The sequence below is a fragment of the Burkholderiales bacterium genome (assembly GCA_023511995.1).
Taxonomy (GTDB): Bacteria; Pseudomonadota; Gammaproteobacteria; order Burkholderiales; family Thiobacteraceae; genus Thiobacter.
Genome location: JAIMAL010000014.1, coordinates 1 through 54,659, shown reverse-complemented (window position 1 = coordinate 54,659; position 54,659 = coordinate 1). Strand labels below are relative to the sequence as shown.

At 66.4% G+C, this 54,659-nt stretch carries 54 protein-coding genes and 1 tRNA gene; 26 read left to right on the top strand and 29 right to left on the bottom strand.

Features of this window, described 5'->3' with window-relative positions; translation table 11 throughout:
* Nucleotides 1–125: 125 nt before the first annotated feature.
* Nucleotides 126–212, bottom strand: a tRNA-Leu gene (locus K6T56_08575).
* A 159-nt stretch (nucleotides 213–371) separates the two neighbouring features.
* On the opposite strand from K6T56_08575, the gene queA reads away from it, so the two are divergent.
* The 6 genes from queA (at nucleotide 372) to K6T56_08545 (ending at nucleotide 6,493) form a co-directional block, all read left to right on the top strand.
* Entirely contained in the window at nucleotides 372–1,403 is a 1,032-nt protein-coding gene (queA, locus tag K6T56_08570) for a tRNA preQ1(34) S-adenosylmethionine ribosyltransferase-isomerase QueA (protein ID MCL6556398.1), read from the top strand.
* Nucleotides 1,400–2,509 carry a tRNA guanosine(34) transglycosylase Tgt gene (tgt, locus tag K6T56_08565; protein MCL6556397.1) on the top strand — a complete coding sequence of 370 codons (1,110 nt, stop codon included), beginning with the start codon at nucleotides 1,400–1,402 and terminating at the stop codon, nucleotides 2,507–2,509. Before queA ends, tgt begins: the two co-directional genes overlap by 4 nt.
* 80 nt (nucleotides 2,510–2,589) lie before the next feature.
* Nucleotides 2,590–2,913, top strand: a complete 324-nt coding sequence (gene yajC / locus K6T56_08560) for a preprotein translocase subunit YajC (GenBank protein ID MCL6556396.1) — start codon at nucleotides 2,590–2,592, stop codon at nucleotides 2,911–2,913.
* Nucleotides 2,914–2,941: 28 nt separating this feature from the next.
* Nucleotides 2,942–4,759, top strand: a complete 1,818-nt coding sequence (secD, locus tag K6T56_08555) for a protein translocase subunit SecD (GenBank protein ID MCL6556395.1) — start codon at nucleotides 2,942–2,944, stop codon at nucleotides 4,757–4,759.
* A 21-nt stretch (nucleotides 4,760–4,780) separates the two neighbouring features.
* Nucleotides 4,781–5,713 (top strand): protein translocase subunit SecF, encoded by a 933-nt coding sequence (secF, locus tag K6T56_08550; protein MCL6556394.1) that lies wholly within the window; start codon nucleotides 4,781–4,783, stop codon nucleotides 5,711–5,713.
* Nucleotides 5,714–5,845: 132 nt separating this feature from the next.
* Nucleotides 5,846–6,493 (top strand): DedA family protein, encoded by a 648-nt coding sequence (locus K6T56_08545; protein MCL6556393.1) that lies wholly within the window; start codon nucleotides 5,846–5,848, stop codon nucleotides 6,491–6,493.
* Between the two features lie 200 nt (nucleotides 6,494–6,693).
* Here the strand turns inward: K6T56_08545 and tal are convergent, their stop codons facing one another.
* Nucleotides 6,694–7,803 (bottom strand): transaldolase, encoded by a 1,110-nt coding sequence (gene tal / locus K6T56_08540; GenBank protein MCL6556392.1) that lies wholly within the window; start codon nucleotides 7,801–7,803, stop codon nucleotides 6,694–6,696.
* 88 nt (nucleotides 7,804–7,891) lie between these two features.
* On the opposite strand from tal, the gene K6T56_08535 reads away from it, so the two are divergent.
* Entirely contained in the window at nucleotides 7,892–8,716 is an 825-nt protein-coding gene (locus tag K6T56_08535) for a DUF3025 domain-containing protein (protein ID MCL6556391.1), read from the top strand.
* Nucleotides 8,717–8,996: 280 nt separating this feature from the next.
* Here the strand turns inward: K6T56_08535 and K6T56_08530 are convergent, their stop codons facing one another.
* From K6T56_08530 to queG, 3 genes are read right to left on the bottom strand one after another with little or no spacing between them, the layout of a single operon-like run.
* Entirely contained in the window at nucleotides 8,997–9,830 is an 834-nt protein-coding gene (locus K6T56_08530) for a M48 family metallopeptidase (protein ID MCL6556390.1), read from the bottom strand.
* Nucleotides 9,824–10,630: a glutamate racemase gene (gene murI / locus K6T56_08525; GenBank protein MCL6556389.1), complete on the bottom strand. Its 807-nt coding sequence runs from the start codon at nucleotides 10,628–10,630 to the stop codon at nucleotides 9,824–9,826. Before murI ends, K6T56_08530 begins: the two co-directional genes overlap by 7 nt.
* A gap of 14 nt (nucleotides 10,631–10,644) precedes the next feature.
* The gene (queG, locus tag K6T56_08520) at nucleotides 10,645–11,727 is read right to left on the bottom strand and encodes a tRNA epoxyqueuosine(34) reductase QueG (GenBank protein ID MCL6556388.1); all 1,083 of its coding nucleotides are present in this window, start codon (nucleotides 11,725–11,727) and stop codon (nucleotides 10,645–10,647) included.
* Nucleotides 11,728–11,757: 30 nt separating this feature from the next.
* Here queG and tsaE point away from each other — a divergent pair, with 30 nt between their 5' ends.
* From tsaE to miaA, 4 genes are read left to right on the top strand one after another with little or no spacing between them, the layout of a single operon-like run.
* Nucleotides 11,758–12,237 (top strand): tRNA (adenosine(37)-N6)-threonylcarbamoyltransferase complex ATPase subunit type 1 TsaE, encoded by a 480-nt coding sequence (tsaE, locus tag K6T56_08515; protein MCL6556387.1) that lies wholly within the window; start codon nucleotides 11,758–11,760, stop codon nucleotides 12,235–12,237.
* On the top strand, nucleotides 12,198–13,499 hold the full coding sequence (locus tag K6T56_08510) for an N-acetylmuramoyl-L-alanine amidase (GenBank protein ID MCL6556386.1): 1,302 nt from the start codon (nucleotides 12,198–12,200) through the stop codon (nucleotides 13,497–13,499). The genes tsaE and K6T56_08510 overlap by 40 nt, the downstream gene beginning before the upstream one ends.
* A complete protein-coding gene (mutL, locus tag K6T56_08505) occupies nucleotides 13,499–15,271 on the top strand; it encodes a DNA mismatch repair endonuclease MutL (protein ID MCL6556385.1) in 1,773 nt (590 codons plus the stop codon). The genes K6T56_08510 and mutL overlap by 1 nt, the downstream gene beginning before the upstream one ends.
* 24 nt (nucleotides 15,272–15,295) lie before the next feature.
* Nucleotides 15,296–16,237 carry a tRNA (adenosine(37)-N6)-dimethylallyltransferase MiaA gene (miaA, locus tag K6T56_08500; GenBank protein MCL6556384.1) on the top strand — a complete coding sequence of 314 codons (942 nt, stop codon included), beginning with the start codon at nucleotides 15,296–15,298 and terminating at the stop codon, nucleotides 16,235–16,237.
* Here miaA and xseA read toward each other — a convergent pair.
* Entirely contained in the window at nucleotides 16,215–17,570 is a 1,356-nt protein-coding gene (xseA, locus tag K6T56_08495) for an exodeoxyribonuclease VII large subunit (GenBank protein MCL6556383.1), read from the bottom strand. The two genes, miaA and xseA, sit on opposite strands and share 23 nt — an antisense overlap.
* 450 nt (nucleotides 17,571–18,020) lie before the next feature.
* On the opposite strand from xseA, the gene rplU reads away from it, so the two are divergent.
* From rplU to K6T56_08470, 5 genes are all read left to right on the top strand, one after another.
* The gene (rplU, locus tag K6T56_08490) at nucleotides 18,021–18,332 is read left to right on the top strand and encodes a 50S ribosomal protein L21 (protein ID MCL6556382.1); all 312 of its coding nucleotides are present in this window, start codon (nucleotides 18,021–18,023) and stop codon (nucleotides 18,330–18,332) included.
* A 10-nt stretch (nucleotides 18,333–18,342) separates the two neighbouring features.
* Nucleotides 18,343–18,606 carry a 50S ribosomal protein L27 gene (gene rpmA / locus K6T56_08485; GenBank protein ID MCL6556381.1) on the top strand — a complete coding sequence of 88 codons (264 nt, stop codon included), beginning with the start codon at nucleotides 18,343–18,345 and terminating at the stop codon, nucleotides 18,604–18,606.
* 78 nt (nucleotides 18,607–18,684) lie between these two features.
* Complete coding sequence (gene obgE / locus K6T56_08480; protein ID MCL6556380.1) at nucleotides 18,685–19,752, top strand: GTPase ObgE; 1,068 nt, start codon at nucleotides 18,685–18,687, stop codon at nucleotides 19,750–19,752.
* Between the two features lie 101 nt (nucleotides 19,753–19,853).
* On the top strand, nucleotides 19,854–20,981 hold the full coding sequence (gene proB, locus K6T56_08475) for a glutamate 5-kinase (protein MCL6556379.1): 1,128 nt from the start codon (nucleotides 19,854–19,856) through the stop codon (nucleotides 20,979–20,981).
* Complete coding sequence (locus tag K6T56_08470; protein MCL6556378.1) at nucleotides 20,978–21,490, top strand: O-acetyl-ADP-ribose deacetylase; 513 nt, start codon at nucleotides 20,978–20,980, stop codon at nucleotides 21,488–21,490. Before proB ends, K6T56_08470 begins: the two co-directional genes overlap by 4 nt.
* Here the strand turns inward: K6T56_08470 and K6T56_08465 are convergent.
* The 13 genes from K6T56_08465 to K6T56_08405 form a co-directional block, all read right to left on the bottom strand.
* Nucleotides 21,463–22,389, bottom strand: a complete 927-nt coding sequence (locus tag K6T56_08465; protein ID MCL6556377.1) for a histone deacetylase family protein — start codon at nucleotides 22,387–22,389, stop codon at nucleotides 21,463–21,465. The genes K6T56_08470 and K6T56_08465 overlap by 28 nt on opposite strands.
* An 11-nt stretch (nucleotides 22,390–22,400) precedes the next feature.
* Nucleotides 22,401–23,198: a tol-pal system protein YbgF gene (gene ybgF, locus K6T56_08460; GenBank protein ID MCL6556376.1), complete on the bottom strand. Its 798-nt coding sequence runs from the start codon at nucleotides 23,196–23,198 to the stop codon at nucleotides 22,401–22,403.
* Entirely contained in the window at nucleotides 23,195–23,725 is a 531-nt protein-coding gene (pal, locus tag K6T56_08455) for a peptidoglycan-associated lipoprotein Pal (GenBank protein MCL6556375.1), read from the bottom strand. The genes ybgF and pal overlap by 4 nt, the downstream gene beginning before the upstream one ends.
* Nucleotides 23,726–23,758: 33 nt before the next feature.
* A complete protein-coding gene (tolB, locus tag K6T56_08450; GenBank protein ID MCL6556374.1) occupies nucleotides 23,759–25,090 on the bottom strand; it encodes a Tol-Pal system beta propeller repeat protein TolB in 1,332 nt (443 codons plus the stop codon).
* Nucleotides 25,074–25,838 (bottom strand): TonB C-terminal domain-containing protein, encoded by a 765-nt coding sequence (locus K6T56_08445; protein ID MCL6556373.1) that lies wholly within the window; start codon nucleotides 25,836–25,838, stop codon nucleotides 25,074–25,076. The genes tolB and K6T56_08445 overlap by 17 nt, the downstream gene beginning before the upstream one ends.
* Nucleotides 25,838–26,254, bottom strand: a complete 417-nt coding sequence (locus tag K6T56_08440; GenBank protein ID MCL6556372.1) for an ExbD/TolR family protein — start codon at nucleotides 26,252–26,254, stop codon at nucleotides 25,838–25,840. Before K6T56_08440 ends, K6T56_08445 begins: the two co-directional genes overlap by 1 nt.
* 5 nt (nucleotides 26,255–26,259) lie before the next feature.
* Nucleotides 26,260–26,937: a protein TolQ gene (tolQ, locus tag K6T56_08435; GenBank protein MCL6556371.1), complete on the bottom strand. Its 678-nt coding sequence runs from the start codon at nucleotides 26,935–26,937 to the stop codon at nucleotides 26,260–26,262.
* Nucleotides 26,938–26,939: 2 nt separating this feature from the next.
* Nucleotides 26,940–27,371 carry a tol-pal system-associated acyl-CoA thioesterase gene (gene ybgC / locus K6T56_08430; GenBank protein MCL6556370.1) on the bottom strand — a complete coding sequence of 144 codons (432 nt, stop codon included), beginning with the start codon at nucleotides 27,369–27,371 and terminating at the stop codon, nucleotides 26,940–26,942.
* On the bottom strand, nucleotides 27,356–28,390 hold the full coding sequence (ruvB, locus tag K6T56_08425; GenBank protein ID MCL6556369.1) for a Holliday junction branch migration DNA helicase RuvB: 1,035 nt from the start codon (nucleotides 28,388–28,390) through the stop codon (nucleotides 27,356–27,358). The genes ybgC and ruvB overlap by 16 nt, the downstream gene beginning before the upstream one ends.
* Entirely contained in the window at nucleotides 28,387–28,959 is a 573-nt protein-coding gene (gene ruvA, locus K6T56_08420; protein MCL6556368.1) for a Holliday junction branch migration protein RuvA, read from the bottom strand. Before ruvA ends, ruvB begins: the two co-directional genes overlap by 4 nt.
* Complete coding sequence (locus K6T56_08415; GenBank protein ID MCL6556367.1) at nucleotides 28,956–29,903, bottom strand: prenyltransferase; 948 nt, start codon at nucleotides 29,901–29,903, stop codon at nucleotides 28,956–28,958. Before K6T56_08415 ends, ruvA begins: the two co-directional genes overlap by 4 nt.
* Nucleotides 29,900–30,421 (bottom strand): crossover junction endodeoxyribonuclease RuvC, encoded by a 522-nt coding sequence (gene ruvC, locus K6T56_08410; protein MCL6556366.1) that lies wholly within the window; start codon nucleotides 30,419–30,421, stop codon nucleotides 29,900–29,902. The genes K6T56_08415 and ruvC overlap by 4 nt, the downstream gene beginning before the upstream one ends.
* A 102-nt stretch (nucleotides 30,422–30,523) precedes the next feature.
* Nucleotides 30,524–31,249, bottom strand: coding sequence for a YebC/PmpR family DNA-binding transcriptional regulator (locus K6T56_08405; protein ID MCL6556365.1), 726 nt, complete (start codon nucleotides 31,247–31,249; stop codon nucleotides 30,524–30,526).
* Between the two features lie 77 nt (nucleotides 31,250–31,326).
* Here K6T56_08405 and K6T56_08400 point away from each other — a divergent pair, with 77 nt between their 5' ends.
* The 5 genes from K6T56_08400 to K6T56_08380 all read left to right on the top strand — a co-directional run bounded on the left by K6T56_08400 (nucleotide 31,327) and on the right by K6T56_08380 (nucleotide 37,273).
* The gene (locus K6T56_08400) at nucleotides 31,327–32,790 is read left to right on the top strand and encodes a DUF853 domain-containing protein (GenBank protein MCL6556364.1); all 1,464 of its coding nucleotides are present in this window, start codon (nucleotides 31,327–31,329) and stop codon (nucleotides 32,788–32,790) included.
* On the top strand, nucleotides 32,787–33,953 hold the full coding sequence (locus K6T56_08395; protein MCL6556363.1) for a hypothetical protein: 1,167 nt from the start codon (nucleotides 32,787–32,789) through the stop codon (nucleotides 33,951–33,953). The genes K6T56_08400 and K6T56_08395 overlap by 4 nt, the downstream gene beginning before the upstream one ends.
* A 79-nt stretch (nucleotides 33,954–34,032) precedes the next feature.
* Complete coding sequence (locus tag K6T56_08390; GenBank protein MCL6556362.1) at nucleotides 34,033–35,334, top strand: sensor histidine kinase; 1,302 nt, start codon at nucleotides 34,033–34,035, stop codon at nucleotides 35,332–35,334.
* Nucleotides 35,327–35,866, top strand: a complete 540-nt coding sequence (locus K6T56_08385; GenBank protein MCL6556361.1) for a response regulator transcription factor — start codon at nucleotides 35,327–35,329, stop codon at nucleotides 35,864–35,866. The genes K6T56_08390 and K6T56_08385 overlap by 8 nt, the downstream gene beginning before the upstream one ends.
* Nucleotides 35,867–36,070: 204 nt before the next feature.
* Nucleotides 36,071–37,273, top strand: coding sequence for an ammonium transporter (locus K6T56_08380; GenBank protein MCL6556360.1), 1,203 nt, complete (start codon nucleotides 36,071–36,073; stop codon nucleotides 37,271–37,273).
* Between the two features lie 25 nt (nucleotides 37,274–37,298).
* Here the strand turns inward: K6T56_08380 and K6T56_08375 are convergent, their stop codons facing one another.
* Entirely contained in the window at nucleotides 37,299–37,952 is a 654-nt protein-coding gene (locus K6T56_08375) for a cation transporter (GenBank protein MCL6556359.1), read from the bottom strand.
* Between the two features lie 130 nt (nucleotides 37,953–38,082).
* On the opposite strand from K6T56_08375, the gene K6T56_08370 reads away from it, so the two are divergent.
* Nucleotides 38,083–39,564, top strand: coding sequence for a YdiU family protein (locus K6T56_08370; GenBank protein ID MCL6556358.1), 1,482 nt, complete (start codon nucleotides 38,083–38,085; stop codon nucleotides 39,562–39,564).
* A 19-nt stretch (nucleotides 39,565–39,583) separates the two neighbouring features.
* Here the strand turns inward: K6T56_08370 and K6T56_08365 are convergent, their stop codons facing one another.
* Nucleotides 39,584–41,041 carry an alkaline phosphatase D family protein gene (locus K6T56_08365; GenBank protein ID MCL6556357.1) on the bottom strand — a complete coding sequence of 486 codons (1,458 nt, stop codon included), beginning with the start codon at nucleotides 41,039–41,041 and terminating at the stop codon, nucleotides 39,584–39,586.
* Nucleotides 41,042–41,114: 73 nt separating this feature from the next.
* The gene (locus K6T56_08360; GenBank protein ID MCL6556356.1) at nucleotides 41,115–41,678 is read right to left on the bottom strand and encodes a MarR family winged helix-turn-helix transcriptional regulator; all 564 of its coding nucleotides are present in this window, start codon (nucleotides 41,676–41,678) and stop codon (nucleotides 41,115–41,117) included.
* Between the two features lie 109 nt (nucleotides 41,679–41,787).
* On the opposite strand from K6T56_08360, the gene K6T56_08355 reads away from it, so the two are divergent.
* Complete coding sequence (locus K6T56_08355; GenBank protein ID MCL6556355.1) at nucleotides 41,788–42,261, top strand: cytochrome P460 family protein; 474 nt, start codon at nucleotides 41,788–41,790, stop codon at nucleotides 42,259–42,261.
* 125 nt (nucleotides 42,262–42,386) lie between these two features.
* Here K6T56_08355 and K6T56_08350 read toward each other — a convergent pair whose 3' ends face one another.
* From K6T56_08350 to K6T56_08335, 4 genes are all read right to left on the bottom strand, one after another.
* Nucleotides 42,387–43,586, bottom strand: a complete 1,200-nt coding sequence (locus K6T56_08350; GenBank protein MCL6556354.1) for an EAL domain-containing response regulator — start codon at nucleotides 43,584–43,586, stop codon at nucleotides 42,387–42,389.
* Nucleotides 43,583–44,653 carry a response regulator gene (locus K6T56_08345; GenBank protein MCL6556353.1) on the bottom strand — a complete coding sequence of 357 codons (1,071 nt, stop codon included), beginning with the start codon at nucleotides 44,651–44,653 and terminating at the stop codon, nucleotides 43,583–43,585. The genes K6T56_08350 and K6T56_08345 overlap by 4 nt, the downstream gene beginning before the upstream one ends.
* Entirely contained in the window at nucleotides 44,650–48,162 is a 3,513-nt protein-coding gene (locus K6T56_08340) for a PAS domain S-box protein (GenBank protein MCL6556352.1), read from the bottom strand. Before K6T56_08340 ends, K6T56_08345 begins: the two co-directional genes overlap by 4 nt.
* A gap of 468 nt (nucleotides 48,163–48,630) precedes the next feature.
* A complete protein-coding gene (locus K6T56_08335) occupies nucleotides 48,631–49,044 on the bottom strand; it encodes a helix-turn-helix transcriptional regulator (GenBank protein ID MCL6556351.1) in 414 nt (137 codons plus the stop codon).
* Nucleotides 49,045–49,148: 104 nt separating this feature from the next.
* Between K6T56_08335 and gstA the strand changes: the two genes are divergently transcribed.
* The 3 genes from gstA to K6T56_08320 are packed head-to-tail and all read left to right on the top strand — an operon-like array spanning nucleotide 49,149 to nucleotide 51,648.
* Nucleotides 49,149–49,778 (top strand): glutathione transferase GstA, encoded by a 630-nt coding sequence (gstA, locus tag K6T56_08330; protein ID MCL6556350.1) that lies wholly within the window; start codon nucleotides 49,149–49,151, stop codon nucleotides 49,776–49,778.
* Nucleotides 49,775–50,842 (top strand): alkene reductase, encoded by a 1,068-nt coding sequence (locus tag K6T56_08325; protein MCL6556349.1) that lies wholly within the window; start codon nucleotides 49,775–49,777, stop codon nucleotides 50,840–50,842. The genes gstA and K6T56_08325 overlap by 4 nt, the downstream gene beginning before the upstream one ends.
* 50 nt (nucleotides 50,843–50,892) lie before the next feature.
* Nucleotides 50,893–51,648: a dioxygenase gene (locus K6T56_08320; GenBank protein ID MCL6556348.1), complete on the top strand. Its 756-nt coding sequence runs from the start codon at nucleotides 50,893–50,895 to the stop codon at nucleotides 51,646–51,648.
* A 301-nt stretch (nucleotides 51,649–51,949) separates the two neighbouring features.
* On the opposite strand, the gene K6T56_08315 is transcribed toward K6T56_08320, so the two are convergent.
* The 3 genes from K6T56_08315 to K6T56_08305 form a co-directional block, all read right to left on the bottom strand.
* On the bottom strand, nucleotides 51,950–52,291 hold the full coding sequence (locus tag K6T56_08315; GenBank protein MCL6556347.1) for a hypothetical protein: 342 nt from the start codon (nucleotides 52,289–52,291) through the stop codon (nucleotides 51,950–51,952).
* A 46-nt stretch (nucleotides 52,292–52,337) separates the two neighbouring features.
* Nucleotides 52,338–52,571 carry a zinc ribbon domain-containing protein gene (locus K6T56_08310; protein MCL6556346.1) on the bottom strand — a complete coding sequence of 78 codons (234 nt, stop codon included), beginning with the start codon at nucleotides 52,569–52,571 and terminating at the stop codon, nucleotides 52,338–52,340.
* A gap of 114 nt (nucleotides 52,572–52,685) precedes the next feature.
* Nucleotides 52,686–54,659: CusA/CzcA family heavy metal efflux RND transporter (locus tag K6T56_08305; protein MCL6556345.1), on the bottom strand; the 1,974-nt coding region annotated here is incomplete at its 5' end.

Genomic DNA, 54,659 nt, shown 5'->3' with positions numbered 1-54,659 from the left:
CGGGAAGACCTCCCGATCTTGTAGATCTTTGCGCGCCAACCGTGGCGCTGCCTCCCAATGTGCGGCGGGGTACGGGATAAAACGCTGCAATGGGGGCGGCCGGGACCAGGGAGCGCGGTGTGAACTGGTGCCGGGAGAGGGACTCGAACCCTCATGGTATCGCTACCGGCGGATTTTGAGTCCGCTGCGTCTACCGATTCCGCCATCCCGGCCGGGTGGCATGCGCGCCGGAGAGAAGAGCTGGGGAAGCGTTTCCCTTGCCTTTGCGCCCGCAGGCGATGGAGGCGCAGATTATCCGGGGAAAGGGGGGCTGGGGCAAGCCGCATGGCGTCCTCCGCTATAATGCCCGCTCCTTGTCGCCGCGGCCTTCCATGCACATTTCCGAATTCGATTTTTTTCTGCCCGCCGAGCTCATCGCCCAGTATCCCGCCGAGCGGCGGCGCGCCAGCCGCCTGCTCCACATCGACGGGGGCACGGGACAGTTTGCCGACCGCGCCTTCGCCGATCTGCCCTCCCTGATGCGGGCGGGTGATGTGCTCGTCTTCAACGACACGCGGGTGATCAAGGCGCGGGTGATGGCGACCAAGGAAACAGGCGGACGCGTGGAGGTGTTGATCGAGCGGGTGCTCGATGATCACCACGCGCTTGCCCTGATGCGGGCAAGCCACGCGCCCAGGCCCGGCAGCCTGCTGCGGGTCGGGGAGGACAGCGCCCTCCTGGTGGAGGAACGGCAGGGGGAGTTTTACCGCGTGCACCTGGAGGCGGCGGCACCCTTTCTCGACTGGCTGGAAAAACACGGCAGCCTGCCATTGCCGCCCTACATCCAGCGGCCGCCGGCAGACCTCGACGAAGAACGCTACCAGACCGTCTATGGGCGCCGTCCCGGTGCGGTGGCAGCACCCACGGCGGGGCTGCATTTCGATGAAGCGATGCTGGATGAGCTCAAGTCCCGCGGGGTGAAGCTTGCCCGCCTCACCCTGCACGTGGGGGCGGGAACCTTCCAGCCGGTGCGGGTGGAGGACGTGCGGCAACACACCATGCACAGCGAATGGTACGAGGTGCCGGAGGAGACGGTGGCGGCCATCACCGCGGCGCGCGCCGCCGGCGGGCGGGTGCTCGCCGTGGGTACCACCAGCCTGCGCGCGCTGGAGGCGGCGGCCAGCGGGGGGACCTTCATCGCCGGGCGGGGGGAAACCAATCTCTTCATCCTCCCGGGTTTCCGTTTCCAGGTGGTGGACCGGCTGCTCACCAATTTCCATCTGCCCCGCTCCACGCTTTTCATGCTGGTCTGTGCCTTCGGCGGCACGCAGATCCTGAAACGGGCCTATGCCCACGCGGTGGAGGCCCGCTACCGCTTCTTCAGCTATGGCGATGCCACCTTGATCGAGCGGGCGCCGCAATGAAGTTCGAGGTGCTGGCAGAGGAAGGGCGCGCGCGCCGGGGCCGGCTGACCCTGGCACACGGTGTGGTGGACACGCCCGCCTTCATGCCCGTGGGCACTTACGGCACAGTGAAGGCCATGCGGCCGGATGCGCTGCGGGAGGTGGGGGCGCAGATTGTATTGGGCAACACCTTCCATCTCTACCTGCGTCCCGGCCTCGAGGTGATTGCCGCCCACGGCGGCCTGCACCGTTTCATGGGCTGGGACGGGCCCATCCTCACCGATTCCGGCGGCTTTCAGGTCTTCAGTTTGAGTGCCCTGCGCAAGCTCACGGAAGAGGGGGTGCATTTCCGCTCGCCGGTGAATGGGGAGGCCTGTTTCCTATCGCCGGAGGAATCGATGCGCATCCAGCGCGTGCTGGGTGCGGACATCGTGATGATCTTCGATGAGTGCACCCCTTATCCGGCGGATCACGCCACCGCTGCCGCTTCCATGCGTCTGTCCCTGCGCTGGGCGGCGCGCTCCAGGCGCGCCCATGGCGACAATCCCAATGCCCTCTTCGGCATCGTACAGGGGGGCATGTACGAGGATCTGCGCGCGGAATCCCTGGCGGGTCTGCTGGAAATCGGCTTCGACGGTTATGCCATCGGTGGTCTGTCTGTGGGGGAACCCAAGGAGGACATGGCCCGCATCCTGGACTTCCTCGCCCCGCGGCTGCCCGCCGACAAGCCGCGTTACCTCATGGGGGTGGGCACGCCGGAGGACATTGTCGAGGCCGTGCTCAAAGGGGTGGACATGTTCGACTGCGTGCTGCCCACCCGCAATGCGCGCAACGGCATGTTGTTCACCCGCTTTGGCGACATCAAGATCCGCAACAGCGTGCACCGCATGGACACCCGGCCCCTGGACGAGGAGTGCGAATGCTATACTTGCCGCCATTTCAGCCGCGCCTATCTCCACCATCTGGACAAGACCAACGAAATCCTCGGCGCCATGCTCAATACCCATCACAACCTCCACTTCTACCAGACCCTCATGGGGGAGCTGCGCGAGGCCATCGCCGCGGGCCGCCTTGAGCAATACGTGGCGGCCTTCCGCGCCCGTCGGGCGGCGGGGGCTTCGTGCTAGAATGCGCGCTTTATCAAACCCGAGGTGTCCCGATTGCGTGACGCGCACGGGACGGCCAACCCAGTTTTCCGGAGACTGCCGTGATCATCGCGCCTGCCTACGCCGCACCTGCTGCCCAGCAGCCAGACCCGTTCATGAGTCTGCTGCCCTTCATCGTCATCTTTGTGCTCTTCTGGTTCATGCTCATCCGGCCGCAGATGAAACGCGCCAAGGAACAGAAAAAAATGCTCGACGCCCTGCAGAAAGGCGACGAGGTGGTGACCGCGGGCGGCCTGCTGGGCAAGGTGACCAAGGTGGGCGACCAATATGTCTCCCTGGAGATCGCCGACGGAGTGGTGGTGCAGGTGCAAAAACCCACCATCCAGGCGGTGCTGCCCAAGGGCACGCTGAAGAGCGCCGCCTGATGGGTTTGTCCCTCCTTCACCGCGCGCCATGAACCGCTACCCGGTCTGGAAATATGTGCTCGTCGCCGTCATCCTGGTGGTGGGCGTGCTCTACACCCTGCCCAATTTCTATGGAGAATCGCCGGCGGTGCAGGTCTCCGTGGCCAACCCCGTGCTCAAGGTGGATGCCACCACCCTCGGCCAGGTGGAGACGGTGCTTAAGACCGCCGGCCTCCCCTTTGAGGCGGCCCAGCTCGACGTCAACACCGTCAAGGTGCGCTTCGCCGACACCGAGACCCAGCTCAAGGCGAAGACGGTCCTCGAGGAGAAGCTGGGTCCCGATTACGTGGTGGCGCTGAACCTGCTTTCCCGCTCACCGGCCTGGCTTGCCGCGATCCACGCCCAACCCATGTACCTCGGCCTGGATTTGCGCGGTGGCGTGCACTTCCTGCTGCAGATGGACATGAAGACCGCCCTCGACCGGGTCATCGACCGTTATGCTTCGGATGTGCGCAGTCTGCTGCGGGAAAACCGGGTGCAGTATCTCGGCGTGAGCCGTCAGGGGCAGGCGGTGGAGGTGAAATTTTCCACCGCCGCGGAAAGGGCGAAAGCCCGGGAGCTCATTGCCGGCAAGGTGGACGATCTGCTCCTGCGGGAGGAGGAGCGGGCGGGCGAGCCCTATCTCGTGGCCACCCTGAAGCCCGAGGCCCTCAAACGGCGGCAGGAGCTCAACCTCAAGCAGAACCTCACCACCCTGCGCAACCGGGTCAACGAGCTGGGGGTCGCCGAGCCCATCATCCAGCAGCAGGGTGAGGATCGCATCGTCGTCCAGTTGCCCGGCGTGCAGGATACGGCGCGGGCCAAGCAGATCCTCGGGCGCACCGCGACCCTGGAGCTGCGCATGGCGGATTTCACCGATGCGGAGATTGCCGCCGCCCTCGCCGGCCAGATCCCCCTGGGCGCGGAGCTTCTGCGGGAACGCAACGGCCAGCCGGTGCTGGTGCGCAAAAACGTGGTGCTCACCGGCGAGTACATCACCGATGCCAGCGCCGGCTTCGACGAGCATGGCCGGCCGGCGGTGCACATGACCCTCGACGGGCGGGGGGCGCGCATCTTCCAGCACCTCACCCGCGAGAACGTGGGCAAGCGCATGGCCATCCTGCTCATCGAAAAAGGACAGGCGGAAGTGGTCACCGCCCCCGTCATCCAGACGGAAATTCCGGGCGGCCGGGTGCAGATCACGGGCATGCGCAGCACCCAGGAGGCGAACGACATCGCGCTGCTGCTGCGTGCCGGGGCGCTGGCCGCACCCATGGAGATCATCGAGGAGCGCACGGTGGGGCCGAGCCTCGGTGCCGACAACATCCGCCGCGGCTTCTATTCCACCCTGGTCGGCTTCGTCGCCATCGTCGTTTTCATGATCTTCTACTACCAGGTCTTCGGCGCCATCGCCAGCTTCGCCCTGGCGGTCAACGTCATGCTCCTCGTCGCCCTGCTTTCCATGCTGCAGGCCACCCTCACCCTGCCCGGCATTGCCGGCATCGCCCTGACGGTGGGCATGGCCATTGATGCCAACGTGCTCATCTTCGAGCGCATCCGTGAGGAGCTGCGCAACGGCGTGAGCCCCCAGGCCGCCATCAACGCCGGCTACGACCGCGCCTGGGACACCATTTTCGATTCCAACATCACCACCCTCATCGCCGGCTTCTTCCTTTTCTGGCTGGGGTCAGGGCCGGTGCGCGGCTTTGCCGTGACCCTCTGCCTGGGGATCCTCACCTCCATGTTCAGCGCGGTGACGGTGTCGCGGGCGGTGGTCAACCTCACCTACGGCCGCATGAAGCGCATCGCGAAACTTGCCATCGGCTAAGGCACAGGCGGAAAGGCAGTCATGGAATTCTTCCGGATCCAGCGCGACATCCCCTTCATGAAATATGCGAAGGTGACCTCCTTCGTCTCCCTGGCCACCTTCCTGCTTGCCGTCTTTTTCCTCGTCTGGAAGGGGCTCAACCTTGGCGTGGATTTCACCGGTGGCACCGTGCTCGAGGTGCGTTATGCGGCGCCGGCGGAGCTGCAGAAAATCCGCGCCCAGCTTGCCGCACACGGTTATGGCGAAGCGAGTGTGCAGAACTTCGGCACCGCGCGCGATGTGCTGGTGCGGCTGCCGGTGAAGCCCGGGCTGACCACGGCGCAGGTTTCCGAAGCGGTCATGCAGGTGCTGCGTGCGCAAAGTCCCGACGTCACCCTGCAGCGGGTGGAATTCGTCGGCCCGCAGGTGGGGCAGGAGCTGCTCTACGACGGCTCGCTGGCGTTGCTGCTGGTCTCCATCGGCATCGTCATCTACCTGTGGGTACGCTTCGAGTGGCAGTTCGCCATCGCCGCCATTGCCGCCACCCTGCACGACGTGGTGATCATCATCGGCATGTTCGCCGCCTTCCAATGGGAATTCTCCCTCACCGTGCTGGCGGCGGTGCTGGCCATCCTTGGCTATTCCGTGAACGACACCGTGGTGGTGTTCGACCGCATCCGGGAAAACTTCCGCAAGATGCGCAAGGGCACGCTGGCCGAAATCATCGACAACGCCATCACGGCAACCCTGTCGCGCACCATCATGACCCATGTCACCACGCAGATGATGGTGTTCTCCGTGCTCTTCCTGGGGGGCGAAATCCTCTTCTACTTCGCGCTGGCGCTGACCATCGGCATCGTCGTCGGCACCTATTCCTCCATTTTGGTGGCCAGCCCCATCGTCCTCTGGCTCGGTATCTCCCGCGAAGCCTTCATCAAGCCGGAGAAGAAGCAGGAAGCGGAGTTGCTCCCCTAGACGGGACGTTTCGAGGCGTAGCTTCACCAGGGCTTTGGCAGGGGACGCGGGGCCAGGGCTTTGTCTTTCCGTCTGCCCTAGGGGTGCGCCGGGGCAGGATTGGCACCCAAATTCGATCAGGCTGGCAACACCGTGGAACTCATCACCCAGTTCATCGACATCTTGCTGCATCTGGACCAGCATCTGGTCTGGCTGCTGGAGAACTACGGCAGCTGGTTCTACCTGGTGCTGTTTCTCATCATCTTTTGCGAAACAGGCCTGGTGGTGACCCCTTTTCTGCCCGGTGATTCGCTGCTCTTCGTCGCTGGCGCCCTGGCGGTGGCCAATGGCATCGACGTAGTGACACTCGTGGTGGTGCTCATGGCGGCCGCGTTTCTGGGCGACAACACGAATTACTGGATCGGGCGCTTCCTGGGACCGCGGGTGTTTCGTGGCGGGGCGCGCTGGCTCAACCGCGCCCACCTGGAAAAAACCGAAGCCTTCTACCGGCGCCACGGCGGCAAGACCATTCTCCTTGCCCGCTTCTTCCCTATCCTGCGCACCTTCGCCCCCTTCGTCGCCGGCATCGGCCGCATGTCCTATGGGCGCTTCGTCGCCTTCAGCGCCGCCGGCGCCATCCTCTGGATCAATTCCCTGGTGTGGGCGGGTTTCTTTTTCGGCAACGTCCCCGTCATCAAAGACCACCTCACCCTGGTCATCCTGGGCATCGTCGCGGTGTCCCTCATGCCGGGCTTTTTCCATTTCCTGCGCGGCCGCGCCCGCGGCCGGGCGGGCGCGTAGAAGGCCCCAGCGAGATCGCCATTGGGGTTTTGCCCATCATTGCTGGAGAACAGGGCTGCCCGGAGCTTCAGCGCCTCCCCCGGGATTGCCTTGCCGTCTGCATCGCCGAAAGAGGGGTGAGCCGCCGTTCGCGGGGGAGGAAGTTGGAAGGGACGCGGCGGCGCTTTTGCAGAAAGCCTTCCCGGTGCCGCCGGTGTTTTTCAGCGCAGCAACGCGATCAACTGGTCGAAGGCATCCTGGAAGAGTTTGACGCCCTGGACCTGCAGTTCGCTGCCCACATCCCGCATGTTGATGCCCAGCCGTTCCAGCGTGAGGTAGTCGTTGAGGGCCTGTTCGGCGTTTTCCTCCAGAGTGGGCCCGGCGCGGCCGTGGTCTCGGAAGGCGGCAAGGGTGGCATCCGGCAGGGTGTTGATGGTTTCCGGCCCGATCAGGGGTTCCACGTAGAGCACATCGCTGTAGGCCGGGTTTTTGGTGCCCGTGCTGGCCCACAGAGGATACTGGGGACGGGCACCGGCTGCTTTCAGCGGCGCGAATTCCGGTCCGTGGAAGAGTTCCTTGTAGCGGCCGTAGGCCACCTTGGCCATGGCGACGGCAGACTTGCCCCGCAGGGCGAGGGCTTCCGGTGTGTTGAGGGCTTCGAGCCGCTTGTCCACATAGGTGTCCACCCGCGACAGGAAGATGCTCGCCACGGATTTGACACGGCGCGGGTCACCCCCGGCTTCGATCCAGCGGGCGATGCCCCGCACATAGGCGCGCATGACCTCCATGTGCTGCAGCAGGGAAAAGATCAGGGTGACGTTGACGCTGATCCCGCGGGCGGTGAGGGCCTCGAAGGCAAGCACCCCCTGGGGTGTGGCCGGTACCTTGATGAGGACATTGGGCCGGTCCACCTGGGCGTGGAGGCGTTCGGCGGCGGCGACCGTTCCCGTCTCGTCATAGGCGAGGGCGGGCGAGACCTCGAGACTCACGTAGCCGTCATCGCCACCCCTTTGCTCCCACACTGGGCGCAGGAGGTCGCAGGCTTCCCGCACATCCGGAATGGCTAGGGCCTCGAAGCGTTCCTCCGGGCTCAAGCCGCTTTGCTTGAGGCGCGCGATGTCGTCGCGGTAATAGGGACTGTCGCTGATGGCTTTCTGGAAAATGGCGGGGTTGGAGGTGACGCCGGTCACCCCATCCGCCTCGATGTATCGCGCAAGGCCCCCTTCCCGCAGCAGGGTGCGGGAAAGGTTGTCAAGCCAGATGCTCTGGCCATAGCGGCGGATTGCGAGCAGGCCATGGGTTGCGGCGGGGAAGACGGCATCGCGCTGCATAAGACCTCCCGTGGGTGGGTTGCCTGGCCTCAAAAAATCGGCCGCAGGACGAAGTTCTTTATAGGGCCGCGGGATACAATTCTCAACCATGGCGCCAGTATGGAATCCAGCCCTGCTTCGGGGGCCGCTGTTTGCCTCACTCCATCCCCTGCTTGAGGGAATCCACTGGCCGGCGGGGCGCTGGCCTGACCACGCCGATTACCAGGCGCTTCTGACAAGCCTTGCCGTGCCGCCGGTGAGTGGCCTGGGGGATTTGCTGCGGGTGGTACCGCCCCTGCCGCCGGCGCCAGGCTGGCAGCAAAGCTACGAAGGCCGTCTCGGCCATGAGGGGTTGTTGCAGACCCGCGGCGCCAACTGGCACGACCTTTTCAACCTGCTGGTCTGGGCGGCTTTCCCCCGCAGCAAGGCGGCCCTCAACCGCAGGCACTGTCTGGCGCAACGGCAAAGGGCTGAGGCCGGAATCAAAGGACGCTCGCCGGTGGAGGATGCCCTCACCCAATTCGACGAAAGCGGGGTGGTCGTGGTCTGCGCCGATGAGACGCTGTTGGCCATGATGCGGGCTTTCCGCTGGAAGGCCCTCTTTGTGACCCACCGCAGCCGGGTGGTCACCCACATGGCCTGCTACCTTTTCGGCCACGGCCTTTTGGAAAAGGCCCTCGCCCCCTATGTGGGCATGACCGGCAAAGGCATCCTGGTTCCGGTGGCGCCGGATTTCTTCGGCTGGGAACCGGCCGCGCAGCTTTCATGGCTCGATGGGGGGGTGGCGCAGGCGGTGGCGTGTTTGGCGCGGCCGGCCGATCTGCAGCCGGTGCCGGTCCTCGGCTTCCCGGGCATGACGCCCGACAACGAGCGGCCCGGATATTACGACGATGTGAGCTATTTCCGCCCCGGGCGTCGGCGCCCTCCGGGTTGACGGTAGACGGCAGGGGATTGACCCTCTGCGGCAGGATTTTGCGCTGGCTTCCCCGGACAGTCTCGACCGGGATCGCGCAAGGCGCCCGCCACGGCGGCAGTTTTGCTTTTCCCTTCAGGGCCCTGCGCCCATGACAGCCCTGTCACCCGGCTCAGCATGCCTTCGGCATGGGCTTTGCATCGACAGGGAGTGGCAGTGCGGGACATTGCACCTGCCAGCGGGAAGCACTCTCCTTGATCCGGGAGCCTGACCGGACGGTGGTCGCATCGTCCGGTTTTTTTTATCCACCTCTCCTGGCCCTGTGTTGCGCCTCTTCATAGAGGGGCAGGACACGGGGCAGGTGCGCCTCGATGTCCTGGAGGCGGGAAGCGGGATTGGGGTGGGTGCTGAGAAATTCCGGCGGCTGCCCGCCCCCCTGGGCCATCATTTTCTTCCACACACTGATGGCGGCACGGGGATCGTAGCCCGCGCGAGCGGTGAGTTCAAGGCCGATGCGATCCGCTTCCGTTTCCTTTTCCCGCGAATTGGGGAGCCCAATGGCGAGGGTGGCCGCCTTGTCCATCAAGTCCTGACCGACATTGTTCAGCTTCAGGGCCGCGGCCAACACCGCTACTCCCAACTGCTGCGCCAGCACCTGGGACATGGCCTCGCGGCTGTGTTCCCGCAGCGCATGGGCGATTTCATGGCCCATGACGGCAGCCAGCTCATCGTCGGTGAGATTGAGGCGCTCGATGAGACCACTGTAAACGGCGATCTTGCCGCCGGCGGCGCAGTAGGCGTTGAGCTCGTCGCTTTTGAGCACATTGACCTCCCATTTCCAGTTCACCGCGTCCGGCCGGAACACCCCCACCTGCGCAATGAGATCATGGGCGATGCGGCGCACTCGGGCGGTTTGCGCCGGGTCCGGGTTGAGGGCGTTTTTCGCTGCGTATTTTTGTTTCTCCCGGGCATAGAAGGCGGCGGCGCTGCGCTCGGCATCCTGGCGGGAGATGAGGAGCAATTGGCTGCGTTCCACCCCCACGGCACCGGGCTGGGTGGTGCTGGCACAGCCAACAAGGCCAAGCAGACAGACGAAGCCGATGAGTAATACACGCATGGCAGAGCTTCTCACCATTTCACCACGTGGACAGGGGACAGACTGCGGCCGAGGAAACGTTCGCCGATGGTCTGGAAACGCAGCGGCACGTCGGTGACGTAATACTCGTAACGGGGCGCCTGGGTTTCCGGATTGGCGAGGTTGCGTTCCTTGAGCAGGAGCGCCGTGCGCTCCGCCATGGCCTGGGCGGAATCGATGAGGGTCACCCCCGGTCCGGCCACTTCCTGCAGCAGCGGTTTGAGCAAAGGATAGTGGGTGCAGCCCAGCACCAGGGTGTCGATGTCCTCGCTCAACACCGGCTTCAGATATTCCTGCGCCGCAAGCCGTGTGACGGGGTGGTCGAGCCAGCCTTCCTCCACCAGGGGCACGAAGAGGGCACAGGCCTGGGAATAGAGGCGCACGTCCGGATGATGGCGGTGGATGGCCAGGGCATAGGCATTGCTGTTGATGGTGGTGGGCGTGCCGATGATGCCGATGCGGCCGTTGCGGGTGGTGCGGGCGGCGGCGAGCGCGCCGGCGTCGATCACATCCAGTACCGGCACCGGTGCCAGGTCCCGGACCACACCCGAGGCCACCGCCGCCATGGTGTTGCAGGCGATGATGAGCAGCTTTACCCGTTTTTCCAGCAGGAATTCCGCGATCTGGGTGGTGTAGTGGGCGATGGTCTCCACCGATTTCACACCGTAGGGCACACGGGCGGTGTCGCCGAAATAGACGATGTGCTCGAAGGGCAGGCGCTCCATCAGGGCCCGCACGACGGTGAGACCGCCGACGCCGGAATCGAAGACGCCGATGGGGGAACGCGGATCGGGATGCATGGGAGAGGACAGAATTATAGCCCGTGGCGGGAAAGCGCCCAGGCCACGTGTTCCCGCACCAGGGCCGAGGGGTGATCCCGGCGCGCGTCAAGGGCGGCGATCACCGCCGGCGAAGTGGGCGCATTGCCCAAAGCCACGGCGATGTTGCGCAGCCAGCGCTCATGGCCGATGCGGCGAATGGCACTGCCGGCAAGGCGCATCTCGAATTCCGCTTCACTCCAGGCGAAAAGTTCGGTGAGGGCCCCGTCATCGAGGTCATGGCGCACCTGGAAATCGGCCACCGCGGATTGGCGGGCGAAGCGGTTCCAGGGACAGAAAAGCTGGCAGTCGTCACAGCCATAGATGCGGTTGCCCATCAGCGGGCGCAGGGGCAGGGGAATGCTGCCCTTGTGTTCGATGGTGAGATAGGAAATACAGCGGCGCGCATCCACCACATAGGGCGAGACGATGGCGCCAGTGGGACAGACGTCCATGCACGCCTGACAGGTGCCGCAGTGATCCGGAAGGGGCGCATCCACCGGCAGCGGCAGGTCGGTGTAGATTTCGCCGAGAAAAAACCAGGAACCGCCTTCGCGGGACAAAAGCAGGCTGTGTTTACCCCGCCAGCCGAGGCCCGCCTTGCGCGCAAGCTCCACCTCCATCACCGGGGCACTGTCCGTGAAGACCCGGTAACGGAAGGGCCCCACGTGGGCGGCGATGCGGCGCGCGAGGTGTTCCAGGCGCTGGCGCAGGACCTTGTGGTAGTCCCGGCCCAGGGCATAGCGGGAAACATAGGCGCGCTCGGGGTTGGCCAGAACCGCCCGGGCATCCCTCGCCTTTGGCAGATAGTCCATGCGCACGCTGATCACCCGCAGCGTGCCCGGCACCAGCTCCTGCGGGCGCGCCCGTTTGAGGCCGTGCCTTGCCATATAATCCATGTCACCAAAGAACCCCGCGGCAAGCCAGGCGGCGAGTCTCGGTTCCGCGGCGGAAAGGTCGGTGTCGGCGATCCCCACTGCGGAGAAACCCAATTCCCCGGCCCAGGCGCGGATGTGCGTCACCAGCGCGCGAAGTTCTTCCGGCCCCAGGCCGGCGGCAGGAGATAAAGTCCCTTCCATGGTCCCTCATCATAAAACCCCCTTCGACCCATGACGCGGGAAATCATTCGCCCCCTGCCGGACGAGGCGGCCACCCTGGCCCTGGGGGCGGCGCTGGCGCAGGGGTTTGCTCCGGGGCTGGTGGTGTACCTGTCGGGAGACCTCGGGGCGGGCAAGACTACCCTGGTGCGGGGCGCGTTGAGGGGGCTTGGCTACACCGGCCGGGTGAAAAGTCCCACCTACACCTTGGTTGAACTTTATCCTTTTTCTAAGTTATCCTTGTATCACTTTGATTTCTATCGTTTCACCGATCCGCGGGAATGGCTCGATGCAGGTTTCCGGGAAGCCTTCGGCGGTGAGGCGGTGTGCCTGGTGGAGTGGCCGGAAAAGGCCGGGGCGTGGCTGCCCCCGCCGGATCTCCACATCCACCTCGCGGTAACCGGCACGGGGCGCACGGCGCGGTTGGTGGCGCATACGCAAGCGGGGGAAGCATGTCTGGACCAGCTGGAGGGCGGAAAGCAGGATGGCTAGCGTGCCTGGCTGCGCTTTGCCTCTCGGCCCTTGGGGGGAATGCCCTTGCCGCCACCCCCATCGTTTCCGCCCGTATCTGGCCGGCGGCGGAATACACCCGCATCACCCTGGAATCGGCCGCGCCCCTCAAATATACCCACTTCACCGTTCCCGACCCGGAACGGCTGGTGCTGGATCTGGAGGATGTGGCGCTGGATGGGACCCTCAAGGGCCTGGCCTCCCGCCTTGGCGCCGATGACCCCTATGTGAAGGCCATCCGCATCGGCCGCTTCAAGCCGGGCGTGGTGCGGGTGGTGTTCGACCTAAAGGTGGCCGCCCGGCCGGCCGTCTTCCCCCTCAAACCGGTGGGGGGGTATGGCCACCGGCTGGTGGTGGATGTCTATCCCCGGGAGCCGGTGGACCCGCTGCTTGCCCTGCTGGAGACGGCCACCCCCGGCGAGGCGGCCGCGGGGATGGAGCGCGCGCCGGCCCCGCCGCGCCAGGGCGAAGCCCCGGCACGGCATGAGGCGCGGAAGAAGGCGGCCGGCCGCAACGACATGGGCCAGCTTCTCCTCATCGCCATCGATGCCGGTCACGGCGGTGAGGATCCGGGCGCGCGCGGTGCCGCGGGCACCCTGGAAAAGGACGTGACCCTGGCCATCGCCCGCCGGGTGAAGGCGCGCATCGATGAGGACCCCAACATGCGCGGGGTGCTCATCCGCGATGGCGATTATTTCATTCCCCTGGGTCAGCGGGTGACCAAGGCGCGCCGCGTGCAGGCCGACCTTTTCGTTTCCATTCACGCCGATGCCTGGATCAATCCCGAAGCGCGGGGTTCCTCCGTCTTCGCCCTCTCCGAGCACGGCGCCACCAGTGCCGCGGCCCGCTGGCTTGCCAAGCGGGAAAACGAGGCGGACCTGATCGGCGGCGTGAATCTGGATGTCAAGGACACCTATCTCAAACGCACCCTGCTCGATCTGTCGCAGACCGCCACCATCAACGAAAGCCTCAAGCTGGGCAAGGACGTGCTGCAGGAGCTGGGCGGCATCAACCGCCTGCACAAGGCGGAGGTGGAGCAGGCGGGCTTCGCCGTGCTCAAGGCGCCGGACATTCCCTCCATCCTCGTCGAGACCGCCTTCATCACCAATCCCCACGAGGAAGCCCGCCTTGCCGACGAGGACTATCAGGAGCGCCTGGCCGCCGCCATCGTCTCCGGCATCAAGCGTTATTTCGCCCGCAACCCACCCCTGGCGCGCAGCAAGCTGGCAGCAAACGAGCGATAATGTCGGCTTTGGCGCCAGCCGACATGCCCGTCATCCATCTTCTGCCTGAGCTCCTCATCAACCAGATCGCCGCCGGCGAGGTGGTGGAGCGTCCCGCCTCCGCCCTCAAGGAACTGCTGGAAAACAGCATCGATGCCGGTGCGGGCAGCATCGAGGTGCGCCTTGCCCAGGGAGGCGTCAAGGAAATCCAGGTGACCGATGACGGTGTGGGCATGGGCGTGGAGGACCTGCCGCTGGCCCTGGCGCGTCATGCCACCAGCAAGATTGCCACCCTCGCCGATCTGGAAGGGGTGAGAAGCCTGGGATTCCGCGGCGAAGCGTTGGCCTCCATTGCCGCCGTGTCGCGGCTGTCCGTGGCCAGCCGGCGGGGGGAGGACCGCCACGGCTGGCTCATGGAAGCGGCAGGGGAGTGGCGTTCGGCGCCACGTCCCGAGGCCATTGCGCCGGGGACGGTGGTGCGGGTGCGTGATCTCTATTTCAACACGCCGGCGCGGCGCAAGTTCCTGCGCAGCGAGGCCACGGAATACGGCCATTGCGAGGAGATGTTCCGCCGCGCCGCCCTTTCCCGCCCCGACATCGCCTTCACCCTGCACCACAACGGCCGCGCCCAGTTCTACCTGCGTGCCGGCAGTCGCGAGGCGCGCATCACGGCGCTGGCGGGCGAGGACTTCGCCCGCGCCAGTGTTCCCATTGAGGCGAGCGCGGGCGAGCTGAAACTGGAAGGGCTGGCAGCACTGCCGGCTTACGCCCGCAGCAGCCGGGATTGGCAGTATGTTTTCGTCAACGGCCGCTTCGTGCGGGACAAACTCCTCGCCCATGCCATTCGCGAGGCCTACCGGGACATCCTGCACCTGGAGCGTCACCCGGCCTATGTATTGTTCCTGCAGTTGCCGGCGGAGGCGGTGGATGTCAACGTCCATCCCATGAAGATCGAGGTCCGCTTCCGCGACGCCCGCGCTGTGCATCAGTTCGTCTTCCATGCCCTAGAGCGGGCACTGTCGCTTCCCGCCGGCAGGGGCATGGCCCCCGTTGCCGAAAGCCGGAACAGGGAGCCCCAGCCGCGGCCCGCCGTGACGTTTGCGCAGCAGGCAAACCTCAGACTTGCCGCCGCCGAGCCTTTGGCTTTCTACGACGCCTTGTTCCACACTGCGCAACCGGCCGAGGCCGCCACCTCTTCCGAGGCGGAGATTCCGCCCCTGGGCTATGCCCTCGCCCAGTTGCACGGCATCTATATCCTCGCGCAAAACGCCCAGGGGCTAGTGGTGGTGGACATGCACGCGGCCCACGAGCGCATCGTTTACGAAAAGCTCAAAGAGGCCCTGGACCGGCGGCAGGTGGCAAGCCAGCCCCTGCTGGTGCCGGTGGCCCTGGAGGCTTCCGCCCTCGAGGTCGCCACCGTAGAGGAGCACAGGGCGCTCCTTGCGGAGCTGGGGTTCGACATGGCCGTGTTGTCGCCCACCTCGGTGGCGGTGCGGGCCGTCCCTGCGGCGCTCCTTGATGCCGAACCGGTAGCCCTCGCCCGCGACGTGTTGCGCGACATCCGCGAACTGGGCGCATCCCGCGTGCTCACCGAACGGCGCAACGAGCTCCTCGCCACGCTGGCCTGCCATGGGGCGGTGCGTGCCCATCGCCGCCTGTCGGTGACGGAAATGAACGCGCTGCTGCGGGAGATGGAAGCCACCGAGCGCTCCGGCCAGTGCAACCACGGCCGACCCACCTGGTTCCAGATTTCCCTTGCGGAGCTCGACAAGCGCTTTCTGCGGGGGGCTTGAAGCGGGGCAGGCGTGGCGGAAACGATGAGCAAACGTCCGCCGGCGGTGTTTCTCATGGGGCCCACAGCGAGCGGCAAGACCGCGGCGGCGGTGATGCTGGCCAGCCGGCTGCCGCTGGAAATCATCAGCGTGGACTCCGCCCAGGTCTACCGGCACATGGACATCGGCACCGCCAAGCCGGATGCGCAAACCTTGCGCATCGCCCCCCACCATCTCATCGACCTCATCGAACCCACGGAAAGCTATTCCGCCGCCCGTTTCCGCGAGGATGCGATGCGCTGCATGGCGGAAATCACCGCCCGCGGCCGCGTGCCACTGCTGGTCGGGGGCACCCTGCTCTACTTCAAGGCGCTGCGGGAAGGGTTGAGTGAGTTGCCGGAGGCGGACTGGACCCTGCGGGCGGAGATCGAGGCGCGCGCCCGGGCCGTCGGCTGGCCGCAACTGCACGGGGAACTCGCCCGCCTCGACCCGGAAACGGCGGCGCGCCTCAAACCCACCGACGCGCAGCGCATCCAGCGCGCCCTGGAAGTGGTTCACCTCACCGGTAAGCCCCTGTCCCGGCTGCTTTCCGGCCCGGCCCTTGGCGAGGCGTTTCCCTATCGCGTGCTGCCCATCGTCCTCATGCCGGGGGAGCGCACAGTGCTGCACCGGCGCATCGCCGAGCGCTTCCAGCGCATGCTGGAGCAAGGCCTGATCGAGGAGGTGGAGTGGCTGCGCGCCCACTACGCCTTGAGCCCACGAATGCCTTCCATGCGCTGTGTCGGCTACCGTCAGGTCTGGCAATACCTGGAGGGAGAAATCCCCCGCGCGGCGCTCGGCGAGCAGGGGATCGTCGCCACCCGTCAGCTTGCCAAGCGACAGATGACGTGGCTTAGGGCGATGCGGGATGCGGTGGTGCTGGACTGCCTCGATGCGCGGCTTTTCCCGCAGCTCATGGAGCACGTCAGTCGGTTTCTGGAGGCGTAGGCGGCCGCGTGGCCAGCACGCGGCTCTCCGCCCCGCCGACGGCAAAGGTGAGCTTGAGGGCTTCCCCCACCGTGATCTGGCGGCTGTCGGTGATGATCTTCCCTTCCTTGTTTTGCACGATGCTGTAGCCCCGTTCCAGCACCGCCCGCGGGTTGAGATGGACGAGATGGGCGGTGAGGCGCGCCAGGGTCTCCCGTTCCCGGGCCATCCTCGCCGCGGCGGCGCGCACCAGGCGGCCGGCGAGGTGGGAGAGGGTCTGCCGGTGCCGGGCGGGATCGAAACGGGCGGCAGCAAGCCGGCCGGCCAGATGCAAAAGCCGCCAGCGGCGCCCCTCAAGGCCCTTTGCCGCCGCCTGCAAAAGCCGGCTCGCGAGATGATCAAGCTGCATGCGGTGTTGTGCGATCCGCGCGCCGGGATGCTGCAGGCGTTTGGACAGGTGATCGAGATGCTGCATGCGCGTCTCCAGGGCGCGCTGCATGTCCCGGGCCAGGCGCACGACCAGCCGTTCCAGGCGGCGGGCGAGCTCCACGCGGTTGGGGCTGGCGAGCTCCGCCGCGGCGGTGGGGGTGGGCGCGCGCACGTCGGCGGCGAAATCGGCGATGGTGAAATCGGTTTCGTGCCCGATGCCGGTCACGATGGGGATGTCGCTTTCCGCCACCGCCCGCGCCACCACCTCCTCGTTGAATTCCCAGAGGTCCTCGAGGCTGCCCCCGCCGCGGCAGAGGATCAGCACGTCGCATTCCCGCCGGCGGTTGGCGGTGCGGATGGCCGCGGCGATGGCGAGGCTGGCGCCCCGTCCCTGCACGGGCGTGGGATAGATGATCACGGGGAGGGTGGGCATGCGGCGGCGCAGGGTGGTGAGCACGTCCCGCAGGGCGGCGGCCTGGGGCGAGGTGACGATGCCGATGACGCGGGGATAGGCGGGCAGCGGCCGTTTGCGCTCGGCCAAGAACAGGCCTTCCGCTTCCAGCTTGGCCTTGAGGCGGGCAAACGCCTCGTAAAGGGCGCCGAGCCCCCCGGGGCGCAGGCTTTCCACGTTGAGCTGGAAGTCCCCCCGCGGCTCATAGAGGGTGACAACGGCGCGCGCCTCCACCTGCATGCCGTCCCGCACCTCGAAATCCACATAGCGGTTGCGATGGCGGAACATCACGCAGCGCACCTGGGCCTTCTCGTCCTTGAGGGAGAAATACCAGTGGCCGGAGTCATGCCGGGTCAGATTGGAAATTTCCCCGCTCACCCACAAGGGGGGGAACTGGTTTTCCAGGAGCGCGCGGGCACGGCGGTTGAGCTCGGAGACGGGGATGGCCTGCTGGCCGAGGTCGGCGAAGGACATGGCCCCAGTTTAACACCTGTCCACATGCGGTGCCTTGCCGCCGGAAGCTTGCGCCCGCGACGCGGGGTTTTTCCGGTTTTCATGATTTATCAACGGGTTAGGTTCCGCACAAAAAACCGGCAGCGGCCAAATTGCCGCCTTCCGGCGCGACTTAGGGCATCTTCCCACGGCTTTTCAACAGGGTTATCCACAGGCTTTGTGGAAAACCTCTGCCATCCCGCCGGCATGCACCCGCTGATATGTCTTTGACATAAGCCGGGGTCTGTTCTATAGTACGGACCGTTGTTGCGGCACCGCCCGCACGCCTCCTCAAGGGGCGTTGTCCAGGTTCTGCTCCGCTTTGCCCCGGGTCGCCATCCGCCCGGGGATTTTTTTGCCCACCGGCTTTGACCGGGTGCCGCTTTTTGCGTACAATTCGCCGTTTTCCGAAAGGCACATCCGGAGAATCCCATGTATGCGGTCGTCAAAACCGGTGGCAAGCAGTATCGCGTTGCCCCCGGAGAAAAACTGAAAGTGGAGCGCATCCCCGCGGAGGTGGGCGCAGAGGTCGTCCTCGACCAGGTGCTCATGCTCGTGGACGGCGAAAACGTCACCGTGGGCAGCCCCCTGGTGGCGGGAGCCAGTGTCACGGCGAAGGTCGTGGCGCAGGGGCGGCATCCGAAGGTGAAGATTTTCAAGCTGCGCCGGCGCAAGCACTACCAGAAACACCAGGGGCATCGGCAGCACTACACCGAGCTCAAGATCGAGAGCATCGCCAAGTAAGGGGTAAGCCATGGCACACAAGAAAGCAGGCGGCAGTTCCCGCAATGGCCGCGATTCGGAAGCGAAACGTCTGGGGGTCAAGCGTTACGGCGGCCAGGTGGTGAACGCCGGCGAGATCATCGTGCGTCAGCGGGGCACCCGCTTCCATCCGGGCGTGAACGTGGGCATGGGCAAAGACCACACCCTGTTTGCCAAAGTCGCCGGCAAGGTGCAGTTCGCCATCAAGGGTCCGCTGAAGCGCCACGTGGTGAGCATCGAGCCCCTGAACGCCTGACGGCGCTTGTTTTCCCACTGGCAGGCCCTATTCCCGCGAATAGGGCCTGTTGTTTTTTGGCACCCCCGTGAGCCAGCCATGAAATTCATCGACGAAGCCATCATCCGCGTTCATGCGGGCAAGGGTGGGGACGGCTGTGCCTCCTTCCGACGGGAAAAATACGTGCCCCGCGGTGGGCCGGATGGCGGCGACGGCGGACGGGGGGGCAGCATCTACGCCGTCGCCGACCGCAACATCAACACCCTGGTGGACTACCGTTACCAGCGTCTGCACCGGGCGCGGGATGGGGAGCCGGGCCGCGGCTCCGATCAGTACGGCGCCTCCGCCCCGGACATCGAGCTGCGCATGCCGGTGGGCACGGTGATCACCGATGTTCGCACCGGCGAGGTTCTCGCCGACCTCACCCACGACGGCCAGCGGGTCATGCTGGCTCGCGGTGGGCGCGGCGGTCTTGGCAATCTGCATTTCAAGTCGAGCACCAACCGGGCCCCGCGTCAATTTACGCGCGGCGAACCGGGGGAGGAACGGGAACTCAAGCTGGAGCTCAAGGTGCTCGCCGATGTGGGGCTGCTGGGGCTGCCCAATGCGGGCAAGTCCACCTTCATCCGCGCCGTCTCGGCCGCGCGTCCCAAGGTGGCGGATTATCCCTTCACCACGCTGCACCCCAATCTGGGGGTGGTGCGGCTGGACGTGGCGCGCAGTTTCGTCATCGCCGACATTCCCGGCCTGATCGAGGGGGCCGCCGAAGGGCATGGTCTGGGCCACCAATTCCTGCGCCATCTGTCGCGCACCCGTCTTTTGCTCCACATCGTGGATATCGCGCCTTTCGATCCGGCGGTCGATCCGGTGCGGGATGCGCGGGCCATCCTGGAGGAGCTGCGCAAGTATGATCCCGGTCTCTACGCCAAGCCCCGGTGGCTCGTGCTCAACAAGATCGATCTGCTGCCCGAGGCGGAACGGGAAGCCCGCATCGAAAAATTCCTGCGGGATTTCGACTGGCACGGACCGTGGTTTGCCGTCTCCGCCATCCGCGGCGAGGGCTGCGCGCGGGTGATTGAGGCCATCGCGGCGCATCTTGCCAAGAAGGATGAGGCGCCGGCGCCCGCCTCGATCATGGACGGAGCCGGACGGCCGGAAACCGGCTGAGCAGGCGGGATGTATCGCGAGGCAGAGGCGATTTGACTCACCCAAAACGCCACTCGAAGGCACAGGCCGGCCTCCTGACGAATCTGGGATAATAGGCTTCCATGCAATCCATCCTTGCCAAATGCAAACGCCTGGTGGTCAAGGTGGGCTCCAGTCTCGTCACCAACGAGGGTCGGGGCCTCGACAGCGCCGCCATCGCCCACTGGGCCGATCAGGTGGCGCGGCTCAAGGAAATGGGCAGACAGGTCCTGCTGGTGTCCAGCGGGGCCATCGCCGAAGGCATGCAGCGCCTCGGCTGGAAGAGACGTCCCCATGCCCTGCATGAATTGCAGGCGGCGGCGGCGGTGGGGCAGATGGGTCTGGTGCAGGTCTATGAAACCTGTTTCCGCAAGCATGGGCTGCATACCGCCCAAGTGCTGCTCACCCACGACGACCTGGCCGACCGTGCCCGCTATCTCAACGCCCGCTCCACATTGCGCACCCTGCTTGCCCTCAATGTCATTCCCATCATCAACGAAAACGACACCGTGGTCACCGAAGAGATCAAGTTTGGTGACAACGACACCCTGGGGGCCCTGGTGACCAATCTCATCGAGGCGGATGCGCTGGTCATCCTCACCGACCAGAAGGGGCTGTATTCCGCCGATCCGCGCCAAGACCCCCATGCGCGGCTCATTCAGGAAGCGCGCGCCGGTGATCCCGAGCTGGAAAAGATGGCGGGGGGTGCCGGCACCGGCATCGGCCGCGGCGGCATGCTCACCAAGGTGTTGGCGGCCAAGCGGGCGGCGCGCAGCGGCGCCCATACCCTGATTGCCTGGGGACGGGAACCCGACGTGCTGGTGCGTCTGGCCAAAGGGGAGCTCATCGGCACCCAGCTTTTGGCGGACGAGGCGAACAAGATCGCGGCGCGCAAGAAATGGCTCGCCGATCACCTGCAGGTGCGCGGGCGGCTGGTGCTGGATGATGGCGCCGTGCGCGCCCTGGTGGAGGAGGGCAAGAGCCTTCTGCCCATCGGCGTGGTGGAGGCCAGCGGCGATTTCGGACGCGGCGAGGTGGTCGCCTGCGTCGATGGCGCCGGCCGCGAGATCGCCCGCGGGCTCGTCAACTACGATTCCAGCGAGACACGGCGAATCCTGCGGCAGCCCTCCTCGCGCATCGAGGCCATCCTCGGCTACGTGGACGAGCCGGAGCTCATTCACCGCGACAATCTCGTGCTCATGGCGCCATGAATTCCCGCATCGAGGTCATCCAGGGCGACATCACCAGGCTGGCGGTGGATGCCATCGTCAATGCCGCCAACGAAACGCTGCTGGGGGGCGGTGGTGTGGACGGCGCCATCCATCGTGCCGCGGGGCCCGAGCTCCTTGCCGAGTGCCGTGGCCTCGGCGGTTGCCCCACCGGGCAGGCGCGCATCACCAAGGGTTACCGGCTGCCGGCGCGGTATGTCATCCACACCGTGGGGCCGGTCTGGCAGGGCGGGGGTCACAACGAAGACGCGCTCCTTGCAAGCTGCTACCGGGAGAGCCTGCGGCTTGCCCACGAACAGGGTCTCCACACCATTGCCTTTCCCGCCATTTCCACCGGTGCCTACCGCTTCCCCCTGGAGCGGGCCGCCCGCATCGCCGTGCGCGAGGTGGAGGCGGCGTTGGTCCGTTATCCGGAAATCGAGAAGGTTTATCTCGTCTGCTTCAGCGACGCCGCCCGCCGGGCCTATGAAGCGGCGTTGAGCAGCACCTGAACGTGGGCGGTGACGCTGGCGGCCAGGGCCGTGAGGTCATAGCCGCCCTCCAGGGTGGAGACCATGCGGCCGCGGGCGAAGCGTCCTGCGATCGCCGCCACCTCCCGGGTCAGCCAGGCAAAATCCTCTTCTTCGAGATTGAGTCCCGCCAGCGGATCGTTGCGGTGGGCATCAAAGCCGGCGGAGAAGAAAATGAACTCGGGGGCGAAACGCGCCAGCGCCGGCAGACCGATGTGCTCCCAGGCATGGCGGAATTCGCGGCTGCCGGAACCTGCGGGAAGGGGCATGGGAATGATGTGTTCGTTGCCGGAATCGGCACCGGAGAAGGGATAGAAAGGGTGCTGGAAACTGGAGGCGAGGAGCACCCGCTCGTCGTCGTGGAAGATGTCTTCCGTGCCATTGCCGTGGTGGACGTCGAAATCCACGATGGCCACCCGCGCCAAGCCATGGACCGCCAGGGCGTGGGCTGCACCCACCGCCACGTTGTTGAAGAGGCAAAAACCCATGGCCCGGTCGCGGCAGGCGTGATGGCCGGGAGGTCGGACGGCGCAGAAGGCGTTGTCGATGTCGCCCGCCATGACCCGGTCCACGGCTGCCACCACGGCGCCGGCGGCACGCCGGGCGGCGGCGAGGGAATGGGGATTCATGCGGGTGTCCGGGTCAAGTACCACCTGCCCCGCGGAAGGGGCGGCGCGTTTGATGGCCTCGACGTAGGCCGGCAGATGGACGCGGCCAAGCGCCGTCTCATCGACCAGGGGCGCTTCGAAGCGGATGAGCTGCGAAAAGGGCCCTGCCTTGAGCGCCGCCTCGATGGCGGCAAGCCGTGCGGGCTGCTCCGGATGCCAGGGCCCCATGTCGTGGCGGGCGCAGTCGGCATGGCTGAACCAGCCGGTGGCCATGACCCGGCCCTTTATCTGAGACTGGCCAGCCGCTTGCGCGCAAGCTCCGCCGCAGCACTGGTGGGATAGCGGGCGATCAGGTCCTCCAGGGTTCGCCGCGCGGCGTTGCGGTCACCCAGCTCCGCCTGGGCGCTTGCCATGTTGAGCAGCGCATCCGGCACCTTGGGACTTGCCGGATACTGGCTCAAAAGCTTCTGCTGGGCGGCGATGGCGGCCTTGTAGTCTTTGAGCGCGGTGTAGGAATTGCCGATCCAGTACTGGGCGTTGGCCGCCAGGGGACTGGCCGGATAGTTCTTCAGGAAATTTTCGAAGGCCGCGATGGCCGCCTGATAGTTGCCCATCTTGAACAGATTGAAGGCGGCCTCGTAGGCGCGGTTTTCATCCGCGCCGGCGGCGGGTGGTGCGGCCGCGGTGGGGGACGCCGGCGCAGCAGCAGGGGCGGGCTCGCCGCTTTTTTCCAGCTTGCGCAGGCGCTCATCCAGATCGACGTAGAGGTCCCGCTGCCGCTTTTCCAGGGTTTCCAGGGCATGGGTGTTGACCTCGATCTGGCCGCGCAGGCGGGCAAGCTCCGTTTTCAGCGCCTCCACCTGCTGCACGAGATCGATGAGGCCCTGGGCGCGCAACTGGGCATCGAGACGGCCGATGCGCTGCTCCAAGGCCGTGAGGTCCTCGCGCAGTTTCTGGGTTTCCTGGCCCAGCCGCGTGACACCGGCGCGTGCCTCGTCGTCGGAAAAAAGGCCCGCGGCCGCCGGAAGGCTCACGGCCGCGAGCAGCAGCGCGAGTAGCCAGCGCTTATGCGCCATGCTCATTCGCCCTCGTAGACGATGTCCACGCGGCGGTTCTGCGACCAGCAGGACTCGTCATGGCAGGTGGCGCGGGGTTTTTCCTCGCCGAAGCTCACCGACTCCATCTGTTTTTCGTCCACACCCAGCACGCTCATCATCTTGCGCACCGCGTCGGCCCGACGCTGGCCGAGGGCCAGGTTGTATTCGCGGCTGCCCCGCTCGTCCGCATTCCCCTGCAGGAACACTTTCGCCGACCTGTGCTCCGTCAGGTATTTGGCGTGGGCTTCGATGAGGGGCTTGTATTCGGGTTTGATGGCGTCACTGTCGTAATCGAAATAGATGCTGCGCTTGGAGAGGATGTTGTTGGGATCGCGCAGGGGATTCACTTGGCTTGCGGCAGGCGCCAGCGGTGTGGCACTGCCTTCGGCCTTGGCGGCGGGCTGGGCGGCGCGGTCCTCCACCGGTGCCCGCGCCTGTTCCTTGGCCGGTTCCGTGCTGGCGCAGCCGGCCAGCAAAGCCACGAGGAAGACACCCAGGGTGAGTCGTTTCATTGCATTCTCCTTTTGCTGAGCAGTTGACAAAAACTAGGGGCGCGATTTCAACAGGGGTCCCCACGCCGGCTCGCGCACGTCACCGGCTTCCGTGCTGAGTTTCTGTTTCACCCGGCCATCGCTGGAGACGGCGGCGAGCTGCCCGCGTCCCCGCTGTTCCGTCGCGTAGAGGATCAACCTGCCATTGGGCGCGAAGCTCGGGGATTCGTCCAATCCGCCATCGGTCAGCACCTGGACCTGGCCGGAGGCGATGTCCTGGATTGCCAGCCGGAAGCGGCCCCCTTCCCGCTGGATGAAGACGAAGCTTTTGCCGTCCGGGCTGTAACGGGGCGTGACGTTGTAGCTGCCCTGGAAGGTGAGGCGCACGGCTTCTCCACCATAGGCCGGCATGCGGTAAATCTGCGGGCTGCCGCCGCGGTCGGAGGTGAAGAGGATGTAGCGGCCATCCGGTGACCAGCTGGGTTCGGTATCGATGGCGTCGCTGCGGGTGAGGCGCTTCAAGCCACTGCCATCGGCGTTGATGGCATAGATCTGCGAACTGCCATCCTTGGTGAGGACGATGGCGAGTTGGCTGCCGTCCGGGGACCAGGCCGGGGCGCTGTTGCTGCCCTTGAAGTTGGCGAGCACGGTGCGCCGCGCGGTGGCCAGTTCCTGGATGTAGATCACCGGCTTCTTCGCTTCAAAGGCGACATAGGCAAGGCGGCTGCCATCCGGTGACCAGGCCGGGGACATGATGGGTTCCCGCGAGCGGAAGACGGTCTGGGCATTGGCGCCGTCCGCATCCGCCACCTGCAATTCGTGCAGGTTGCCCCGCTTGGTGACGTAGGCGATGCGGGTGGCAAAGACCCCCGGCTCACCGGTGAGTTTTTCGTAGATGATGTCGGCGATCTGGTGCGCGGTGAGGCGCAACTGTGACGGTTGGGTGGGCAGGCTGAAGCCGGCAAGCTGGATCACCCCGCCCGGTGCCTGGGGATCCGCCTTGACCGTGTCCAGCAGGCGGAACTGGACATCCAGTCGCCCGCCGGGCTGACGCACGATGTTGCCGATGACGAGGCTGGATGCGCCTCGTGCCTTCCATTCGCTGATTCTCACTTCCGCCGGTGTCTGCGGCAGAGGATTGATGCCCGCCGTGCTCACGATTTTGAATTGGCCGCTGCGGGCGAGATCGGCGGCGATGATGGCGGAGACGCGCTCATCGAATGCCTCCTCGCCCTGGAAGGGGGCGATGGCGATGGGAATCTGCAATGCGGCCCCGCCGCTGATCTCGATGGTGAGGGTGGCGCGCGCAGGGATCGCCGCCACAAGCCACAGAACAAGCAGGAGGGCCAAGCGAAGCGGTTTCGCGGAATCAGTCGCTCGGATCATTGGGACGGATGACCAGGTGCAGGTTACGGAAGGCCTGAAAGATTTCCGGCTGCGGCGGCACCGGCAGCGGATCGGCCTGGACGATGGCATATTCTACCGCACGGTCGCAGGCCGGCAGGCCACTAGCGCGGCGAAGCACCGGCGGGCTGCGCAGTTGCCCGGTGGGCAGCAACGCGATGTCGAATTCCAGTTGCACATTGGCTTCGCCGCAGGGCTGGCGGTTGAGGAAGCCGCGCACCTTGCGCCGGATGCGGCCCTTGTAGTCGTCGATCACCGACTGCTGAGCCGCGGCGGCGCGGGCGGCCTCGGCCATGGCCTGCTGGCGCTGGATGAGCTCCAACTGTTGCTGCAGGGGATCGTGTGCCGACGGCGTCGGCGGCGGTGGGGTCGGCTCCGCCTTGCGCGGCTCCGGTTTTTGCGGCCGGGGCGGTTCCGGTTTCAGGGGCTCCGGCTTGTGCGTTTCGTTGCGCGCCTTGAGGGCGATGTCGGGCTTGGCGGTTTCCACTTTCGGCGCCGCCCGCGGTTCCACCCGGGGTTCGGCCGGGCGCGGCATTTCGGCAGCAGGCGGCGGTGGCACGGGTCGGGGCGCGGCGGGCAGTTCCGCCCACAGCTCGGCGGTCACCGCTTCCGGTTCCCGCTGCTGCCAGCGCACACCAATGGCCAAAAGCAGGAAGAAGACGAGGTGCACGGCGAGGGCGAGCAGCGCCGCGCGCAGGGTGTCGGAGGGGGGATCGAGTCGGGTATCCATCAGCTTCCTGCGGGCTTGGCCAGCAGGCCCACTCTTTTCACCTGGTTTTGCTGCAGCAGGTCCATGACCTCGAGGACTTTTTCGTAGCGCACGCTGCGGTCGGCGGCGATCACCACCGGCTGCTCGGGCTGGCTTGCCTGTTTTTCCCGGATCAGGCGCAAAAGCTCCGGGCGGCTTACGGTGATTTCCGTGCCCCTGCCGGCGCGGTCGCGCAGCTTCAGGCGATTGTCCGCCTGGATGATGACTTCCAGCGGGGCTACCGGCGGTTTGAGTTCGCTGCCCACCCGTGGCAGTTCGATCTCGCCGGGATTGATGAGGGGTGCGGCCACCATGAAGATGATGAGCAAAACCAGCATCACGTCAATGAAGGGCACGACGTTGATTTGGTTGATCTGGCGGCGGGGGCGACGGGACATGGCGTTCAGCGTGCCTGACGTTGCAGGATGTTGGAGAGCTCCTCCATGAAGCTTTCGTAGCGGGTGGCCAGGCGGTCGATGTCATGGGTGTAGCGGTTGTAGGCGACGACCGCGGGAATGGCGGCGAAAAGCCCCATGGCGGTGGCGACCAGGGCTTCGGCGATGCCGGGGGCGACGTGGGCGAGGGTGGCCTGACTCACGTTGGAAAGGCCTCGGAAGGCATTCATGATCCCCCACACGGTGCCGAACAGGCCCACGTAGGGGCTCACCGAACCCACCGTGGCGAGAAAGGAAAGCTGGCGTTCCAGCCGGTCCATCTCCCGCTGGTAGGCGGCGCGCATGGCACGGCGCGTGCCATCCATGACGGCGCTGATGTCCATGCCCCCCTGGCGTTTGAGTTTGGCGAATTCGCGAAAGCCCGCCTCGAAAATCTTGGCCATGCCGCGGGGCACGATGGGGCCGGAGGTGAGGGACTGGAAGAGCAGATTGAGATCGACGCCGCCCCAGAACTCCCGCTCGAAATCATCGGCCTGACGCGCCGCCTCGCGCAGGGCGAAATATTTCTGGAAGATGAAAAGCCAAGACATGAAGGAGGCGAGAAGCAGAAGCAGCATGACGAGCTGTACGACGAGACTTGCATTCGCCACCAGGCTGAGGAAGGACAGATCGGTGCTCGTTTCCAGTTTCACGACAGGCTTCCCAGACAATGACGCAGGGGTGCGGGAATGCTGACCGGTTTGAAGGTCGTGCCCTGCACGCAGACGATCTCCACCCGCGCGCGGGCGAGGAGGGCCTCGCGCTCAATGGTCTGTCCCAGTTGCAGAAGACTGCGGCCAATGCGTTCGGGCTGCACGGTGACGGTGAGCAGATCGTTGAAGCGGGCGGGGCGCAGGTATTCTATCGTCAGGGTGCGCACGACGAAGATGACATCGAAGTCACGCAAAAGTTGCGGTTGTTCGAAACCCGCGGCCCGCAGCCACTCGGTGCGCGCGCGCTCGAGGAACTTGAGGTAGTTGGCGTAATAGACCACCCCACCGGCGTCGGTGTCCTCGTAATAGACGCGCACGGGCCAGGTGAAGGCAGGCGGGGAAGGGGGGTGGTTCACTGTTCCTTCCAGAGATCGCCCGTCGTGCCCAGGGTGGGAAGGCCCAGGTGTTGGTAGGCGAGGCGTGTGGCCACCCGGCCCCGCGGGGTGCGCATCAGGTAACCCTGCTGGATGAGGAAGGGTTCCAGCACGTCCTCGATGGTATCCGGTGCCTCGCCGATGGCGGCGGCGAGATTTTCCAGGCCCACCGGTCCGCCGCCGAATTTTTCCACCACCGCGGCCAGCAGCTTGCGGTCCATGGTATCCAGCCCCACCGTGTCCACGTCCAGCATGGACAGGGCGGCGTCCGCCACCTCCGGGGTGACCGTGCCGCCGGCGCGTACTTCGGCATAGTCCCGCACCCGGCGTAGCAGCCGGTTGGCAATGCGGGGCGTGCCGCGGGAACGGCGGGCGATTTCCAGCGCCCCTTCCGGCGAGAGCTCAATGTTGAGTAGTCTGGCGGCGCGGGTGACGATCTGCTTGAGCTCTTCGGCGCTGTAGAACTCCAGCCGGGCGACGATGCCGAAGCGGTCGCGCAGGGGATTGGTGAGCATGCCGGCGCGCGTGGTGGCCCCCACCAGGGTGAAGGGCGGCAGATCGAGTTTCACCGAGCGCGCCGCGGGTCCTTCACCGATCATGATGTCGATCTGGAAATCCTCCAGCGCCGGATAGAGGATTTCCTCCACCACCGGTGACAGGCGGTGAATCTCGTCGATGAAAAGGACGTCGTTGGGTTCCAGATTGGTCAGCAGCGCCGCCAGATCGCCCGCCCGCTCCAGGACCGGGCCGGAAGTCTGGCGTAGGTTGACGCCCATCTCGCGGGCGATGATGTGGGCGAGGGTGGTTTTGCCCAGCCCCGGCGGGCCGAAGAGCAGCACGTGATCGAGCGCCTCGCCCCGCCGCCGCGCCGCCTCGATGAAGATGGAAAGCTGTTCCCGGGCCTTCTGCTGTCCCACGTATTCCGTCAGGGCGCGGGGGCGCAGGGCGCGTTCCCACGCTTCCTCCTGGGGCGAGAGGGGCGCGGCGGCGATCAGGCGGTCGGTTTCGATCATGATTTGGAAAGGAGCCGTAGAGCCTGGCGGATACCGTCAGAGACGGAAAGATCAGGGGGCAGTTGACTCACGGCCCAACTGGCTTCCTTGTCATTATACCCAAGGGCCAGGAGCGCATTGCGGATGTCGGATGCCACACCGGCTGGCGCGGGCTGGGTGGTGGCCACGGGTGCCAGTTTGTCCTTGAGTTCCAGAAGCAGGCGCTCGGCGGTCTTCTTGCCGATGCCCGGCACCTTGATAAGACGCGCCGTCTCCTGGCGCATCACCGCCTCGCGCAGATCGGCCACCGTCAGCCCTGACAGCACCGCGAGCGCGGTCTTGGCGCCGATGCCGCTCACCTTGAGAAGAAGGCGGAAAGTCTGCCGCTCCTCCTCGCTAGCAAACCCATACAAAAGATGCGCATCCTCGCGCACCACCAGGTGGGTGTGCAGGCTCACCCGCTCCCCTGTGGGCGGAAGCGTGTAGAAGGTGCTCATGGGCACATCTAGCTCATAACCCACGCCGTTGACATCCACCACGATCTGGGGCGGGCGTTTGTCCAAAAGGATGCCGGTGATGCGACCAATCATGGGGTCCCTTTCGTGAGCCACAGGGCGGCGGCAATGAAAAGCCCGCCCAGATGGGCGGCGCCAAGGATCATGCGGATGGCGGGCCGCAGGGCTTGCGGCGTGTCGCTATGGCGCAGCAGATGACGGAAGGCGGCAAGACTCATGGGCAGGGCAGCGAAGGCGGCAGCCGCGGCCATGGGCAGGTATCGCAGGGCCACGCCGAGAAGCAATACGCCATACGCGACGATGAGGATGAGACCATAACCCCACGCCGCCTGCCGGGGAGCCAGGCGCACCACCCAATGGCGCTTGCCGCTTTCGGCATCCGCCCGCCGGTCCGGGAACTGGTTGACGTAGAGGATGGCGGTCACCCAGAGCGCGTAGGGTAGACCGGCAAGCCAGGGCAGCGGGGCGAAGGCCCCCCGTTGAACGAAATCCGTTCCCACCACGACGAGGAGGAAGCCCACGGCGACGGCAAGCTCACCCAGTCCCCGGCTGTTGAGGCGCAAAGGCTCGCCGGAGTAGGCCCAGCCGATGAAAAGTCCCGCGGCACCGATGACGACAAGCCCCGGTCCCACCTCCGCGGCGAGCATTCCACCGAGGAGGATCACGCAAAGCAGCAGCGAAAAGCCAAACACCCCTGTGGCGTGCAATGTGAGCACGCCGTTTTGGATGAAGCGGCTGCCGCCGGTGTAGGGATAGAGCCGATCCTCGTTGCGTGCATCGGTGCCATTGCGGGCATCGTAATAGTCGTTGAGCACATTCACCGCGGCGTGGGCGATCAGGGCGCCGAGGAGGGTGAACAGGGCGCGCGTGGTCTCGAGGCGCAGCCCCGTATGCAGGCTTGAGGCCAGGCCGATGAGACAACCCACCACGGTGATGGTGAGGAAGCCCGGCCGCGTGGCGAGGAAATAACGCGTGACGGGGTTGGGCAGGGCCGCGAGGCTGGGCTCACGCAGGCTCATCTGATGAGGCGTCCGTTGCGCATGCGCAGGCCCTCGAGGGGCAGCGCCCCCAGTTTACCCCCGCCATGGGCGTGGCAGATGGCACAGGCGAGGGCATCGGCGGCGTCGGCACTGGGCAGTCCCGGCAGTTGCAAAAGACGTCTGACCATCTCCTGTACCTGCTCCTTCTGCGCGTGACCATTGCCCACCACCGCCTGCTTGACCTGCAGGGCGGTGTATTCGGAAAGGGGGAGATCCTGCGCCACCGCGGCGCAGATGGCCGCGCCCCGCGCCTGGCCCAAAAGGAGGGTGGACTTGGGATTGACGTTGACGAACACCTCTTCCACCGCCACCTGCTCCGGCCGGTGGTCGAGGATGATGCGGGTGATGGAATCGAAAATGCATTTCAGGCGCCCGGGCAGCTCGCCGGCCGGCGTGCGGATGCAACCGCTGGTGACATAGGTGAGCCGTCCGCCCCTGCGGTCGATGACGCCAAAGCCGGTGACGATGAGCCCCGGATCAATCCCCAGGATGCGCATCGCCCCGCTTCCCGCCTGCTGGGATGAGCCGGCGGCACCCGCTTGGCCCGCCGAAGGCTCTCCCCCCGGCATTGGCCTTTTTCTGCGACCTGCGCGCTTGTCTCACGGGTTCAGCACCGCCGTCGTATAGACTTCCTGCACGTCGTCGAGATTCTCCAGGGCGTCCAGGAGTTTTTGCATCTTCGCTGCGTCCTCGCCCTTGAGTTCCGTTTCCGTGGTGGGCTTGAAGGTCACTTCGGCGAAGGCCGGTTTCAGTCCCGCCTTCTCCAGGGCGGCCTTGACGGCAGCGAAATCCTGGGGCGCGGTGATGACCTCGATGCTGCCATCGTCGTTGGTGAGCACGTCTTCCGCGCCCGCCTCGATGGCCGCCTCCATCACCTTGTCTTCCGGCGTGCCGGGAGCGAGCACGATCTGGCCGCAATGCTTGAAGAGGAAGGCCACCGAGCCATCGGTGCCCAGATTCCCGCCATGTTTGCTGAAGGCATGGCGCACATCGGCGACGGTACGCGTGCGGTTGTCGGTGAGACAATCCACCATCACCGCCGCTCCCCCCGGCCCGTATCCTTCGTAGCGCACTTCCTCGTAATGCACGCCCTCCAGCTCACCGGTACCGCGCTTGATGGCGCGCTCGATGTTCTCGCTGGGCATGTTTTCCGCCTTGGCTTTTTCGATGGCCAGGCGCAGGCGCGGATTGAAATTGGGGTCGCCACCGCCCAGCCGCGCGGCGACGGTGATTTCCCGGATCAGCTTGGTGAAGATTTTGCCCCGCCGGGCGTCCTGACGCTCCTTGCGGTGCTGGATGTTCGCCCACTTGGAATGACCTGCCATGGTGCTCGGATTCCTCAGGAAAGAGAGCGACATGGTACCATCGGGCCCTGCTTTTATCGAGATTCGCGGAGGGCGACATGGCGGAGGCGCTGCTCATCGCCAGGGGCGAAAACGACGTCTGGCTTTTGCCGAAGATGGCCAACCGGCATGGCCTCATCAGTGGTGCCACCGGTACCGGCAAGACCGTCACCCTGCAGGTGCTGGCGGAGAACTTCAGTCGCATTGGCGTGCCGGTTTTCCTCGCCGACATCAAGGGGGATCTGTCGGGCATCAGCCAGCCCGGCGAGCCCTCGCCCAAAATCCGCGAGCGCATCGAAAAGTTGGGACTCGGCGAGTGGACCTTCGAAGGCTGCCCGGTCACCTTCTGGGATGTCTTCGGCGAGCTGGGGCATCCGGTGCGGGCCACCGTGTCGGAAATGGGGCCCCTTATCCTCGCCCGCCTGCTCAATCTCAACGAGACCCAGGAAGGCGTGCTTGCCCTGGTGTTCAGGATCGCCGACGACAACGGCCTGCTGCTCCTCGACCTCAAGGATCTGCGGGCCATGGTGCAGTATGTGGGGGAGCATGCGCGGGAGTTCACCACCCGCTACGGCAATGTCTCCGCCGCTTCCATCGGCGCCATCCAGCGCGCCCTGCTGGCGCTGGAAACCCAGGGCGGGGAGCGTTTCTTTGGCGAACCCGCCCTCGATCTCGCCGATCTCATGCAGACCGATGCGCGGGGACGCGGTGTGGTGAACATTCTCGCCGCGGAGCGACTCATGGACTCGCCCAAGGTCTATGCGAGCTTCCTGTTGTGGCTCCTTGCCGAGCTCTTCGAGCGCCTGCCGGAGGTGGGCGATGTGGAAAAACCCAAGCTGGTGTTCTTTTTCGACGAGGCGCACCTGCTGTTCGACGATGCGCCGAAGGCGCTTCTGGACAAGATCGAACAGGTGGTGCGCCTCATCCGCTCCAAGGGGGTGGGCGTGTTCTTCGTCACCCAGAATCCCCTCGACATCCCGGATGCGGTGCTTGCCCAGTTGGGCAACCGCATCCAGCACGCCCTGCGTGCCTTCACCCCCCGGGACCAGAAAGCGGTCAGGGCGGCCGCCACCACCATGCGCCCCAATCCGCGCCTTAACCTTCAGGCGGCGATCAGCGAGCTCGCGGTGGGTGAAGCCTTGATCTCCACCCTCGACGAAAAAGGCCGGCCCCAGGTCACCGAGCGGGCCTTCATCGTGCCGCCGCGAAGCCGCATCGGCCCCATCGATGAGGCCACGCGGCGGCGCCTGATGGCCGACTCCCTGGTTGCCGGCGTCTATGAAAAGACCGTGGATCGGGAATCCGCCTACGAGGTGCTGACCGCCCGCGCCCTCCAGCAGGCCCCCGAGACCACCGCGGCGGGCGGGGTTAAGGGTGTGCTGGGCGAAGTGCTGATGGGCGACGGCCGCCGCCAGGGGCTCGTGGAAACGCTGGCGAAGAGTGCCGTGCGCGCCATCGGCAGCCAGTTGGGCCGGCAGATCGTGCGCGGCGTGCTCGGTTCCCTGCTGGGGCGTCGCCGGTGAGTCTCGCGCCCCAGCATCTGCAGCTCCTGAAGGCCTTGCTTGGCCAGCCGACGGCGCCCTTCCGCGAGGGCCGGGTGCGTCGCTTTGCCGAGGAGGTGCTGCAGGCATCAAGCGTGCCCCATTTCCAGGACCCCTTCGGCAATCTCGTGGTGGGGGCGGGCTCCCGGGCCGATTATCTGCGCCTTCTTCAAGGAAGCCGCGAGCCGGTGCGGGTCTTCATCGCCCACATGGATCATCCGGGCTTTCACGGCGTGCGCTGGCAGCGTGCAGGGGTGCTCAGGGTGCGCTGGCTGGGCGGCTCCCCGACGCGCCACCTGGAAGGCAGCCGGGTGTGGCTTGCCGACCAAGCCGGCTTCGACGGCGAAGGGGTGCTGCGCGGGGTGCGACTGCGGCGTGACGGGCTTGCCATTGACACCGCCGAGGTGCATGTGGACCCGCCACCCAAACCTCGCCCCGCGGCCGGCAGCCTCTACGGCGGCTTGACCTTTGGCAGCCCCGTCTGGCTCAAGGGCGGGCGGCTTTATACCCGCGCCGCGGATGATCTCATCGGTGTCTTTGCCATCCTGGTTTTGGCCGAAGCGTGCTTCGCCCAAAGGAGACGGCCGCCGTTTCTCGGCCTGCTCACCCGTGGCGAGGAAGTGGGGCTCACTGGCGCCGTGGCCCATTTCCGCCTCAACTGGTTGAAGGGGGCAAGCCGCCCGGTGGTGTGCGTGAGTCTGGAAGCCTCGCGCACCCTGCCCGGGGCGGAGGTGGGCAAAGGCCCCATCGTGCGCCTGGGCGACCGCCGCACGCCCTTTTCCCCCGGTCCCACCCAGGTGTTGAGCGAGGTCGCACAGGCGCTGCTGCCCGGCCGGCACCAGCGGCGGCTCATGGATGGCGGCAGTTGCGAAGGTTCGGCGGCGGTGGCCTTTGGCTTTGCCACCGCGGCGCTTGCCGTGCCCCTGGGCAATTACCACAACCAGGGGCTCGAGGGCGGGCCCGGCTGCCGCGGCCGGCTTGGCCCGGCACCGGAGTTCGTGCATCTCGACGATGTGGCGGGACTGCTTACGCTCTGTCGCGGCCTCCTCGAGCCCCGCCTGCCCTGGGCCGATCCCTGGCGCAAAACCCGCGAGCGTCTCCTCGTGAACGCCAAGCATTACGACGCCTGGCTGCGGCGCGGCTGACTCTGTCCCGCCCTGCGACATCGTGTCGCAGGGCGGGGCGTGCGGCGGCGCTATAATCACGACCTTCGCCCAAGTTTCCATGCACAGCGAAAGCCAAAGCCTGCGCTATCTGCAGGTGCTGCGTTCCATCGAGATTGCCGGCCAGCTCGCCACCATTGGCGTTGCCGTCTTCTGGCTGGGGCTTGCGCTTCCCCTGGGCCCCATGCTCAGCGTGGTGGGAGCGCTGCTTGTCCTTTTGCTCCTCACCTGGGTGCGGTTGCGCTGGGGCGGGCCGGTGCGGGAAGCGGAGCTGTTTGCCCAGTTGCTGGTGGATGTCGCCGCCCTGGCGCTGCTCATCTATTTCACCGGCGGCGCCACCAATCCCTTCGTTTCCCTATTCCTGCTGCCGCTGTCGGTGGCGGCAGCGCTCCTGTCGGCACCCCGGGCCTGGGCCATGGCTTTCGTGACGGTGGCCTGCTACACCCTGCTATTGGAGTACTACGTGCCCCTGCCGGGGATGGAGCAGGAAACGCCCCTCACCACCTTGGTGAGTGGCGGACGGCACGCCCTGCACATGCATGGAGGTGGCCAGTTCGGACTGCATGTGCTGGGCATGTGGCTCAATTTCGTCATCAGCGCGGCCCTCATCACCTTTTTCGTGCAGCGTTTCGCGCAGACGCTGCGGGCGCGGGAGCGGGAGCTTTCCCGCGCGCGGGAGGAGGCCCTGCGCAACGAACGCATCGTTGCCCTGGGCACGCTGGCGGCGGGCACCGCCCATGAGCTGGGCACGCCCTTGGCCACGGTGGCGGTGGTGGCCGCCGAATTGGAGGAGGAGTTTGCCGGGGACCCTGACCTTGCCCCGCAGCTCGCGCTCATCCGCACCCAGGTGGGACAGTGCAAGGCGGTGCTGCAGCGCCTGGTGGAGTCGGTGGAGCAGCTTCCCCAGCAGGTGGCGCAGGAGGTGAGCCTTCCTGCTTTCCTTAAGCAGGTGGCGGAGCGCTGGCGGCTTTTGTGGCCGGCCATGGCGCTCACCCTCTCCTCCGCTGTGGGGCCGGAGGTCCGCATCCGCACCGACGACACCCTGGAGCAGGCCCTCCTCAATCTCCTCAACAATGCGGCGCGGGTGTCAGCGGCGGGCGTGGAACTGGCGGCCGTCGTCGAAGGGGAGGAGGCGGTGTTGCGCATCCTCGACCGCGGCCCAGGGCTTGCGCGGGAGATCATCGAAGCAGCGGGCAAACGTTTCCTCACGCCCCCCTCGGGGGAGGGCCTGGGCATTGGTCTTTACCTCGCCAATGCCACCATTGAGCGGTTTAAGGGAAGGGTGGCGATACATAACCGCTTGGGGGGTGGGGCGGTCACCGAGGTGCGTCTGCCCCTGGTGAGGGGGGAGGGGCATGGTTGAAGCCGACCGGGATTTGTTGTTGGTGGATGACGATGCCACGCTGCGGGGGGTGCTCGGGCGCGCCCTAGAGCGCCGGGGCTTTCGCGTCCACGCCGCAGCGAGCGGTGAGGAGGCGCTCTTGGCCGCGCGCAGGCGGCCGCCCGCCTTTGCCGTCGTGGACCTCAAGATGGAGGGTATGTCCGGCCTCGCCCTGGTGCGGGAACTCACCCGCCTGCGCCGGGACATGCGCATCGTGGTGCTCACCGGCTATGGGAGCATCGCCACCGCGGTGGAAGCCATCAAACTGGGTGCCACCCACTACCTCGCCAAGCCCGCCGCCCCGGATGAGATCGTCGCCGCCCTTGGTCGCGAAGCCGGCGATCCGTCGCTGCCCGTGAGCGCCGAACCGCTGAGCGTGGACCGGCTCGAATGGGAGCACATCCAGAAAGTGCTCGCCGAACATCAGGGCAACATCTCCGCCACCGCCCGCGCCCTGAAGATGCACCGCCGCACGCTGCAGCGCAAACTCGCCAAGAAACCCGTTCCCCGTTGAGGGGCGTCCTCTCTTTTCCGGCACCATATCGGGGCGTCCGCCCTGGCTTCCGCACCGGGATGGTGCGCGCCGTGCACCAGTCTGGCGAGATCGCGCACGCGCTGCGCCCCAGATCGAGGCGCTAACCCGCGTGTGGGCGGTTCTTTTGCTTCATTGGCACGGCGTTTGCTATTCGAGTGCGTACTTTTTTATCGGGAGGGAGCCATGGATGCCGGGAAAGCCGCAACGGATGCCTTTTTCGTGCTCATGGGGGCGGTGATGGTGCTGGCCATGCACGCGGGGTTTGCCTTTCTGGAGCTCGGGACGGTGCGGCAGAAAAACCAGGTCAATGCGCTGGTGAAGATTCTTGCCGATTTCTGTGTTTCGACGCTCGCCTATTTCTTCATCGGCTATGGCATCGCCTACGGCGTGCATTTCCTCGCCGGGGCCGCGGTGCTCGCGCAAAAGAATGGCTACGAACTGGTGAAGTTTTTCTTCCTGCTCACCTTTGCCGCGGCCATTCCCGCCATCGTGTCCGGGGGCATTGCTGAGCGCGCCAAATTCCATCCCCAGCTTGCCGCAACCTTCCTCCTGGTTGGCTTCGTCTATCCCTTTTTCGAGGGGATCGTCTGGAATGGCAACTTTGGTTTTCAGCAGTGGCTCACCGCCAGCCTAAATGCGCCCTTCCATGACTTTGCCGGCTCGGTGGTGGTGCACGCGGTGGGCGGCTGGATCGGGCTTGCTGCGGTGCTGCTTTTGGGGGCGCGGCAAGGACGCTACCGCAAGGATGGGGCGATGACGGCGCATCCGCCCTCCAGTATTCCGTTTCTCGCGCTGGGGGCGTGGATCCTCACCGTCGGCTGGTTTGGCTTCAACGTGATGTCGGCGCAGAGCGTCGACAAAATCAGCGGCCTGGTGGCGGTCAATTCCCTGATGGCCATGGTGGGGGGCACGCTGGTGGCATTGTTTGTTGGCCGCAACGACCCGGGGTTTGTGCACAACGGCCCGCTGGCGGGGCTGGTGGCGGTGTGCGCCGGTTCCGACCTCATGCATCCCGTCGGCGCCCTCATCACCGGCGGCGTGGCGGGCGGTCTGTTTGTCTGGCTGTTCACCCTCACCCAGAACAAATGGAAAATCGACGACGTGCTGGGGGTGTGGCCCCTGCACGGCCTGTGTGGGGCCTGGGGTGGCATCGCCGCCGGCATCTTCGGCCAGCCCGCCTTGGGCGGCCTGGGTGGGGTGAGTTTCCCCGCCCAGCTGCTGGGCACGCTGCTGGGGGTGGCGATTGCCCTGCTGGGCGGATTTCTGGTCTATGGCCTGCTCAAGGTCACGGTGGGTATCCGCCTCGATCAGGAGCAGGAATTCAACGGCGCTGATCTTTCCCTGCACCACATTTCCGCGACACCGGAGAAGGAAGCGAGCTGGTAGCCTGCCCCGGCCCCGGGGGGCCAGGTCACAGGGTCGGGCGGCTTGTCGCCAGTTCGGCGCGGGCGTGGCGGATCACGGTCAAGGCCGAGGTGAGCCCGAGGGTTCCCATCGCGGCGGCGACCAGCAGATCTGGCCAGGCGTGACCGGTGCCGAAGACGCCGGCAGCGGCCAGCATGACCGCGCCATTGCCGATGGCGTCGTTCCGGCTGCACAGCCAAACGGAACGCATGTTGGCATCGCCCGTGCGGAAGGCATAAAGCAGCAAGGCCACCGCCACATTGGCGAGGAGGGCGAGGAAGGCAATCACGCCCATGGTGAGGGCTTCCGGCGGCGCACCGAGCCAGGCATTCCAGCCGGCCTTGCCGAGGACGAAGACACCGAAGCCCGCCATGGTGAGTCCCTTGACCAGGGCGGCGCGGGCGCGCCACAAAAGCCCCATGGACAGGACGGCCAGGGAGAGGGCGTAATTGCCCGCATCGCCGAGAAAATCCGCGGCATCGGCAAGGAGCGACGCGGAGCCCGCATCCAGCCCCGCCAGCACCTCCACTACGAACATGGCGGCGTTGATGCCGAGGGCAATCCACAGGGCGCGGCGAAAGCGCGGGTCGAAGCTTTCGCCCCGGCAGGGGTTGGCACCGCAACAGCTTTCCGTCACGATCGATTCCTCATCCTCACCCATGGTGGGGGGCCAAAGATCGCCGTCCCGGCTGATGGTTTACGGGACAGGCGAGTCTCCCTGGCGGCGGCAGGGTGGAAATTCGCAGAAAGCGGCCTTACTCTGCCTTGCCCGGACCTTTTGGGAATTTTGCATGGCCGCGTTTGTTTTCGACAACTCCTACGCCCGCGAGTTACCTGGCTTCTACGTCGATTGGCAGCCTGAACGGGTGCCCCAGCCCCGGCTGGTTTTCCTCAACGATGCGCTGGCCGCGGAGCTGGGCCTTGATCTTGCGGGTCTTGATGCGGCCGCGCTGGCGGAACTTTTCTCTGGCAATGCCCTGCCCGCCGGTGCGCAGCCCATCGCCCAAGCCTATGCCGGCCATCAGTTCGGCCAGTTCGCGCCCCAACTGGGCGATGGCCGGGCGCTTCTGATCGGCGAGGTGGTGGACCGCGCCGGCCGCCGGCGGGACATCGCCTTCAAGGGCTCGGGCGCCACACCCTTCTCCCGCCGCGGCGATGGCAAGGCGGCACTGGGGCCCATGCTGCGCGAAGCCATCATCGGCGAGGCGATGCATGCGCTGGGCGTGCCCACCACCCGCGCCCTGGCGGTGGTGACGACGGGCGAGCCCGTTTACCGGGAGCGCATCCTGCCCGGGGCGGTGCTCACCCGGGTGGCGGCTAGCCATATCCGCGTGGGGACCTTCCAGTATTTCTGGGCGCACGGCACCGTGGACCAGGTGCGGCGGCTCGCCGATTACACCATCGCCCGCCATTATCCCGAGCTGGCCGGCCGCAGCGACCGCTATCTGGCCCTGCTGCGTGCCGTGGCGGAGCGGCAGGCGGCCCTCATCGCCCAGTGGATGCACGTGGGTTTCATCCACGGCGTGATGAACACGGACAACATGGCCATCTCGGGCGAGACCATCGACTTCGGTCCTTGTGCCTTCATGGAGGCCTATGATCCCCAGGCGGTGTTCAGTTCCATCGACCACATGGGCCGCTATGCCTATCAGCAACAGCCCGTGATTGCCCGCTGGAATCTCGCCCGCTTCGCGGAAACACTGCTGCCCCTGATCAGTGACGACGAGGGCGGTGCCGTCACGGCTGCCACCCGGGTGATCGACGACTTCGTCGGTCTCTACGAAGCCCGATGGCTTTCCGGCCTGCGGGCGAAACTGGGTTTGCGCACGGCGGCAGCCTCGGATCGTGCGCTGGGGGAGGCGTGGCTCGACCTCCTCCACGCTCAACGGGTGGATTACACCCTGGCTTTCCGCTATCTCGCCGATGCGGCGGAAGGCAACGAGGCGCGACTTTCTGCCCTCTTCCCGGGGCGACCGGGTCTCGAACGGTGGCTTGCGCGCTGGCGGGAACGCTGCCGCAGCGAAGATGAGGGCGAGGAAAACCCGGGTCGCGCCCGCGCGGGGCGCATGCGGCGGGTCAATCCCTGGATCATCCCCCGCAACCACCGGGTGGAGGAGGCGCTTGCCGCCGCCGAGGCGGGGGATCTTGCGCCCTTCGAAAGGCTCCTGGCCGCGGTGCGGGACCCCTACCGCGAGGACCCCGCACGCGCGTCCTTCGCCGAGCCGGCGCCCGCCGAGTTCATGGCGGGTTTTCGCACCTTCTGCGGCACCTGAGCCTGGCAGGCCCCGGCGATCAGGGCTGCGGCGGCGACCAGCGCAGTTCATCGGCGGCGATGGTGCGCTCCCACAGGAGTCTGCCCTGGCTGTCGTAGCTTTGCAGCACCAGCCGGCGATCCTCCCCACCGCCGACGATGTCGATGCGGCAGAAATTGCGCTGGGTGACCAGGGTACCGGCAAGGCGCAGGGGATTGTCGGCTTCCTTCTCCCGCGGCGTGCGCGGCCCGGCGGTCAGCGGCGAGCAGGTCAGCTCGTACAGGGGATAGAAATCCTTGCTGGTGCGCCGCAGAAGTTCGGTGTGGTGGCGGTCGCCGGAAAGGAAGACCACGCCGGGAATGTTCTGCCGCTTGAGCCAGGCGAGGAAGCCCTCCCGCTCCTGGGGGAAGTTGTGCCAGCCTTCGAAGGGATGGTTGTCATTCAGGAGCTGGCTGCCGCTGACAATGAACTTGAAGGTGGCGCGTGACTGGATGAGGGCCTGTTTGAGCCAGTCGAGCTGCTCGAAGCCGAACAGCACCTTGTGGGTCTCCACCGCCGGCGTCGAGCCGAAATAGCGCCGTCCAATGAGCCGCAACAGGGCATTCTGGCTCAACACCCACTCCCGTGCCTCCTTCATCAGATCCAGTTCCTCCCGGCTCACCTCCGTCCTGTCCGCTGCGCGGTGGAAACGGTCGTCGAGGAGGAAGAAATCCGCATCAATCACGGAAAAAGTGGTGAAAATCCCGGGCAGCCCGGGCAGACCGTGACTGGGATTGGCCCAGTAGCGGCGGAACAGACGCAGGCTTTCCTCCTTGAAGACGAAACTGCGGTTGGCATCGTTGGGACCGTAATCGTGGTCATCCCAGATGGCGTAATGGGGCAGCGTGGAAAGCAGAGGTTGCAGCTCGCGCAGGCTGCGGGTGTGGCGGTAGCGGGCGTTCATGCCCCAGGGGGTGGCGTAGTCGGCCTCCCGCAGATAGACGTTGTCCCCCAGCCAGAGCATGAGGCCGTGGCGGGGATTGTTCTCGGCCTGCCGGGCGAGGGTCTCGAAGATGGCATAGTCCCCGCCATAGGGTGGGCCCGGTCGGTCCACCGCCGGATCGTTCACATAGGCGCAGGAACCCAGATAGACGCTGATTTCGGGAGCCGGACCCCGCCGGGGCAGGGGCAGGGTGCGGAAGGTGAGCACCGCCCCCGACCGCGCCGGTTCACCATCGAGGAAGACCTGGTAGTGGTAACGGGTGTCGGCGTCCAGTCCCACCAATGTCAGGCGGGCGGTGAAATCCTCCGCCGCCTCGAGGCGCACCCGGGCGCTGCGCTGCCGCTCCTGCGGCCGGGTGGCGGGCCAGTATTCCACGTCCGCTTCCGCGGCGGCGTCCCCCTGTATCCAGATGACCGCCGTGCGGCTTGTCACCGGGCCCAGCATGGGCCCGGCGGTGAGCTGGGCCGCCCACACGGGCGCGACAGCCAAAAGAATGAGCAGGCCCAACACACGCATAGACGGAATTCCGGTCCGGACGGGAAAGATTAGCCGGAATTTCCGGCTCGCGGTAGCCAGCCTAGCCGCTTTCTCAAAGGCGGCCTTCCGCCGGGGCGGTCCAGTCACGGCAGATGCGCACCGTCTGCTCCGCCGCCAGGGGTTCGCCGGTCAGGCCGCAGCGGGCGCCATCCTTTTCCCGGAGGAAGTGGGCACATTCCCGGCACAGGCCGAAGGCGCGCTGGCCGTTGAGGGTCTGTAGGGTCGTGAGCAGCGCGCGCAGGGTGGCTTCCAGGTGGGTGGCCTCCCCGGATAGATGCGTGAGGGCCTGTTCGATGCGCTCGGGCCAGCTCCCTTTGAGCGCGGCCCTGCCCGCCGCCGTCAGGCGCAAATGCACCCGCCTGCCGTGCTGCGGGTCGGCTTTTTTGGCGAGCAGGCCCTTGCGTTCCAGCACGGCGAGGGTTTGCGAGACCGTGCCGCGGGTGATGCCGAAATATTCGGCGATGGCGATGGGCATATCGCTGTAGCGATTGGCGCGCGACAGGTAGTGCAGCACCTGCAGATGAATGGGCAGGAGACCGTGGCGCGCGGCCTCTTCGCGCACCGACTGCGCGAGCAGCGCGCCCAGCCGTTCGAGGAGAAGGGGAACCTGGCTCATGGGGCTAATGTATCGCCTCGAAGCACGGCTTGACAAGCCTGATGTATCGAGTCTACGCTTAATCGTGCATCGAGTCGATGCATCATCAACCAACGTCAAGGAGGTCATCATGAACAAGCCATCTCTGCTTTTTCTGCTCCTGGCGGGGCTCGCCGCGCCGGCGATGGCGGCGGACGTGCCCTATCCCACGGGCTATCGTGACTGGCACCACGTCAAGAGCATGGTGATCGAGGAGGGGCATCCCCTGTATGGGTCCTTCGGCGGCATCCACCATCTCTATGCCAATGCCAAGGCCATGCAGGGGTACAAGGCGGGCCGCTTCCCCGATGGCTCGGTCATCGTCTTCGATCTCCTGGAAGCCCAGCGCAAGGACAATGCCGTGACCGAAGGCAGCCGCAAGGTGCTGGGGGTCATGCACAAGGACGCCAAGCGTTATGCTGCCACCGGTGGCTGGGGCTTCGAGGGTTTCGCCGGGGGTGAGCCGGGCAAGCGGGCGGTGGGGGCGAACGCCAAGAGCGCCTGTTTCGACTGCCACGCCCAGCAGAAAGACCACGACTTCGTCTTCAGCCGGCTGCGTGACTGAAGCGCACGGCCCGGCGCGGGATCATCGAACGGTGGGGGCGCCGGGCCGCATTTGAGCCGGGGCGGCGGGCGGTTCGGGCTGGGCAAAGGTGCTTGGGTGCTTTGTGACTGTCGAGCCGCCGTCCCTCAGGCAGCCGGCGCAGGCTGGGCCCGGGATTGACAGAACTGAAGGAATCCGGCCTCGTCCATCGGTTGCGCAATGAAATAGCCCTGGGCGAGATCGCAGCCCATTCCCTTCAACGCCTCCCAGTCGGCCTGGGTCTCGATGCCTTCGGCCACCGTCTTGAGCTTCAGCCCATGGGCCAGGCCGATGCTCGCCTCGATGATCACCTGCGCGTTCGGATTGTCGCTGCAGCCGGTGACAAAGCCCTGGTCGATCTTCAGCTCGGTGAAGGGCACGCGCGCCAGTTGCGCGAGACTGGCAAAGCCGGTGCCGTAATCGTCGATGGAGAGGCCAAAGCCCTTCATGCGCAGGCGGGTGAGGTTTTCCAGGGCGGGGGCCAGCGCGGTCATCGCCGCGGTCTCGGTGACCTCCAGCACCATGTGCTTGGGATCGACGCCGCAGTCGGTGACGATCCCGGTCACCCGGTCGGCCAGCGTGACGTCGGCGAGCGAGGTCGTCGAGAGGTTCACCGATACGCTGATGTCCAGCCCCGCCTCGTGCAGCCGGCGTGTGGCATGCGCCGCCTGCTCCAACATCAGGAAAGTGAGCGCATCGATCCGGTTGGCCTTTTCCAGCGTCAGGATGAAGGCATAAGGCCCAACGATGCCCTGCGTCGGGTGCTTCCAGCGCGCCAGCGCCTCGGCCCCGACCACGGCGCCGCTCTTCATGTCCACCTTGGGCTGGAAGAAGGGGATGAATTCATGGTTCGCGATCGCCGCCTCGATCTCGGCGAGACTGAAGCTTGGCGCAACCTGAACGGGACGTGGCGGGCGCGGCGTCGTGTCCTTGGCGGCCAGCAACTGCGCCAGATGCACGCGCGTGACCGGCTTTTCCAGCACGCCGAGCAGGCGCACGCCATAGGCGTCGGCCATCTTCGCCACCGAGCCGAGCAGCGCCGGGTCGAGCGCGCTGGCGATGATCACCGATGTCTCGGGCAGTCTTTCGCCCAGATGACGGATGAAGGCCATGCCATCCATCTCCGGCATGTCGAGATCGCAGATCACCAGCGCGGGCTGTGCGTCGGCATCGAGCAAGGCCAGCGCCTCGCGGCCGTTGGCCGCCTCGAGCACGCTTGGCGCGCCCAGCGCGCCGAGCATGCGCGCGAGGATGCGGCGCTGGAAGTCGTGATCCTCGACGATCAGGATGGGGGCGGTGACATTCATGGCAGGCTCCATGGGGGCGGGGGCGGAGGCAGGACGGCGCGCAGCTTTTCCAGCACGGTCGCGCGGTTACCGGGTTTGACGATGAAGCCGGCGATGCCGTGCCGCGCCGCCTCCCTCACTGTCTGGGCATCGGCATGGCCGCTGATGAGCAGGCAGGGCAATTCGCGCAGCGCGGGCACCTGGTGCACCTGCTCGATCAGCTCGAGGCCGGACATCCCGGGCATCTCGACATCCGCCAGCAGCGCGTCGGGCTTCAGCCGAGGCAGCGCCACCAGTGCGCCGATCGGGTCACTGAAGGCGGCGACCTCGTAGCCGGCCTGCTCCAGCATGCGCGTGAGCACCTGCAGATAGACTGGGTCGTCATCCACCACCGCCAAGCGCTGCGGCTGCCGGGCCAGCCAGTCGCCCGCTTCGGCAAGCTTCGGCGCGACCGTCGCCGCGGTTTCCTGCGCCGCGGCGCTGCTGGTGGCGAGCCGGCGTTCGACCGGCGCGCAGGCGGCTTCGAGCTGCGGGTGCAGTTCCGGCGCCTCGGCGGCCAGGCGGCGACGCGCCGCGGCCAGCTCCGCCGCCGTCGTTGCGGCGACTTCGGCATGGCGCATCAGCGCGTCGTGCAACATCGCGGCGCTCCGTTGCGTGCCATCGAGCAGCTTGCGGCCCACCGCCACCCGCTCGTCGCGTTGCCGCTCGCCGAGCTGGTGACGGATGCTGATCGCCAGCCGGTGCGGATCGTAAAGGGGGCGGAACACCACATAGTCATCGAACACGCGACGCTTCACCAGCGCATAGGCGGTATCGGCATCCTGCCCCTTGCAGAGCAGGATCGACGGATGATCGCCGCCGGCGAACCCGGGCGCGGTGCGGTAGAGCTCGAGAAAGGCCCGCTCTGCCTGACCGAGATCAAGGTAGGCGAAGAGCAGCAGCGCCGGCTGTGCCTGCGCGTAACGCCGGACGGCTTCGGCCACCTCCTTGAAATGCTCGATGCGCAGACCCGCATCGGCGGCCAGCGTGCGCACCTCTTCGACCGCGTCCGGGTCGGCGAACAGCCAGGCAAGCGGCGTCGTACTCATCTCGCGCCTCCTTCAAACCGTCGTTCCAATCGCGCCCAGGCGGCATCGAGCGCCTGATGCGCGGTCTCGGCGGCCGGCCAGTCGGCATTGTTGCCGGCCGCCTCGAGCCGGGCGGCGAGCTCGGCGACTTCCAGCGCGCCGATCGCGCGCGCGGCGGACTTGAGCTTGTGCGCGGCGCGCGCGAGCGGCCGCGCCTCGCGCTTTTCGTACGCGCTGCGCAGCTCGCTCAAGGTGTCGGCGGCATGGCTGAAGAAGCTCTCGATCATCTCGCGCTGCAGTTGCACCGACTCGCCGACCATGTCGGCCAGCACCGCAGGATCCCAGACCGGCGGCGCATCAGGCAATGCAGGCGCGGCGGCTTCGGGGTGCAGGCCATTCATCGCCGCCAGTTCGGCCAGGTCGGCCTCCATCTCGGCCAGGCGCGCACGGGCCTCGGCGAAATCCTGCCGCCGCGCGGCATCTTCCACCCGCGCGGCGCGCGCGGCGAGACGGCTCGCGCCCACCATGCGGGAAGCGCCTTTGATGCGGTGCGCCTGCCGCGCCGCGGCGGCGCCATCGGCCGCGGCCAGCGCGGCGGCCAGCGCGGCGAGGTCGCCCCGGGTCTGGTGCAGGAAATCGGCGAGGATCAGCCGCTCTTCCTCGGCGCCTTCGGCCAGTTGGCCGAGCACGTTGCGATCGAGCACCGCGTCGAGCGCCGGCAGCGGCGCGAGACCATTGGCCGCGGCGAACGGCAGCCAGCGCGAGAGCGTACGTCGCAGTTCAGCGAGTTCGGTGGGCTTGACCAGCACGTCGTCCATGCCGGCGGCGCGGGCGCGTGCCACTTCCTCGTCCATCGCCGCCGCGGTCCAGGCGAGGATCGGCGTGTGCTTGCGGCCCTCCTTCGCTTCGATCTCGCGCACCGCCTGGGCGAGCTCGAAACCGTCCATCACCGGCATGTGCACGTCGGTGAGGATCAGCGCGTAGTCGCCGTGTTTCCATTTGGCCAGCGCCTGGTTGCCGTTTTCCGCCAGCTCCACCGGCAGGCCGAGGAGCTGCATCTGGCGCGCGATCAGTGCGCGGTTGGTCGGGTGATCGTCGGCCACCAGGACCGGCCGGCCGCCGGAATCGAGCTGGCGCAGCGCGGGCGTGGCGGCCGGCGGCGGCGCGGCGGCGGCCTCGGCGACCGGCAGCGTCAGCGTGACGAAGAAGGTGCTGCCGCGCGCCGGCTGGGATTCGACGCCGATCGCGCCGCCCATCATCTCGGTCAAATGCTTGCAGATCGCCAGCCCCAGCCCGGTGCCGCCATAGCGGCGCGCGGTGGTCGCATCGGCCTGGGTGTAGCGTTCGAACAGCTTCGCCTGCACGTCGGGAGCGATGCCGACGCCGGTATCATGCACCGAGAACTTCACCGTCACCTGGCTTTCATCGCCCGCCAGCCAGTCGGCGCGCAGCTCGACATAGCCCTCGGCGGTGAATTTCAGCGCGTTGGAAACGAAGTTGGAAAGGATCTGCCGCAGACGCATCCCGTCCACGAGCACGGCGGCCGGTAGCCTCGGATCGACGAAGCTCATCAATGACAGGCCCTTCGCGCTGGCGGTGGCGAGATAGGCATCGCGCACCGACTCGATCAGCGCCTTCAGGTTTTCCGGCTCGGGCGACAGGGTGAGCCGGCCCGCCTCGATCTTCGAATAGTCGAGGATGTCGTCGACGATGCGCGCGAGCGCCTTGCCCGATTCGCGCGCGATCGCCAGCTCATGGCGCTGATCGGCATCGAGCTCGGTCAACGAGAGCAATTCCAGCATCCCCAGCATGCCGGTGAGCGGCGTACGGATCTCGTGGCTCATCGTGGCGAGGAACTCCTGCCGCTCGGCGAGCAGGCGTTCCTTCTCGGCCAGAAGGCGTTTGTGCTCACGGATGTCGTGCAGCACGCCGACGAAATAGCGTTGGTCGCCGAGGCGGTATTCGCTCACCGCAAGCTCCACGGCAACCCGCTCGCCCGACTTGCGCAGCGCCTCCACCTCTCGGCCGATGCCGATGATGTGCGCCTCGCCGGTGGCGAGATAGCGGGCGATATACCCGTCATGGGCGCTGCGGTGCGGCTCGGGCATGAGCAGGGAGACGTTCTGCCCGAGCACTTCCTCGGGGGCGTAGCCCAACAGCCGCTCGAGCGCCGGGTTGGCCGACTGGATGAGGCCGTGTTCGTCGATGACGATGACGGCATCGAGCAGGTTGTCGAGCACGGCAGAAAGGCGGGCGGTGCGCTCGGCGACCCGCGTCTCGAGCTCCGCGTTGAGCTGCCGGAGTTCCTCCTCGGCGGCCTTCTCGCGCGTGATGTCGCGCACCGTGCCGTCGGCGTGGGCGAGCGCACCGTTCGGCGCGAAGTGCAGCTCGGCGCGCTCCTCCACCCAGCGCGGCTCGCCAGCGACGATGATGCGATGCTGGATGCGGTAGGGCGCGCCTTTGAGCGCCGCCTGCCAGGCGGCGTCGACCCTCTCGCGATCCTCAGGATGGACGCAGGCGAGAAAGCGCTCGTAACTCACCGGCTCGCCTGCCGGGATGCCGAACATCCGGTAGGTCTCGCGCGACCAGAGCAAACGCCCGTCGCCGTCGAGATGCCAGCTGCCGATCTCGGCGACGGCCTGCGCGCGCTCCAGGTCGGCCTCGGTGAGCCGCAATTGCCGCTCGGCCTGCCATTGCCGCTGGAGCAGGAAGGCGAGCAGCGCGGCGCCGAACAGACTCAAGAAACCGCCGCCCGCGCCGATCGCCCAGGGAAACCAGCCGTATTGCCGCGCCAGCGGCCAGGCGGCCAGGGCGGTGACGACCAGCGTCCATTGCCGGTCGCCCACGGTGAGCGGCAGCCGCGCCTGATGAAAGCCGCTGCGCCCGGCGTAGGGCGCTTCATTTTCGGCATGGGTATTGAAAATGGGCAGCACGCTCGTGCCGAGGGCGGCCGTCGGCGGCGCATCGTAGAGCTCGATGTCGTAATCCTTGGCTGCCCTCGCCATCTCACCCACCAGACGGTCGGGCCGGAAGATCAAGGCGACGACGCCCGGCGGCGGCGTATGCCCTTTCGGCGGCAGCGCGGCCAGCAACGCATAGGCGGGGAAATCCGGATATTCGGCGCCGAGCCGCTCGCTCAGCGCGAAGCCCTGCCCGGCGCGCAGCCGCCCGATCGCCGCGCGCCGGGGCGAAGAAGCCAGGAGATCGAGGCCGAGGCTGGCCGCGGAAAACGGCGCGACGCATTCGACGAGGAAGTATTCCCCGCGCGGGCCGGGCGGCTTGGGCGACAGATCCGGCACGGGTTCGCCGAGCTCCGCCAGCGAGCGCGCCACCTGCCGCTGCCAGGCGGGGAGTTCCGCCGGCGTCAGCCGGCGCGCGAAACGGAATTCGAGCGCGGCCGGGAAACGCTCGCGCAGCCGGAGCGTTGCGATATGGGCATCGAAATCCCGCCGGCTCACTTCCTCCGAAGCCGCAAACAGGCCTACCAGCCCGCGCAGCGCCTCCTCCTGCAACGCGAACTGCTGCTGCATGCGCGCGGGAGCTGCTGGGCATCGAACGCCAGCCGGGCCGTCAGCTGCTCGTCCACCCACCGCCGCGTCTGCTGCACCAGCATGGCGGTGAGGACGAGGCCGACCATCAGCGCGATGAGCGGCCAGAGGAAAAGGCGGTGATTGAAGGATCGGGGGTGCGTCATGGCGTCATGATAGGAAACGCGGGCGGCCTTTGCATAGGGAGCCTCGCCGGCCGCTTGGCCGGAACCACTGGCAGCGCTTGCTCAACGCGGGGCGATGCGCCTCGGTCGGAGAGATCGCAGCAGAGGGACGCGATCCGGCTCGGTCGGCTGACGCGTCCGACTGGCACGCCGGGACCCGAGATCGTGGCCGCCAGTTTGATCAGCACAGGGGATGCGCCACCTTGCTCCGCCTGTTGGGCACGCGGACTGCGCTTGAGTGGGTGCAGCAGAACGGTACGCCGCCGAATCCCTGGTCGTGATCCTTTCAGCCCTTGACCATGCGGCCATCGAAGCGTTTACGGGCGGCGGCGATCTCGGGCTGGTGACGCTCCGCCCAGGCGATGAGGGCCTTGAGCGGTGGCATCAGCGAAATTCCCAGGGACGTGAGCCCGTAGGCCACCGACGGTGGTGTCGAGGGGGTCACCTCGCGCCAGATGAGTCCGTCGCGTTCGAGGTGGCGCAGCGTTTCGGTGAGCATCCGGCGCGAAATGTCGGGCACGGCGCGGGCCAGGGCATTGAATCGTTGCGGACCCTGGGCCAGGGTCACGAGAATCAGCGTCGACCACTTGTCGCCCAGGCGGTCGAGCACGTCGCGCACCGGACAGTTCCGGTGTCCGTTCGACGGCGGCGGCGGATCAAGGGGTGAAGCGGCTTCGGCAAGCGTGTCATCTGGAATCATGCTGGTTCCCTCAAAGTAACCATGGGCGGTACGCGTGCCCTCTTGTTTGCGCATGAAGGTTACTTTATAAGACCTGCTCCCGCAAATAAACCGTGAGGCGAACCATGAAGCTCTACTACAGTCCCGGTGCCTGTTCCCTCTCACCCCACATCGTCCTGCGCGAGGGCGGGTTTGATTTCAGCCTCGAGCGGGTCGATCTCAAGAGCTCGGTCACTGAAACCGGCGCCGATTACAAGGCCATCAACCCCAATGGCTATGTCCCGGCCTTGCAGCTCGACGATGGGCAGGTGCTCACCGAAGGCCCGGCCATCGTGCAGTACCTGGCCGATCGAGTGCCGGAAAAACGCCTGGCGCCGCCGACGGGCACGATGGAACGCTACCGTCTGATGGAATGGCTCAATTTCATTTCCACGGAGTTGCACAAGGGCTTTGGCGCGCTGTTCAACCCGAAACTGCCGGATGAGGCGAAATCCATCATCAAGTCGCAGCTTGTGAGCCGCATCGAGCATGCCAACCGGCGGTTGACGGGCAAGCCCTACGCCATGGGCGACACCTTCACGGTGGCGGATGCCTATCTCTTCACCGTGCTCGGCTGGGGCAAATATGTCGGCATTGACCTTTCGCCCTGGCCGGCGCTCACCGCCTATCTTGGGCGGGTGGGCGCCCGCCCGGCAGTCCAGGCCGCGCTTGCTGCCGAAGGGCTGATCCCTGCGAAAGAAGAAGGAGAACGATGATGGTCAACCTGTTCACGCCGATTCAGCTCGGCCCGCTGTTTCTGCCCAACCGCATCGTCATGGCGCCCATGACCCGCTCGCGGGCGCTTAACAATGTGCCCAATGATTTGATGGCGAAGTACTACAGCCTGCGCGCCGAGGCGGGGTTGATCATCACCGAGGGCACCTCGCCTTCGCCCAACGGTCTGGGCTATGCGCGCATCCCCGGCATCTATTCCGATCAGCAGGTGGCCGCCTGGCGCAAGGTGACCGATGCCGTGCATGGCGCCGGGGGCCGCATCTTCGTGCAGCTCATGCACACCGGGCGCGTGGCACATCCGGCCAACCTGCCGCCGGGGGCGCGGATACTGGCGCCGTCGGCCATCGCCGCGCCGGGCGAGATGTGGACGGACACGCAAGGCATGCAGCCCCATCCCGTGCCCGTCATGATGAGCGAGGACGACATCCTCGCTGCCATCGCGGAATACGCCACGGCCTGCAAACGCGCCATCGAGGCCGGTTTCGACGGTGTCGAGCTGCATGGCGCGAACGGCTATCTCATCGACCAGTTCCTCAACACCGCAGCCAATCAGCGCAGCGATCGCTGGGGCGGCTCGATCGACAACCGCATCCGTTTCGCGGTGGAGGTGGCCCGCGCCGCAGCCCAGGCCATCGGGCCGGAACGGGTCGGCATGCGCATCTCGCCCTACAACAACTTCAACGGCATGCAGCCCGACCCGGACATGGACGCCCTCTATATCCGCCTGGTCGAAGCGCTCAACGACATCGGCCTGGTCTACCTCCATGTGGTGGATCATCGCGCCATGGGCGCGACCGGCCCCAGCGACGAATACAAGGCGCGCCTGCGGGCCGCGTTCAAGGGCAGATTCATCCTTTCCGGCGGCTACGATGCCGCGCGTGCGAACGCCGATCTGGAAGCGGGCAAGGGCGATCTGGTGGCCTTCGGCCGCCCCTTCATCGCCAACCCGGATCTGGTGCAAAAGCTCAAGACCGGTGGCGAGATCAGGCCCGCCGATCCGGCTACCTTCTATACGCCGGACGCAAAGGGTTACACCGAACTGTGAGGCGCCAGCCCACGCTCTTCATCCCCCACGGGGGCGGGCCATGCTTCTTCATGGCGTGGGACCCGCCCGATGCGTGGGACCGCCACCGCGCGTTTCTGGAACGCCTTCCCGCCACCCTGCCGGAGCGGCCACGCGCACTGCTGGTGATCTCGGCTCACTGGGAAGCGCCGCAGTTCACCGTGCAGAAGAATGCCGCGCCGCCGCTCCTCTACGACTACTACGGCTTTCCGCCCCACACCTACCAGCTCGCCTGGCCTGCGGCCGGTTCACCGCAGCTGGCAGAGCGGGTGGTAGCGCTGTTGTCGGCGGCGGGTTTGCCCTGCACCTTCGATACCCAAAGGGGTTTCGACCACGGGGTGTTCGTGCCGCTGAAAGTGGCCTTCCCGGCAGCGGACATCCCCTGCGTGCAACTGTCGTTGCGCGCCGACCTCGATCCGGCTGCGCATCTTGCCGCCGGCCGCGCGCTGGCGCCGTTGCGCGACGAAGGCGTGCTGATCATGGGCTCCGGCAACACTTACCACAACATGGGCGTGATGATGCACGCGCTGCGGGGGGACGTGACCAACATTCACGGACGCGAATTCGACGCCTGGCTCACCGAGACGGTGACCCATCCGGATGCAGCCGAGCGCGCGCGGCGATTGTCGGAGTGGTTCCGCGCACCCGGTGCGCGTGATGCGGCCCCGCGCGAGGAGCATTTGATCCCGCTTTTGGTTGCCGCCGGTGCTGCGGGTGCCGACAAGGGGGTGAAGTGCTTCGAGGATCGCGTCATGGGCGCGGTGGAAAGCGCTTTCCGTTTCGGCTGAGCATGACCGCAGGATGGTGCAACCCCGCGTCCTGCAAATTTCCGTGGCGCGGGTGATGACGCCGGCGTGATGGATTGATGTTGAGCCCGAGACAGAGCTTGTCGGTCCTACGGGTGGTTGGCTTCGGCGAACAAAGCCGGCCCCCGCGCCATCAACTGTCTCCGGGATCGCGCGAGGCCCCGCCAGTTCTGGCGTTCCGGCGGGCGTAAAAAAGCCCGAAGGGGCTTCGGGCTTTGGCAAGGGCTCCCTCAAACAAATTCGCCAAGGCATTGATTTGGGCGCTGTCGTGGGCCTTGGATTTTCAATCTACCCCCAAATCTACCCCTAAATTTTCTCGGTAGGCGTGCTCGATCACGGTGGCGCAGGTGGCGCAGTCCATGCCGTCGATGCGCAGGCTTTCGTGGTGGAAGCGGTTGGCGATCTTCGCGCCGGCCGCCCGTGCCAGTTCGTGCACCCGGCTCACGCTGAAGCCCTGCGGGTCGTAGTGCAAGCAGAGGCGCGTACCCCCGTCTTCCCGCACGACGTGCACCCGTTCCAGGCCCTCGGCCTGCAGCAGTGCGGTCAGTCGCCCCACGCAGGCATCCCGCTCGTCGGGGATGCCGGGCAGGAGCAGGGGCAAATCCAGGGTGCATTTTTCGGCCATGATGACGCTCTTCGGGAATCAAGTGATCAAAGCGGCATATGACCAGTCATTGCCTAGGCTTGCCGCACTGGCCGCAAAACTTGGCGCCCGCCGCGAGTTCCGCGCCGCAGCCGGCGCATTTGGCGGGTAGCAGGGACGCGCCGCACTGCTGGCAGAAGCGCGCTTCGGCCGTGTTGGCGCTGCCGCATTGGGGGGCAGGGATTGCCGCCACCGGGGCCGCCGCCTTGCGGATAGCCTGGATAGCCGCCGTAGCCGTGACCGCCGTGATGGCCGCCTCGATAGCTGCCGTGGTGGCCGCCCATCAGATTGCCCAGCATGTGTTTGAAGAATCCCATGATGTGCTCCTTTGCGATTTCAGTAAGTGATCCCCGGCCCGAGGGCCGGGGTGTTCCGCTCAGGACGGCTGGACTTGCGGCTCGGCGCCGACAGCCGCTTCTTCCGCCTCCTCCCGCCAATGCGCCAGGCGATACAGGCTCGGCAGTACCAGCAGGGTGAGCGCTGTCGAGGACAGGATGCCGCCGATCACGACCGTGGCGAGCGGGCGCTGCACCTCCGCCCCCGTCCCGGTGGCGATTGCCATGGGAATAAAGCCGAGGGAGGCCACCAAGGCGGTCATCAGTACCGGGCGCAGCCGGGTCATCGCGCCTTCGCGGATGGCCTCGTCCAGCGGCCTGCCCTCTTCGCGCAGCGAGCGTATGAAGGCGATCATCACCAGTCCGTTCAGCACCGCCACGCCCGACAGTGCGATGAAACCCACGCCCGCGGAGATGGAAAGCGGGATGTCGCGCAGCCACAGCGCGAGGATGCCGCCGGTCAGGGCAAACGGCACGCCGGTGAACACCAGCAGCCCGTCCTTGACGTTGTTGAACATCGCAAACAGAAGCATGAAGATCAGCAGCAGCGCGACGGGCACCACGATCTCCAGGCGCTTCGCGGCCGACTGCAGCTGTTCGAAGGTGCCGCCCCAGGTGACCCAGTAGCCGCTGGGGACCTGGACCTGTTCGGCGAGTCTTGCTTGCGCCTCGGCGACGAAGGACCCGATGTCACGCCCGCGCACGTTGGCGGTAACCACCACGCGCCGCTTGCCGTTCTCGCGGCTGATCTGGTTGGGGCCTGGCGCGATCTCCAGGCTGGCCACGTCGCCGAGCCGCACGTAGGGGGCATTGCCTCCCGCGTTCGCGGCGGGCAGCCGGATCGGTATCTGCCTGATCGCCTCCAGGTCGCTGCGCAAGGACTCCGGCAGGCGCACGACGATGTCGAAGCGCCGGTCGCCCTGGAACAGCTGGCCGGCCTCGCGCCCGCCCACGGCGATGGCCAAGGCATCCTGCACGTCGCTGACATTGATGCCGAGGCGGGCGATCTTCGCCCGATCGATGCCGAGCGTCAGCATGGGTAGCCCCGTGGTCTGTTCGACCTTGACGTCGGCCGCGCCTGGCACCTTCTCCAACACCTCCGCGATCTCGCTGGCGGTGGCGTTCATCACCTCCATGTCGTCGCCGAAGACTTTCACCGCCACGTCCGAGCGTACGCCGGAGAGCAGCTCGTTGAAGCGCATCTGGATTGGCTGGGTGAACTCGTAGTTGTTGCCCGGCACCTTGCCGACCGCTTCCTGCATGGCGCCGACGAGATCGGCCTTGCTGCGCGTCGGATCGGGCCATTCGGATTGCGGCTTCAACATCACAAAGGTGTCGGCGACGTTGGGCGGCATGGGGTCCGTGGCGATCTCGGCCGTGCCGATCTTGGCGAAGACCCTGTCGACTTCGGGAAACGCCTTGATGGTCCGCTCCAGTTCTGCCTGCATGCCGATCGCCTGGGTAAGGCTCGTGCCCGGAATGCGCAGGGCGTGCAGCGCGATGTCGCCCTCGTTGAGGCTGGGCACGAATTCGGCTCCCATGCGGGTGGCGAGCAGCAGTGAGAGCGCCACCGCGACGGCCGCCATCGTCAGCACCACGGGCTGGTTCTCCATGGCGAGCCGGAACACCGGCTCGTAGCCGCGCCTGGCCCAGCCCATCAGGCGGTTTTCCTTCTCGGCCACCCTCTCGCCGATCAGCAGCGCCACGGCGGCGGGGATGAAGGTGACCGACAGGATCATGGCGCCCAGCAGGGCGGCCACCACGGTGAACGCCATCGGATGGAACATTTTGCCTTCCACGCCGGTGAGGGCGAAGATCGGCAGGTAGACCACCATGATGATGAGCTGGCCGTACAGGAGTGGCCGGCGTGCTTCGCGCGACGCCGCGAACACCTCATGAAAGCGCTCAACGCGGGTCAAAGGCCGGCCATGATGCGCCTGCGCGTGGGCGAGCCGCCGCACACAGTTTTCCACGATCACCACGGCACCGTCGATGATGATGCCGAAGTCCAGCGC

What these genes read in the sequence shown, in the direction of transcription:
- tal (MCL6556392.1), bottom strand. Translation starts at nt 7,803, where the DNA reads ATGCAGCGCGATGCCGTCTTCCCCGCCGCAACCCATGGCCTGCTCGCA.
- K6T56_08510 (MCL6556386.1), top strand. Translation starts at nt 12,198, where the DNA reads ATGTCTGGACCAGCTGGAGGGCGGAAAGCAGGATGGCTAGCGTGCCTG.
- rpmA (MCL6556381.1), top strand. Translation starts at nt 18,343, where the DNA reads ATGGCACACAAGAAAGCAGGCGGCAGTTCCCGCAATGGCCGCGATTCG.
- K6T56_08340 (MCL6556352.1), bottom strand. Translation starts at nt 48,162, where the DNA reads ATGCAGCAGCAGTTCGCGTTGCAGGAGGAGGCGCTGCGCGGGCTGGTA.
- ybgF (MCL6556376.1), bottom strand. Translation starts at nt 23,198, where the DNA reads ATGAGCATGGCGCATAAGCGCTGGCTACTCGCGCTGCTGCTCGCGGCC.
- K6T56_08355 (MCL6556355.1), top strand. Translation starts at nt 41,788, where the DNA reads ATGAACAAGCCATCTCTGCTTTTTCTGCTCCTGGCGGGGCTCGCCGCG.
- K6T56_08325 (MCL6556349.1), top strand. Translation starts at nt 49,775, where the DNA reads ATGATGGTCAACCTGTTCACGCCGATTCAGCTCGGCCCGCTGTTTCTG.
- K6T56_08530 (MCL6556390.1), bottom strand. Translation starts at nt 9,830, where the DNA reads ATGGTGAGAAGCTCTGCCATGCGTGTATTACTCATCGGCTTCGTCTGT.
- queG (MCL6556388.1), bottom strand. Translation starts at nt 11,727, where the DNA reads ATGGAAGGGACTTTATCTCCTGCCGCCGGCCTGGGGCCGGAAGAACTT.
- mutL (MCL6556385.1), top strand. Translation starts at nt 13,499, where the DNA reads ATGTCGGCTTTGGCGCCAGCCGACATGCCCGTCATCCATCTTCTGCCT.
- proB (MCL6556379.1), top strand. Translation starts at nt 19,854, where the DNA reads ATGCAATCCATCCTTGCCAAATGCAAACGCCTGGTGGTCAAGGTGGGC.
- K6T56_08470 (MCL6556378.1), top strand. Translation starts at nt 20,978, where the DNA reads ATGAATTCCCGCATCGAGGTCATCCAGGGCGACATCACCAGGCTGGCG.
- gstA (MCL6556350.1), top strand. Translation starts at nt 49,149, where the DNA reads ATGAAGCTCTACTACAGTCCCGGTGCCTGTTCCCTCTCACCCCACATC.
- tolB (MCL6556374.1), bottom strand. Translation starts at nt 25,090, where the DNA reads ATGATCCGAGCGACTGATTCCGCGAAACCGCTTCGCTTGGCCCTCCTG.
- obgE (MCL6556380.1), top strand. Translation starts at nt 18,685, where the DNA reads ATGAAATTCATCGACGAAGCCATCATCCGCGTTCATGCGGGCAAGGGT.
- pal (MCL6556375.1), bottom strand. Translation starts at nt 23,725, where the DNA reads ATGAAACGACTCACCCTGGGTGTCTTCCTCGTGGCTTTGCTGGCCGGC.
- K6T56_08320 (MCL6556348.1), top strand. Translation starts at nt 50,893, where the DNA reads ATGGCGTGGGACCCGCCCGATGCGTGGGACCGCCACCGCGCGTTTCTG.
- K6T56_08350 (MCL6556354.1), bottom strand. Translation starts at nt 43,586, where the DNA reads ATGAATGTCACCGCCCCCATCCTGATCGTCGAGGATCACGACTTCCAG.
- murI (MCL6556389.1), bottom strand. Translation starts at nt 10,630, where the DNA reads ATGCATCCCGATCCGCGTTCCCCCATCGGCGTCTTCGATTCCGGCGTC.
- miaA (MCL6556384.1), top strand. Translation starts at nt 15,296, where the DNA reads ATGAGCAAACGTCCGCCGGCGGTGTTTCTCATGGGGCCCACAGCGAGC.
- K6T56_08315 (MCL6556347.1), bottom strand. Translation starts at nt 52,291, where the DNA reads ATGGCCGAAAAATGCACCCTGGATTTGCCCCTGCTCCTGCCCGGCATC.
- K6T56_08365 (MCL6556357.1), bottom strand. Translation starts at nt 41,041, where the DNA reads ATGCGTGTGTTGGGCCTGCTCATTCTTTTGGCTGTCGCGCCCGTGTGG.
- secF (MCL6556394.1), top strand. Translation starts at nt 4,781, where the DNA reads ATGGAATTCTTCCGGATCCAGCGCGACATCCCCTTCATGAAATATGCG.
- K6T56_08380 (MCL6556360.1), top strand. Translation starts at nt 36,071, where the DNA reads ATGGATGCCGGGAAAGCCGCAACGGATGCCTTTTTCGTGCTCATGGGG.
- K6T56_08400 (MCL6556364.1), top strand. Translation starts at nt 31,327, where the DNA reads ATGGCGGAGGCGCTGCTCATCGCCAGGGGCGAAAACGACGTCTGGCTT.
- ruvA (MCL6556368.1), bottom strand. Translation starts at nt 28,959, where the DNA reads ATGATTGGTCGCATCACCGGCATCCTTTTGGACAAACGCCCGCCCCAG.
- xseA (MCL6556383.1), bottom strand. Translation starts at nt 17,570, where the DNA reads ATGTCCTTCGCCGACCTCGGCCAGCAGGCCATCCCCGTCTCCGAGCTC.
- K6T56_08370 (MCL6556358.1), top strand. Translation starts at nt 38,083, where the DNA reads ATGGCCGCGTTTGTTTTCGACAACTCCTACGCCCGCGAGTTACCTGGC.
- K6T56_08465 (MCL6556377.1), bottom strand. Translation starts at nt 22,389, where the DNA reads ATGGCCACCGGCTGGTTCAGCCATGCCGACTGCGCCCGCCACGACATG.
- K6T56_08445 (MCL6556373.1), bottom strand. Translation starts at nt 25,838, where the DNA reads ATGGATACCCGACTCGATCCCCCCTCCGACACCCTGCGCGCGGCGCTG.
- K6T56_08385 (MCL6556361.1), top strand. Translation starts at nt 35,327, where the DNA reads ATGGTTGAAGCCGACCGGGATTTGTTGTTGGTGGATGACGATGCCACG.
- K6T56_08440 (MCL6556372.1), bottom strand. Translation starts at nt 26,254, where the DNA reads ATGTCCCGTCGCCCCCGCCGCCAGATCAACCAAATCAACGTCGTGCCC.
- queA (MCL6556398.1), top strand. Translation starts at nt 372, where the DNA reads ATGCACATTTCCGAATTCGATTTTTTTCTGCCCGCCGAGCTCATCGCC.
- ruvC (MCL6556366.1), bottom strand. Translation starts at nt 30,421, where the DNA reads ATGCGCATCCTGGGGATTGATCCGGGGCTCATCGTCACCGGCTTTGGC.
- K6T56_08415 (MCL6556367.1), bottom strand. Translation starts at nt 29,903, where the DNA reads ATGAGCCTGCGTGAGCCCAGCCTCGCGGCCCTGCCCAACCCCGTCACG.
- K6T56_08335 (MCL6556351.1), bottom strand. Translation starts at nt 49,044, where the DNA reads ATGATTCCAGATGACACGCTTGCCGAAGCCGCTTCACCCCTTGATCCG.
- K6T56_08375 (MCL6556359.1), bottom strand. Translation starts at nt 37,952, where the DNA reads ATGGGTGAGGATGAGGAATCGATCGTGACGGAAAGCTGTTGCGGTGCC.
- tgt (MCL6556397.1), top strand. Translation starts at nt 1,400, where the DNA reads ATGAAGTTCGAGGTGCTGGCAGAGGAAGGGCGCGCGCGCCGGGGCCGG.
- K6T56_08345 (MCL6556353.1), bottom strand. Translation starts at nt 44,653, where the DNA reads ATGAGTACGACGCCGCTTGCCTGGCTGTTCGCCGACCCGGACGCGGTC.
- ruvB (MCL6556369.1), bottom strand. Translation starts at nt 28,390, where the DNA reads ATGATCGAAACCGACCGCCTGATCGCCGCCGCGCCCCTCTCGCCCCAG.
- K6T56_08360 (MCL6556356.1), bottom strand. Translation starts at nt 41,678, where the DNA reads ATGAGCCAGGTTCCCCTTCTCCTCGAACGGCTGGGCGCGCTGCTCGCG.
- K6T56_08405 (MCL6556365.1), bottom strand. Translation starts at nt 31,249, where the DNA reads ATGGCAGGTCATTCCAAGTGGGCGAACATCCAGCACCGCAAGGAGCGT.
- tsaE (MCL6556387.1), top strand. Translation starts at nt 11,758, where the DNA reads ATGACGCGGGAAATCATTCGCCCCCTGCCGGACGAGGCGGCCACCCTG.
- K6T56_08535 (MCL6556391.1), top strand. Translation starts at nt 7,892, where the DNA reads ATGGCGCCAGTATGGAATCCAGCCCTGCTTCGGGGGCCGCTGTTTGCC.
- secD (MCL6556395.1), top strand. Translation starts at nt 2,942, where the DNA reads ATGAACCGCTACCCGGTCTGGAAATATGTGCTCGTCGCCGTCATCCTG.
- rplU (MCL6556382.1), top strand. Translation starts at nt 18,021, where the DNA reads ATGTATGCGGTCGTCAAAACCGGTGGCAAGCAGTATCGCGTTGCCCCC.
- K6T56_08390 (MCL6556362.1), top strand. Translation starts at nt 34,033, where the DNA reads ATGCACAGCGAAAGCCAAAGCCTGCGCTATCTGCAGGTGCTGCGTTCC.